The sequence below is a fragment of the Frankia sp. Cppng1_Ct_nod genome (genome assembly GCF_920656135.1).
Taxonomy (GTDB): domain Bacteria; phylum Actinomycetota; class Actinomycetes; order Frankiales; family Frankiaceae; genus Protofrankia; species Protofrankia meridionalis.
The window spans coordinates 10,051-67,721 of the sequence record NZ_CAKKTK010000018.1 but is presented as its reverse complement, the minus strand read 5'-3'; the positions used below and the strand labels follow the sequence as shown (position 1 = coordinate 67,721).

Sequence of the window (57,671 nt, the reverse complement as noted above, 5' to 3'; positions counted from 1 at the left end):
CGCGGTGTATATGATGATCCAGTCCACGGTGGTCCTGGCGGTTAGGTTCCATCCTCATCACAGCCCGGCGGGTATCGCCTGGACCGGGATCACTGCAGCGGTGATGTTCCTGCTGGCGCGGGGCAAAGCGCGGACCGGCGCTGCGTTGGATAATCCGGTGCTGGTCGCGGAGGGCCGTGTCACCTTCGTCGATGGCGTGTTGGCGACGGCGGTGCTCGCCGGTCTGGCGCTCAATGCCGGGTTCGGCTGGTGGTGGGCCGATCCGCTGGCGGGCTACGTACTCGTCTACTACGCGCTGCGTGAGGCTCGCGAAATCTTCACCGCGGGTCACTGACCGCCGGTCGTCCCAGGTCGGCCTGCCTGGGGCGGTCCGGGTCCCGTCCCGTATTTGAGTTGGCTGTGGCCGGCGTGACGCGGGACGAGGCCCATGAGCTGGCCGGCCTCGTGGGTCGCCTCCGCGCGGTCTACCGAGCCGCGTACGGAGAGCCCCTGTGGTCGGAGACCGAAGACGACGTCGAACGCTTCCAGGATGACGGCGACCTGGTCGGCGCGTGCTACGCCTACCGCTTCGACGACGCATTCCCACCAGGCGATCTGTCCTATGAGGTGCTCCTCGCCCAGCTCGACCCGCATCTCGTCGCGCGGCACCTACTCGGCGTCGTGGAGATCTCCGAACTGATGGTCCACCCACAGGCCCAGGGATCGGGCATCGGTACGGCGCGGCTGGGATGAGTGGTCCCGGGGTCGCGACCACGTTGAACAGCAGGTTCGTTGGCGTGACGGCAGGGTTCGGGACTCGGAGCACGTCGAGTTGGACGGGGAGCAGGAACACCGCGCCGGAGACCCCGACGGGAGCGGTGACTGCCGCGATCAGCAACCCGGCAACGAATCCGAGCAGGACCGTGGTCACCCGCGCGCCGTCCCTCTCACACCCCCGATCCTGGCCGGCCTCCCCTGGCCGCGGATCGGAGGGGCCGTGCGAGCCAGTCGTTGGCGCCATGCCAGCGCGACCGGTACCGCCCGGACTGGCCGCTCTTCCCGCTCAGGTCCCGCCGGTCGCCGAGGGTCAGGACGACCTTCCGTATCCGGGCAGGCGCTTCGGCGGCCGACCGGCGCCCCGAGGGCGCTTCTCCCGGTCACCCGTTGGTCAGAACTGACGCCACGACAGCCTGCGAGGTGGTCCCGCGCCACGCCTGGGTTCGGAGAGGTACTCCGAACCCAGCGTCGCGTTGTGCCGCATCGCAAACAGGGCTGGTAAGACAGGAGTGCGATAGGCAACGATGGCCCGGTGACCGACGACATCGCGGCGGGATCGTCCGCGTCCTTCGCCCTCCCGCCTGCCGACGGATACGTCGGAGACCCCGCGGTGGCGGCGAAATGGGACGGGCGGTACACCGAGCGAGAGCTGCTGTGGAGCGGTCAGCCCAACAGTGCGCTGGTTGCCGAGGTCGCCGGGCTCACGCCCGGACGGGTGCTCGACGTCGGCTGTGGCGAGGGCGCGGACGCCGTCTGGCTCGCGAGCCGCGGCTGGGATGTCACCGCGCTCGAGGTCTCGGGCGTGGCGCTGCGGCGGGCCGTCCGGCACGCGCGCGACGCCGGCGTGACCGTTCGCTGGGTGCATGCCGAGCTGGCGCAGGCGGGGCACGCGCTGGGGTCGTTCGACCTCGTCTCCGCGCAGTATCCCGCTCTGCTGCGCACCCCCGACGCCGCGGCCGAGCATGCGCTGCTCGCCGCGGTTGCGCCCGGCGGCATGCTGCTGCTCGTCCACCACGCCGGGATGGACACCCAGCCGGCGCACGACGACGGCTTCGACCCGTCCGACTATGTCTCTGGCCCCCCATGGTCGCCGCGCTCCTCGACGACGACTGGAAGGTCGAACTCAACGAGCAGCGACCGCGCATCGCACCCGAGGGCGGCGCCGGCGCGCACCATGCTGACGACCTGGTGCTACGCGCACGCCGGCTGCGCTAACCCCCTGCCCCCTGCGGTCGGTTCAGTAGGCGAGGCAAGACCACGCACCACACACAAGCGTGGACCGATGCCGGAGGTATCCGAGAGAGGCCCACGTCGAAATGCTGCTCGGCGAGATCCTGCCCGCCGGCCGCAGGCCACACCCGCGGCCGACCCCGGCTCGGCGCGGGCGGGGAAGGCTGACGTCGCGAAAGCGAGGTCTGGGATGGTGGAGGCCGTGGGCCGCATCGCCACAGCCTCAGGAGGTCATCGTGAGTTCCTCGCTCTACAACGATGTGGGCGGCCTGGACGGCCTGCGGCGCCTGTCCGCGGCGTTCTACGACCGCGTACTCGCAGACGAGCTGCTCGCACCCGTGTTCGCGCGCTTCACGCCGACCCACCTCGACCACGTGGCCGTCTGGCTAGCCGAGGTCTTCGGTGGGCCAGCGGACTTCTCCGCACACCTTGGCGGCCACCAGACGCTGCTGCACAGCCACCTCGGGCTCGACATCACCGACGAACATCGACAGCGCTGGCTGGACCTGATGACCGACGCGATCCACGAGGTACTACCCGACAGGCCCGAGCTAGCCGCGGCACTCATGGAGTATTTCGAGTGGGGCACCGCCATCGCTCAAGACGTCTCGCATGACCCCGTCGGGACCGACCTGGGCGAGCCCGGCCCCACCCCCCGATGGGGATACCAGGGCCTCGCCCGCTGACGTCGGGCACGGCCAGCCGAACCCAGAACCGGACGGATATCCGGCATCAGCCGAGCAAGATCGGTAGGGCGCGGGCCTACGGAGCATCGACACACTGGACGCATGTCGCGAGCAGGCCGCGATCAGCTCCGGGAGCTGCTTGATGTGGTACTTGCGGGTGCCGACGACGGGGAGCCGCGGTCGCTGACGGAGATGGCCTGCCGAGCACACTCACAAGCGGGCACTGGCTGCCCGCGCCGAACGGCATCCACTACCACCCACCCATGTCGCTGACGGTGTACCCCCTCTGCCAAGCTGGGTTGAGACAGAACGATCAGTCCGTCGGGTGTAGCGAGTAGGGCGAGATGCGGATCAGGATCTTGTGACGTTGACCATGAATGACGTGTCGTCGGGTGGTCCAGAAGGACTGAGCGGGAAGGGAAGGAAAGAATCCGGACCGAGGGACGGCCAGACGACGCGGCGGACGTTCGTCACGAACCCATCCGCACCAGGGTCTTGGTGGTGGTGAACCCGCCGTCGACATCGATCACCTGGCCGGTGACATAGCGGGCCGCATCGGAGGCGAGGAACACGATGACGTCTGCGACGTCATCGGCGTGGCCGACTCTGCCGAGCGCGGTCTCACCGGCCACCGCGGCCTCGAAGCCGGGTAACTGCGCGGCCGGGCCCGAAAACTCGGTGTCGACGTAACCGGGGGCAACGGCGTTCACCCTGACTCCGCGTGGCCCGTAGCGGAGGGCGAGAGTCCGGGTCATGGCGTCGATCGCGCCCTTGGTGGCGGCGTAGTCGACCGAGGGGGAGATCCCGCGAGAGCCTGCGACCGACGACAGGGTGACGATACTGCCCCCGCCGCGGCCGGCCATCGCCCTGGCGAGGATCCCGGCGAGCATGAACGGGCCGCGGAGGTTGACAGCGAGCAGCGCGTCGAGCCGCTCCTCGTCGCCGAGCTTCCCGGCGGGCCGCGGCACGCCCGCGCAGTTCACCAGGATGTCGAGCTGCCCGACGGCGTCGAGTGTCCGGCGGGCCAACTCGGCCCCGGCTCCGGGCAGCGCCAGGTCGGCCGCGAGCACCACGGGGTCGGTCAGCTCCTTGGCGACCGCCTCGAGGCGGGCCTCGTCGCGTCCGGAGAGGACCACCCGGGCGCCGGCCGCGTCCAACGCCCGCGCGGACGCCTCCCCGATGCCACGGCTCCCGCCGGTCACCAACACTGTCCGACCCGCAAGTGCATCCGCCGCATAGATGCTCATGTGCGTCTCCTGCTTTCCGCCGTCGGCCGCCCGCTCAGCCGTCGGTCAGGAGCTTGCCGGGTTGTGCGCCGGTGAGGGTGCCGGCCTCCTGCGTGATGGTGCCGTCGACGACGGTGTAACGGTAGCCGCCCTCGGGTCGCCGGAGCCGACTGCTGCCGTCAGGGAGATCTGCGACGAAGACGTCGGTGTCCCAGTGCAGCTCGTCGAGGGCGAAGACGACGAGGTCGCCGGCCCGGCCGGGTTCGATCACCCCGCGCCGCCGGAAGCCGAACAGCTCGGCCTGACGTCCGGTCAGCTCGTGGACGGCACGTTCGACGGTGAGGTCACCACGGTCGCGGACGTGGCGGGTGAGTAGCAGCGTGGTGTCGCCGCTCGCGCACATCATCTGCACATGGGCGCCGGCGTCGGAGTTCCCCACGACCGCACCCGGATGAATCAGGGTGCCCGCGACGCCGGCCGGATCCTCGTTGGCGACCCCGGCCGAGACGACGCCGGGGGCGAGGTCGTTGTCGAGGACCCAGTCGGCCAGGACGTCAGAGACGTGCCCGCCGCGGGCGGCGAGCAGGTCCGCCAGGCTGCGGCCGAGCCACACCTCGTTCTCGGGCCGGCTCACCTTGATGAACCGCAGCGCGTCGAGCCGCCGCAGCGGGCTGATCCGCGGGAGGTTGGTGTCCCAGTCGAGGCGGGCACGTGCTCGCCAGGCGGGGTCCTCCAGCAGCCGGCGCATCTCCTCCCCGCGGGCCCGGAGCACCTCCGACCAGGAGTCCTTCAGCGTCATCATCAGCAGGCTGTTGTCCCAGCTGATCCGCATGTCCAGGGTGCGGGGGCTCACCTGCGCGTACATCGGGGTGCCGGCGGCCTGCAGCCCGGCGCAGTGATCCAGCCACCGCTGCGCCCGCTGCGGCGAGGCGCTCGTGTGGAACACCCCGTTGAAGGTGGCGACCACCCCTCGAGGCCCGGACAGCGCGGCGAGCCGGTCGACGTCGCGCAGCGGGTGCGGGCCGTTGAGGCCGGGGATGAACTCGACGAACCGCCCATGCTCGGCCAGCACGTCGAGCAGGGCGCCGTGTTCGGCGTCGTCGGCGAGCTGGCTGGGGACGGGGCGGCCGTGGGCGTCCTCGTCAAAAAAAGACGTGGACAGGCCGAAAGCCCCGGCGGACAGGCAGCCCCGCAGCATGGCGGCCAGTTCGCCGCGCTCCGCCTCGGTCGCCGGCCGCTCCCACGCCTCGTCCCCCATCACGAACAGTCGCAGCGGTGAATGGCCGACGAGCTGCGCGACGTTGAGACCGAACGTGCGCTCGCCGAGCGCCTTGGCGTACTCCGGATAGGACTCCCACGTCCACGGCACCGAACACGCGAACGCGCTGCTGGGAATGTCCTCGATGAAACTGAACACGGAGACGACGCCGTCGCGGTGCTCGGGTCGCATCGGCGCCAGCGACAGGGAGCAGTTGCCGGTCAGGACCGAGGTGACCCCGTGCTGCGGCATCGGGTCGCACGCCGGGTCCCACCATAACGTCGGGTCGTAGTGGGTGTGATTGTCGATGAATCCGGGAGCCACACAGGCACCGGCCGCGTCCACCACCGGCTCGCCGTCCGGCCGCAGATCCTTCCCGACCTCGACGATGCTGCCGTCGCGTACCCGCACGTCACCGCGCCGGCCGGGCGCTCCCGTCCCGTCGATCACCGTTCCACCCCGGACCAGCAGATCACCCATCCTCGGGCCTCCCTTGCTCGGTCGGGCTTTCCTACACCTGTCAAAGTTCCACGCCAGGGAACTCGCACGCAACGGGCCGGTGCACGAGGTGGTGCGCTATGCGGCGCATAGTCCGGCGCTTGGAATGCCGGATCTGTCCGTCACGTCACAGCGCCGTCTTCTGGAAGGCCCGTCCATCCTCGGCCGCCACAAGTTAAAGTTAGCCTTACCTGAAGCCTGGATCTCGTGAGTCCCAAGGAGCCGTGTGGACGACGCTACCCGACCGGAAGTCCCGCAACCGCGGCGTTCCCGACAGGATCATCCAATATCGTCATCTGCCGGGGGCCTGGCGACATGCGCGCCGCCAGGCTCACGCACGGTGGTCTGCTCGTCGGAGTCGCGGGGCATCCATGAGGACATCCGTGGCACGGTCCCCCGGCATCGCAGCTACCTGTTCCTCCCCGCACCCGCTCCGTGGCCCCGGTTCGCCGGTCCCGCCCCGGCGTCGGTGCCCGGTCTCGGTCCGGTCCCGGCCGACACCACGACTGTCCTGTACCGGTCATACCCGAACAGCTCGGCCGCACTGGAGCCGTTCCTGTGGAACGTGCACGGCCGGAGGATCACGCGAGGCACGACGCGATCGGAGGCGGACCACGGCGCGAGCGCTGCGCCGCTCGCGCCGTTGCCGCAGGTCCCGTTTCTCGGCGTGTGCATCCACGGCCGCCACGACCCGTGCTGCGGTCTGGTGGGCGCTCCCCTGCTGCGCCGTCTCCACGACCTGCTACCCGACGCCCCGGCCTTCGGCGTGAGCCACATCGGCGGTGACCGCCTCGCGGCGAACGCCATCGCCTTGCCGGGCGGATACCTTCTCGGCCGCCTCGACAGCGCCACCGACGAGCAGCTGTCCGAGCTGGCCCTCGACGGTCTACTGCCGCTCGGCCACATCCGGGGCAGGCTCGGCTCCACGCCAGCCGAATCCGTCGCCGAGATCTGGTTTCGGGAGCGCTACCGTCTGCGCCGACCGGAAGATCTCCCGCATATCACCGTCACCAGCCAGAATGGTGATCACTATACGGTCGCGGCCGAGCATGGAGGCCGGCAACATCTGCTCGACGTCTATCACGATACGCACGAGGGCAGCAAGATCCACTTCACCTGTTCGGCAGCGGAGAAATCCACCGGTCGACGATGGAGGGTCATGGCCCGTCGCTGATCCGGCATCCCGGCCCGCCTACCCCACGGCCCGCCTACCCCACGGCCCACCTACCCCACGGCGCGCATCTGCCGCCGGGCGAGCATGTCCCGGAATCGGTCGACGTTGCGATCGTCAACATTCAGATCAAGTGCGCGAACCAGCTCCTCCAGGTGTCCGGGACGGTTCGTGCCCACCGCAACCCGACCGACCGGGGGCAGAACAAAAGCAAGGCGGAATGCCGCCGCCACGGTGGAGCACTCCTCGTTCGCCGCCATCAGCGGATGCAGTGCCATCGTGCGCCAGACACCGTCCGCCGTATCACCCCCGAAAGGACTCATACCCCACCGCCGTCCGGTCGCGACATCGAGAGCGCGAGCGAGATCATCAACGGTGTCCAGGATTCTCGCGGGGACCAGGATGCCGGCACGGTGCATGAGATACCGCGGTCGGGCCAACCCGGACGGCCCGGCAGCGGTGACCGCCGCAAGCACCGACTGGGGATTCCAGGTGGAAATACCCCATGAGCGGCAGAGATCGGCAGTGACCGCGTCCGCCAGGATACCGGCCGCCACCGCGAGACGATCAGCAGCGTCAGCGGGTTCGAGGTCGCCCAGCGACCGTTCGGGATTGTGCAGGAAGACAACATCCGGCACCCGCCCGAGCGTCACCGCCGTCATCTCAAGGGCTTCGCGGAGTCTGGCCGGTTCCAGCGAATGATCGCTGCGGCCGTCGGTACCCGGGAAGAAACCCACCTTGGTGGACACGGAGAAATGGGGAAGGAGATCAGCCGCGGTACGGACCAGGATCTCATGCGAACGGAAACCCACGTAGTTGAACGCCGTGTCGATATTCCGGATGCCGAGGTCGAGAGCGCTCTCTAGCAGTCCGCGGTCATGCCGAGACCTGTGTAGCCCGAGAACAATTCGGGTGTCAGACCGACGCACATCCCCTCCCTGACCACCAGGTCGGCGAGCCTGCGGACGTCCGTCCCAGTCTCCACACCCAGTTTGGCAACGTTGACCGGGAGACCGCTCAGCAGCCGATCGAGGGCCGGGCGGGCCTTCTTCCTGAAGGTCAGCCTCTTCCCTCCCCCGGAAACGATCACGTTCTCGCCGCTCTCAACGAATTCGGGCTCGAATTCAGTAATGCAGACGACCGATTCGGGACCCTCGCCGGAGCAGTCCACGGGCAGTGCCGGTGGGTGGCGTCTCGGCGGCTGCATCCGTTCACGGTCGGCAAGGAACGCGGCGGGCGGCGACGATCGCAGCAGATCGACCGCCGCGTCCGCCAACGCGCGTTCCTGGGCGACCCGTTCCTGTTCGCTACCGTTACGGACCAGATCGCGCCGGAACACCTCGGCCCCACGAGCCTGGTCGGCGAGCCAGGTGAGCCAGTCGACGCCGGTCCGTTTCGGGAAGCCGAACGTGACATGGAGACTCATGCCACCGGTGTGCTCGGCGCGCGTCGCCTGATGCCAGTATCCACGCGGAATGTGCATGACGTCACCGGCCCGGAGCAGGCCCTTCCACATGGACTGCTCGCTGGGGATACTGTTACGTTCCGCGTCCCGGTACATCGGATCGGTACGGGAGAAGCTCCGCACGTCCCATGTCTTCTCGCCCAGGAGCTGGACGACGATGACATCGTGGTCGTCCCAGTGCAGCGGGAAACCCGCTGTCGACCGGGTGGTCAGATACGCGTTCACCTGGACCAGCTCATGGGACCACCATTGAAGAGCCCGGCAGGCCACCTCCAACGTTGCGTCGAACGTGTCAAGCCCGTCGAGAACCAGGGTGAGCCCGGAATCGAGAAGGTCGGCCAGCCGGTTCATGTCAACGAGGCGGATCCGCTGTCCCCGCCGGCCGAATCGGGTGGTGAGATAGTCACCCGAGTTCATCTCCACACCGCTCTGAAAGCACCTGAGTTGCGGGGGCTCAAGGTTACGCCGCATCACCAGATCCAACAGCCGGGACGGCGTGAGCAGTAGCTGACACAACGCCTCGTCAGCGAAGTGACCGCGAGTGAAGTTCTTCCCCAGAGAAGATGCGCCCGACCAGCCGAGCGCCGCCTCGATGGCACGAACCAGCGGATGTTCCATCGACAACCTGTCCTGGCTCATGTCCAGCCCTGGCGCGATCGGCGGGTCGGGTTCACCCATGTTTCCGGACCGGTCCGTCACTGGCCTTCAGGGTAGTTGAGGCCGTCCGAACCGTCGCTGTCCGAATGCTCGGTATCGAAACGGTCCTGAATGCCGGTCAAGGTCTCCACCGCCACGATAAGATCGTCGTCTGCGTCCACGCGCTCCTCCTCGAGATCTGACGGCCTTCTTCCGACAACCACCTGTACGGCAACACCATTCACCGCTCGAATTTAAGCCATGTGAAGGTGCCAGACGTACTATACGTACACGCGAGGAGTTTCACAAGCCGTTTGCGTGAATACATCCCGTAACGTTCGCCGCCCCGAAGTCTCGGTCGAGGTTGGAACAGCCGGTTAAGCACAGATCCGGCCCATGGTCCAGCCAGCGGTTCGTCCTCACCACCGGCCGGCGGTGGACCACACCATCCGCCGGAGTCTCAAGCAAGTGACTCGGAATGAAACACCACCCCAATACACCACCCGAACCCCGGACGCAAGCCGTCCACCCACCCCCTTGCCTCGTAGATCATATAGCATCACGATCCGGATACGGGCAAGGTGAAATCAGATGCTCGAACACCGGGTAAGTTTTCACGGGGACTGTCGGGATCGGCCTCCCGCCCAGCCGACCGGGACACGTACCACGGGAGACGTCAGCGCGCCGCGTTACGGGATGCCACATTTGCAAGAATGATGGAATTCTTCCACCGGACCCAACCATCAGAAACACACGAAACCATGAGTTTTGGCGATTTCGCGAAGAAGTGTAAATGACAGAAACGGAGCACCAGATGACTTCCGCTACCGATCCTGACTCGCCTTGACGCCCTGGTGACGGTTCGCTAAAAAGTGCCTGCAAGACTTAGAAAAATAATCACAATGGAGTTCCGGAAAATCGGAGGATGCCATGGAAATGCCAGCCGTGACCGAGTGCGCGGTCGAGCCCTGCGCCTACAACCGTGGTCGTGACTGCCATGCATTGGCAATCACTGTCGGAAATGTCAGACACGCTCACTGCGATACGTTCTTTGTCGCCCCGTCCAAGGGCGGCGACTCGTCATCCTCCGGCCGCGTCGGCGCCTGCAAGATGTCCGACTGCACACACAATGTCGATTTTGAGTGTCAAGCCCCGAACATCACAGTCGGTTTCCAGCAGAACGGCGTCGACTGCCTCACATACCAACCTCGTCAGAGCGCCCGGTAATCTCTTTAGAACGCCCGACGATAAGGACGCCGGCTCCACGGGTCGGCGGGATGCTGTCAGGTGGGCGCGGGCAGGGCGAAAGTCCCGGTAAACACGGTGGCCAGCGCGTCAGCCCAGGGCCAGGTTTCGGGGATGCGTCCTCGGCGGCGTCGCTGGTCGAGGATGATGCGGCCGGCGGTGCGCAGCAGCGTGTAGCGGATGTTCCTGGGCTCGGCGGCGGCGAGGTCGCCGCCGAGTGCGAGCGGGCACAGCCAGGCCGGCAGGTCGCAGGCGACGTCGTCTTCCGGTTGATCGAGAAATCCACGGTTCCGACCGAGACGATGCACGACTTCCACCAAGCCCACTCGATGGTCATGGCGGCGTTGTCCACCGGCGTACTCGCCACGAACGCTGTGCTGATTGCCGTCCTGCGCCCGGCTCACCGGCCGCCGCTGCCCGCACGTCGGCCCCGCGCGAGCGGGGATGATCAATATTCCGATGGCAGCTATTCGCAGCCGTTCGAGTCGGCCCCGCGCGAGCGGGGATGATTCGGGGTATCCCGTACCTTGTGTGCTTGCCCTTGCTGGAAGCTGTCACCTATCATGGCTATGGACCTTGAAATTTCGTGAGCTAGAATTGAAGTATCGAGTCCAATTGCTACAAAATCGAGATCGTCGCGATGAGGGCATTTTATAAAATCAACCTCCGTACCGAAGAACTGACCAACCGGCGTAGAGGTCTTCTTGCATGTCTTGACAACCTCAATGACTAACCGTTGAACTGTGGGAGCGTCCACCCTACCCGGAACTCCCATGCTTCCGGAAAGATCGTACGGTCCGATGAAAACGCCCCCAAGCCCTTCGACACCCAGAATTCTCGCCAACTCCTCCACACCTCTGACGGTTTCAATCTGCACGACGACCGAGGTCTTCGTGTTGGCTTCACTCACATAGTTATCGAACTCCAGGCCATACCCATGAGCTCGGGCGATTCCTACCGAGCGCTCCCCTAGAGGTGGATACTTGGCCCATCTTACGAGTCGTTCCGCTTCGACGGGACTCTCGACCTTCGGGCAGATAACTCCACCGCAACCCGCATCGAGCGCCTGCTTTACAAATATCTCCTCATTGGCTGGAATTCGGACCAGGACCGATACAGACGCGGGAGCAGCACACAGAAGGCCACTCAGCTGATCCGTTGATATGTTGCCATGCTCACAATCGACAAAAATCCAGTCGCACCCCGCCTTAACCGCAACCTCAAGAATTCGTGGATCAGGAACGGTAATAACTGTCCCTACGGCGGCGAGGACTCCATCGGCAGTAACGCTAGGGAATACGAGAAGATCCTTGGTCACTATTTCTCCTATGCGCATTCATGACGACTGGTCACCACCCGTTCGGATGAGAATTTGAGCGGGCTTCCAGTTGTTGTTGACCAGGGTCGATGGATGATCAGATGTTTCTCATCCAGGGTGATGGTGTAGTACTATGCGGATCGGCCTCGGCTTGCTCCGGCACGAAGAGCCCGTCTATGATTATGAAGGCGGGGGACCTGGGGCACCTTTCCTGTTGCCACGAGTGTATTCCTCGGATTCTATATGTTCACCACCACCGGCAGGCCACCGGCACTGCTCACCGACTGACTCGCCGAGAACAAGGTGACAATCGTCCGCATGGAATCGACCAGTGTCTACCGGAAACCGGTCTATTACATGCTGGAAGACCGGCTCGTGTGTTGGTTGTCAGGGATGACCTGCGACGTCACCTTCGCCGCGGCCCACAGCCGGATCCGAACCGGCAACGGCCCCCGCGCCATGGCCTCGCTGCGCAACCTCGCCGTCAGCATCCTCCGCCCGACCGGCACCATCAACATCGCGAAAGGATGACGGCACCCGCCCGCCGACCCGAACAGCCGCCTCGGACCCTCATGACCTGCTGATAAGCAACTTCGCGAGGCCCTGCCAGCCACCCCGACGAGACGAACCGACCCCGTGTAGATTTTCATCCCTCCTGTCTCCTGGGCCGGCGCTGACAAGGGCTTCTTCAAGATCTTCTCGGTAATCTGTCGTCAAGATTTCTCATCGGATCCGTCGTCGCGACAGGTAGGGGATGTACGGCTTCCTGATCCGGCGGGAGGTTTGTGACCTGGGTTTCTCGCCGAAATTGAATCTGGATGCCGCACGCTGCACGAATCAGCTTGACACGTAACGCGACGGCGTGTTGTAGTTACCTCATGTTCAGGGGCAAAGATGCTTGGTGGTTACAGGCGCGCGTTCCGACCGGATGCTGCCACCCCGCTGGACGAGGTACGACCTGGCAGCGGGCCGGTGCCAGGTGAGGTCTCTGCCTAACCGGTACCAGTAGGCCTTACCTGCAGGAACGCAGATGACGTACCACCACGAGCGGCCGGTATGCGGCGATGTTGAGGTCCGCATGGCGCCTTTGTACATGTCACCAGCAGAGGCAGTAACCACCCCCTTTGGGAGGGCTTCGTGTCCGTCGCCACCGCCGAAACCGCCAAAGATGTTGCCGTCGACTTCGAGTTCACCGACAGCGAGCGGGACGGCCTCGCGAAGGAACTCAACTCGATCAACGCAAACCCGTACCGCACCTACGACGCCTTCCTGTTCCAGGTACGCGTCCTAATAGCAGACGGAAAGGTACCGGAGCGTTTCGTACGCTTCAGTGAGTCGCTGGTCGACCGGGACCGTGACCGCGATCCGGTCATCCTCGTGAAGAATGCGCCGATCGACCGGGATGTCCCACCGTTCGACTTCGACGAGCCGGTACGCTCGAAATACGAAATCAAGAAGACGTTCATCGCAGAGGCTTTCCTAGCGCTGTTCGCGGAATTGCGCAAGACCCCGGGAATCGGCTATGTCAACGTCAATGATGGTGACGTGTTTCAGGACATCTACCCCAAGCGCGCACTTTCCGAGTCGCAGTCGCAGAAGGCACTGAAGGAGATCTACTTCCACAAGGACCTGGCGAACCACTTCGTCCGGCCGGACCACGTCTACATGCTGGGTATGCGCAGTAATCCGGTGAACGAGGTGTACACCACCTTCGTCCGTAACATCGACGTCATCGAGGCCTTCACCGCCGAGGAGCTGGAGCAGCTGCGCCGGCCCAACTTTTACACACCGTTCGATGACCTGACGGTGTACGGCGGCAACCGCGAGCTCGGGGACGCAGACCAGCACCCTGTCCTGAGCGGCGAGACCGACATCCGGTACTTCGAGAACCGCACGGTCGGTCTCATCCCAGAGGCCGAGGCCCTCAGCCAGAAGCTGAAGAAGGTCCTGCACAACGTCAAGGAGCGCGTCTTCATCAGCCCCGGCGACTTTGCCTGCGTGTACAACAACCATGCGGTCCACGCGAAGGAGATCATCTCAATCGGGAGCGAGGACGCACTCCGGGAACGGTGGATCATCAAATCCGTCAACGTGGACGATCTGGCTCCGCACGCCGAGCACTTCATTCCGGGCACGGACTACCTCGTCAACGGCTGATCCGCAGGGCGGTTCCAGCCGCACAGTTCCCTCCCGCTGTATCGTCCGGTCCCGCTGAGCTGTCCGTCGCCGGGCGGCGCGATCGGGTCGCATGCCAAGCAGGCGCGAGAGGCCGCGTGGCTGATGGCGGCCGCGTGCCGTCCGGTGCTGTATGTCGGGGGTAGGCTACTCAGGGCGTTGGCTTCGGTGGAGCCGCGAGTGCTGCTCAAGGTGACCGGGATCCCGGTGGTGACCACGTTGATGGCGCGGGGGCGTTTCCGGGCAGTAACCGGCAGCATCTGGGGATGCCCGGGATGCCCTGGCCGGTGGCGGCGTCGCAGGAGGCGGGTCTGATCGTGTCCTTAGGGCGCGGTTCGATGATCGGACGGCCGTGAGGCTGACCACATTCGCGCTGGAGGTGAACATCCTGCACGCGGACATCGATCCGATCGATCCGGCGGAGATTTCGAAGAACCGGTGGCGGACGTGCCGATCGTGGGGACTGCCGGGCGATGATCGCGGATCTGATCGTGTCGGATGAGCATCCATATGTGTGGTTGAACCCGGGTGGGTCGAGATAACGGGGCATGCGGCGGGTGATGGGGGCGAAGGCGGGGCGGCCGGAGATAACTGTGTAGGCGATCGACGGGGACGGGTGTTTCCAGCTGGCCGATCGGGACCTGATCGCATGCGCGATCAACGATATCCCGATCAAGGTGACAATGATCAAAACGGGTGTCCGCGGATAGTCCGGCAGTGGCAGACGTTGTTCTACGACGAGGGAAAGAAGGACACGTGACCACTCCCGCCCCGACCAACGCCATGACGGCGGCTCCGGCGCTCTCCGGCGTTGCGACCCTGTGTGATGCACTGCGTGCTCGGGCGCAGGCCCACCCCCACCAGACCGCGTTCCGCTTCATCACGGACGCGAGGCGGTTCGAGGACGAGTCGGGCAGCCGCGTGGTGACCTACGGGGAACTCGACGCGCGGGCCGGGACCATCGCCGCGGCGCTCGGTGAGCATGCGAAGCCCGGTGACCGGGCCGTGCTGCTGTACGCCCCTGGGCCCGACTACATCGCCGCGTTCTTCGGTTGCCTGTACGCGGGCGTGGTCGCAGTCCCGGCCTACCCGCCGTACGCGGGCAGGTCGGTGGCGACGCTGGTCGGCATTGTCCGCGACGCGAGCCCATCGACCTTCCTCACCAGCGCCGATCTGCTCGACGGCTGCCGTGCGGGTCTCGCACTCGAAGGCGACGAGATCACGGTGCCGTGGCTCGCCACCGACGCACTGACCACCGACCCGGCCGGGTTCGTGGTGCCGGACGCGGTCGCTTCGGACGCGCTCGCCTTCCTGCAGTACACCTCCGGTTCGACCGGGAATCCGCGTGGCGTGATGGTCACCCACGCCAACCTGCTGGCGAACATCAGCGCCATCGTCGACCTGTGCCGGCCGGACGCGGACGTCAGGGTCACGTCCTGGCTACCGCCATACCACGACATGGGGCTCATCGGCGGGATCCTGATGCCGATCTGTACCGGCATCGAGACCGTGCTGATGGCGCCGTTCGACTTCCTGCGGGACCCGCTGTGCTGGCTGGAGGCGATGGCCCACTTCAGTACCACGCACAGTGTCGCTCCGAACTTCGCGTACGACCTGTGCGTGCGCAAGGCCGACCCGGATCGGCTACGCGGGCTCGACCTGAGCCACTGGAAGTTCACGCTCAGCGGCGCGGAGCCGGTACGGGCCGCCACCATGGACCGGTTCGCCGAGACGTTCGCTCCGTGCGGCTTCGACGCTGCGGCGTTCCTGCCCGTGTACGGGCTCGCCGAGGCCACGCTCCTGGTGGCCGGCTCCGCACCCGGTACGCCGATCCATACCACCCCCGCGCCGGACGCCCAGGCCGGGAAGCTGGTCTCGGTCGGCTGCCCGGTTACCGCTACCGCGGTGCAGATCGTCGATCCGGAGACCCGAACGGTCTGCCCGGACGGCGAGGTGGGCGAGATCTGGGTAGCCGGCCCGGGTGTCGCGAACGGCTACTGGAACCGTCCCAAAGACAGCGAGCAGAGCTTCCGTGCCGAGTTGGCCGGTGGGAACGGCCCATACCTGCGCACCGGCGACCTGGGTCTGATCCAGGACGGAGACCTGTACGTGGCGGGTCGGATCAAGGATATGATCATCATCCGCGGCCGCAACTACTTCCCCCAGGACCTCGAAGAGGCCGCTTGGTCGGCCGACCGCCGCCTGCGCGCCGGCTGCGCGGCCGCGTTCAGCGTGACCGCCGACACTGAAGAGCAGCTGGTCATCGCGGCCGAGTGCGCGAGCCCGGTGAACGAGGAGGCGGCGGCTGAGATCGCCCGGGGGGTCCGCAGCCGGATCGCCCAGGATCACGGCATCGTCGTTCACGGACTGGTCCTGTTGACCCGCGGCACGATCCCCAAGACCAGCAGCGGCAAGATCCGCCGGTCGGCGACGAAGGCCGGATACCTCGGCGGCGAGCTGTCCACCGTCGCCAGCAGCACGCTGGAGGTCGGGCAGCGGCGCAGCGCTCCGGCCTCGCTCGACACGGTGGAGGACAAGCTCGCATTCGCGCTGGCGGCTGTGATCGATGCGGACGGGATCGGCCCCGACGACGACTTCTTCGCGCTCGGTGGGGACTCACTCCGTGCGGTCGAGGCGACCGCCGTTGCCGCCGAGTTCGGTCTCGCTTTCGACGCGAGTGTCCTGTACGCGAACCCGACGGTGCGCAGGCTCGCCGGTGCGCTGACCCGTACCGACAGCGCCGACGGGCCGCGACCGTCGGCCGAGGCGACGGTCGCCGTGTTGCGCAGCCCGATCCCGCCGGTCGAGGACGCGAACAGCTACCCGTTGTCCCCGATCCAGCGCCGCTGGGCGGCCGACTACCTGGGCGACCGGCGGCGGACCTGGGGCAACATGAGCCAGCGGATCCCGTTCGGCGCCGTCGACGTGGACGTGCTGAAGGCCGTGATCCGTTCGCTATGGCTGCAGCACGAGTCGCTGCGCACGCTGTTCCCGGAGGTCTCCGGCGAGCTTCGCCAGATCGTCATACCGGATTGCGATGTGCCGCTCGACGTCCACGACCTGCGCGGCTTGCCGGACGAGGAGCAGGGCGTGGCGCTCGCCGCGATCGAGGGAGCCGCCGCCGCGCACGTGTTCGACCTGGCCAACGGCCCACTCACCCGGGCGACGCTGGTGCGCACCGCACCGGACGCCGCGCTGCTGTTGCTGACGGCCCATCACATGATCGCCGATGGCTGGTCGTTCCTGTCGGTCCGGGACCAGATCGAGGCCGCGTACACGGCCGCGGTCACGGGATCAGGGCCGGCACAGGAGCCGGCGGAGGCCGTGCCGATCCGGTACCGCGACTACGCGGTCTGGATGAACCGCCTGGAGACGTCCGGCCTGCTCGAGGATTCCCGCCGGTACTGGTGCGAGGAGCTGGTCGGCGACCTTCCGGACACGCTGCCAGTCGACGCCACCGCGGCCAGGACAGGTAGCGCCGCCGGCGCGAGCGTGGTCGCGGCGCTGCCGGCCGAGCTGGCGGATGCGGTCACTGCGGCGGCCGCGCCCCGCAGGGTCAGCGTCGCGGCGATCCTGTACGCCGCCTTCTTCGCCGCGATCGGGCGGCGCACCGGCGGCAGGGACCTCATCATCGGCACGCCGCTGGCCGGCCGAGACCGGGCGGACATCCGCGACGTGGTCGGGATGTTCATCAACCTGGTACCGATCCGGATGCGGGTCGAGCCGGACGGTGCCTTCAAGGACCTGGTCGAGGGCGTGCAGACGAAGCTGTTCAAGGCGGTGACCCACCAGCGCTGGCAGCTGGACCGGATGGCTGAGGACCTCGGCATCGAGCGGCAGCCGCACAAGTTCGCGGTCACCAACACCTTCTTCACCAAGATGGATGTGGGCGGCGCGATGGCGCTGCCACCGGGCAGCGGCGTGTTCGCCCGCGAGCTGCCGATCGACGTGCGCTTCCACATGATGTTCTATGCGTACCAGTACGAGGGGGGGATCCTCGTCGAGTGCAAGTACCGCGGTGCCCTGTTCTCTGCGGACGAGGTGACCGCGATCGTCGAGGACTACCTCGACGTGTTGCGGCGTGAGCTGCCGCCGACGACGAGCCACGGACGACCCTCGCCTCGCACAGGCCCGACTCGGCGGTAGCCGTCCCTGTCGTCCTGCCGGCTGTCGTTGTCGGACTAACTATGGGGCTCATAGTCCCACGGTGGCGACGGCGAACCGGCCGGTCGGTCGGGGCATCGCGGAGTTCTGGCGCGTCGACATCTCCCGCCCCGAGACCTCCCGCAACGGCGGGGACGGCTTCCGTCGCGGCGACCGGGCGGGGCTTTAGCCGCGATCCACATCGCGCTCACAGGTCATCAGCCGGTGATGTCGTTTCGGGAAAACGCTTGTCACGGGGCAAGTGCCCGGATCGCGGCTGCGGCGACGGCGGGCGTGAGCTGCGGGTGGTCGAGTGACGGCAGAAGCTGTCCGGCCCGCGTCTGCGCAGTGATCGCATGCACGGCGGCGAGGCGCGCCGCCGTCGTGATCGGGTGACGGGTGGTGATGGCCGCGGTGAGCAGACCTGGCAGCGCATGCAGCGGACGGGGCCCGGCGGTGGCTGCGATCAGTGGTGGCGGGGTCTCCATGCGGGTGTGGAGCAGCGGAACGCCCTCGGGCGGCGCTACCAGGCCGATCAGATCGATGATCAGATCGGTCTGGTCGGCGAACCGGTGTAGTGGCCCGATGCCGTACTGGACAGGATCGTAGAGGGTGAGGTCACCGATGCCGGCGGCGACCAGCAGGTTGGCGAGTTCCCCGCCGCGGGCCGGATCCACCACGACGACCCGGGCACGGCGTGGGTCGATACCGATCCTGCGGACGGCGCCCAGGGCGGCGGCAGCGGCTGCCACGGCAAGACCGTCGTTGACGGTGTCCAGGACCAGGTGGGGTGCGGAGCCGGCGGAATCAGCGGGGTCAAGTACGGAGCCGAGTACGGCCCGGGCCGCGTTGATGCGACGGATATGAGTGTGGATCAGAACAGTGGCGGCAAACCCGGGAGCAAGCATCCGAATGGCGCACGCAAGATCATCGACGCTGTGGGCGGCAACGGGTAACGGGATGACGTCCAGGCCGGTGGCCCGGTGCAGGTGGACGGCCTGGGACTCCACCGCGGGCAGGGCGGTCTCGGCCGGCAGCGGCTCGAAGTCCAGGACGGCGCTCGCATCCGTGAGCAGGGCTACCCGCCGGGAACGGCCGGTGTAGCGGTCGGTGTGGCGTGGGTGGGTGGTCAGATGGGTGATGACGCGGCGGTCGGCATCGGCGTCCAGCAGTGCGACGTCATGGCCGGTGGTGGTGGCCGCGCAGACCCGCTGGGAGAGCTTGCCGGTGGAGGCGGCAAGGAAGACCAGATCCTCGGCGTGCAGCAGGTCGGCGCCGAGACGGCGCCGCAGCGTGGTGGTGAGCCACGTCAGGGTGGGCATGCTGTCGGCGTCGAGGACCATGCGCCGGGCCCCGGTCGGGTCGGACTCGTCGGACTCGTCGGACTCGTCGGACTGGCAGGTGACCGCGCCGGGTGCGTCGGCGAGGACCGCCTCGACCGTGGCCATCGCCCGTGCCAGGATGCGGATCTGGATGCTGTACGCGGGGTTTACCCCGGCGGCGCCCGGGACCGGTCCGCTCACCCGGATCCCGCCTCGGCGTCACGAAGCTGTGCGAGCAGCCCCTCCTGCCCGGCCAGCATCTCGGTGAGGATCCGCCGCGCGGCCCGCATCAGCTCGGCCACATCGCCGCCCGCGAGCGCGTACACCACGGTCGAGCCGTCCCGGGTCGCGGTCACGATCCCCGACCGGCGCAACACCGCCAGCTGCTGGGAGAGGTTCGACGGCTCCACCTCGATGGCCACGAGCAGATCCCGGACCGGCATCGGCCCGTCCTGTAGCAGTTCCAGCACCCGGATCCGCACCGGATGCCCGAGCATCCGGAAGAACTCCGCCTTCGCCTGATACAGCGGAACCTGCATCCGCGCGGCTCCCCTCATTCTCATCCCCCCACATCCGGCCCCGGGAAGGCTGCCACCATGTCGCGAATTCACGAACTCTTCAATTACAGCCCAGATCCGAGGTCGCGTGGGCACCAGCCGCTCAGATCCCTAGCCGCTCAGCACTAGCCTAATTATTAAGCTATTTTTACTAATAGGCTTCAACGAGTGACCCGTTTGAGGGTCACGAAGCCCGACCGGAGGAGGTCCTTCAGGATGCCGGACAGCCAGGACGCTCCCGACGGGCAGGCCGTGACGGTGCCGACGACCCCGCCGGGCACGACCCCGCCGACCCCGCCGGGCAAGGCGCCGACGGAGCCGTTGGCGCAGGCACGCCGAGCCGCGGCTGCGTTGCGGACACTCGCCGGTCACCTCGCCACCGGGGACATGCCCCTGGACGACCTGCGCGCCATCGCCGACGCGGCCGAGCTCATGGAGGAGCAGGCCCGGCCGTACGCCCGGTCCAGCCGGTACGACGGCCGGGCGGGTCTGCGGATCGGCAGCGCCGACAACGCCGTGCTCTGGGAACGCCATCCGATCTTCGGGCTCTCCCATCCGTTCGCCCCGCCGCTGGTCATCGAACGCCGCGGCGAGGCCTTCCACGGCGAGGCAAGCCTCGGCCCGGCATACGAGGGAAGCCGGAACAACGTGCACGGCGGCTACCTCGCCGCGTTGTTCGACGTCATGCTCGGGTACGCCGCCGCCCTGTCCGGGACACTCATCGCCACCGGGACGATGACCATCCGTTACCGGGCGCCGGTTCCCATCTCGACATCGCTCCGGCTGGAGTCCGAGATCGGCGAGGTCGACGGTCGCAAGATCCGGGCGGTGGCCCGCCTGCTGATCGGCGACACCGTGCACGCGCAGGCGGACGGCCTGTTCATCAGCGTCGGCCCCGAATGGTTCACCAGCCCCGACTGATCATCCCGTGGAGCGCCCTGCCCGGAGATCGACGAGCGGGTGGGTCCCGGGGGTGTTGCGTGGACGGACCGCACGGTCGGGCAAGCTGTGCACGGACACTGCGAACCTCCAGCGAGAAGGCGGATCAACATCGTGACGACGTCTGTGCATCGCAGGATCGCCGAGGAGCTCGGCGTGCGCGAGGGGCAGGTGACCGCGGCCGTCGACCTGCTCGACGGCGGTGCCACCGTGCCGTTCATCGCCCGCTACCGCAAGGAAGCGACCGGCATGCTCGACGACGCGCAGCTGCGTACCCTGGAAGAACGACTGCGCTACCTGCGTGAGCTGGAGGATCGGCGCACCGCGATCCTCGAGTCGATCCGCTCCCAGGGCAAGCTGGACGACGCGCTCGAGGCGCAGATCATGGCAGCGGACTCCAAGGCACGCCTGGAGGACATCTACCTGCCCTACAAGCCCAAGCGCCGCACCAAGGCGCAGATCGCCCGGGAGGCGGGGCTCGAACCGCTCGCTGAGGCGCTGCTCGCCGATCCGACCCTCGACCCGCAGACGGCCGCAGCCGCCTTCATCGACGCGGACAAGGGCGTTGCGGACGCCACGGCAGCGCTGGAAGGCGCGCGCGCGATCCTGGTCGAGCGCTTCGCCGAGGACGCCGACCTGATCGGGACGTTGCGTGAACGGATGTGGTCACGGGGCCGGCTCACCTCCCGGGTACGCGACGGCAGGCAGGATGCCGGTGCCAAGTTCGCCGACTACTTCGACTTTGCCGAGCCGTTCACCAAGCTGCCCTCGCACCGGATCCTCGCGCTGTTTCGCGGCGAGAAGGAGGAGATCCTCGACCTCACCCTCGAGCCGGAGGCGGAGCCCGACGGGCAGGCCGCACCCCGGCAGACACCCGCGCCGAGCGGCTACGAGCTGACGATCGCCGAACGCTTCACCATTGCCGACCAGGACCGGCCCGCCGACCGCTGGCTGGTGGACACGGTGCGTTGGGCCTGGCGCACCCGCATCCTCGTCCATCTCGACATAGACCTGCGGATGCGCCTGTGGCAGGCGGCGGAGGAGACCGCGGTGGGGGTGTTCGCCGTCAACCTGCGCGACCTGCTGCTCGCGGCGCCCGCCGGGGCACGGGCGACCATGGGCCTCGACCCGGGCCTGCGTACCGGCGTGAAGGTCGCGGTGGTCGACACGACCGGCCAGGTGGTGGCGACCGAGACCATCTACCCGCACGCGCCTCGGCGGCGCTGGGACGAGTCCATCGCGGTTCTCGCCCGGCTCGCGAGCCAGCACGGCGTGGAGCTGATCGCGATCGGCAACGGCACCGCATCCCGGGAGACGGACAAGCTCGCGGGCGAGCTGATCAGGCTGCACCCCGAGTTGACGCTCACCACTGTCGTGGTGTCGGAGGCCGGCGCCTCGGTGTACTCGGCGTCGGCGTACGCCTCCCGCGAGCTACCCGAGCTGGACGTGTCGCTGCGCGGCGCGGTGTCGATCGCGCGCCGGCTGCAGGACCCGCTGGCGGAGCTCGTCAAGATCGACCCGAAGTCGATCGGGGTCGGTCAATACCAGCATGACCTCTCCGAGGTCAAGCTGTCACGCTCACTCGACGCGGTTGTCGAGGACGCCGTAAACGCGGTCGGCGTCGACGTCAACACCGCCTCGGCACCCCTGTTGACGCGGGTGTCCGGCATCGGCGACGGGCTCGCGGAGAACATCGTGCGCCACCGCGACGCCCACGGCCCGTTCCACTCGCGCCGGGCGCTCACCGACGTCCCGCGGCTCGGCCCGAAGGCGTTCGAGCAGTGCGCCGGCTTCCTGCGCATCCGCGGCGGGGACGATCCGCTCGACGCATCCAGCGTGCACCCGGAGGCATATCCGGTGGTACGCCGCATCCTGGCGGCGACCGGCAGCGACATCACGGCGTTGATCGGCAACACCGGCACACTGCGTGCCTTCAGGCCCGCGGACTTCGTCGACGACGTCTTCGGCCTGCCGACCGTCACCGACATCCTGGCCGAGTTGGAGAAGCCGGGCCGCGACCCGCGTCCGGCGTTCAAGACCGCGACCTTCGCCGAGGGCGTGGACACTCTTGCCGATCTCACGCCCGGGATGCTGCTCGAAGGCGTCGTCACCAACGTCGCCGCGTTCGGCGCCTTCGTCGACGTTGGTGTGCACTCCGACGGCCTCGTACACGTCTCGGCGATGTCGAGGACCTTCGTCTCCGACCCACGTGACGTGGTGAAGTCGGGTGACATCGTGCGGGTGAAGGTGCTCGACGTCGACATCGCCCGCAAGCGCATCTCACTCACGCTGCGACTCGACGACAAAGCCGAAGCCGACGACAAAGCCGAAGCCGAAGGCCGCGGCGAGCAGCAGAGCAAGTCCGGCTCCGGGCGCCGCGACCGCGGCGGCCCGCCGCGCCCAGACCAGCCCCGCGCAGCCCAGCCCCGTGCGGGCCAGCCCCGCCCAGCCCAGCCCCGTGCGGGACAGCCGCGCGCAGCCCAGCCCCGGCCTCGCCGTGGCGAGTCGAACAGCGCGCCGACCGGTGCGCTCGCGGATGCCCTGCGCCGCGCCGGTCTGATCGACGAGTTCGGTAACAGCGTCACCGGCCCGAAACGCCCCGGCCGCTGACCGGTGCCGGCGCGGGGCGGCTCCTCACCGGCCGGGGAAACGGGGTGGGCGTTTCTCCTGGAAGGCACGCAGGCCTTCCTGCGCGTCCTGGCCAGGATTGACGACCATGACCGCGAGCTGCGCATCCGCGAGCGACTGCTCGAACGTCGACTCCAGGCCGCTGCGCAGCAACTGCTTGGCGACCCGGACCGCGATCGGCGACCTCGCCGCGAAGGCACGGGCAAGTTCCAACGCGCGCTCGGCAAGCAGGTCATCGGGGACGACCTCGGTGACAAGGCCGAGCTCGCGGGCCCGCTCGGCGTCGTAGACCTCGGCGAGGGCAACCATCCGCAACGCGTGGTCGAAGCCCATGAAACGCGGGAACAGCCACGCGCCGCCCTCGTCGGGGAGCAGGCCCACCCGTCCGGCGGTGTCACCGAGCCGGGCGCCGGCCGCCGCTACCCGCAGATCGCACAGCAGCGCGAGGGTGAGCCCTCCGGCGACCGCAGCACCGTTCACCGCCGCGATCACCGGTTTGTCCAGACGCAGGAGCCGCAGCGCCACCGCGTGCATATCCTCCCGCAGTTCCCGGGCCCGTCCGAGCGGACGCCTGGTGACGTGCCCGAACCCGGCCGCGGCGTCCCCGGCCACGTCCCCGCCCGTGCAGAAGCCACGTCCCGCCCCGGTGAGCACAAGCGCGCGCAGCTCGTCGTCGGCCTCGTACCCGCGTAATGCCGCCTCGATCTCATGGCACATCGTCGGCGTGTACGCGTTGAGCCGCTCCGGTCGGTTCAGGGTGAGCCGCGCGACATGCGGCTCCACCACCTCCCACAGCACCTGTTGGTAGTCGCCGCTCACAGGTCCTTCGCCTCGAATCGGGCCTGCTGCGGCGGCCCTCCCAGGTTGATCCCACCACCGACCTGGATCACGTTGCCCTGCACATAGGCGGCATCCTCAGAGCACAGGAACGACACCACCCCGGAGATCTCCTCCGGCGTCCCGAAACGCTGCTGTGGGATGAACGCCAACACGTCGTCCCAGTACGCCTGGGGCATCAGACCCAGCAGGCTGTCCCGCTCATTCCAGATCGCACCCGGCGCGACCGCGTTCGACCGCACCCCGTAACGGCTGTACTCCACGGCCACCGCACGCGAAAGCTGGTGCAGCGCCCCCTTGGCGATCGCGTACGGCGACTCGAAGTAACCGGCGCCCACGAACGGAGCGGTCGAGGTGATGTTGACGATCACCCCCCACCGGCGGTGGACCATGTACGGCAGGGTCAGGACCACCAACTCGTGCGGGGTCCGATAGTTCGCAGCCCACAGCCGGTCGAACGTCTCCGGCGGCACCTCGTGCAACAGGTGCTCCATCGTGTTGATCGCCGCGTTGTTGACGAGGATGTCGATGCCGCCGAACCGCTCGGTCACGAGGTCCACGACCTGGGCCGCCCGCCCGGTGTCGGTCACGTCGAACGGCAACGCCAACGTCTCGACACCGAACTCCGCGGCGATGTCCGCCGCGACGCTCACGCTGCGTCCCTCGTGCCGATCCGTCACCACCACGGCCGCGCCCTCAGCGGCCAGGCGCCGGGCGACGGCGCGGCCGATGCCCGCACCGGCCGCCGCCGTCACCAACGCCACATGCCCGTTCAAGATCACTTTTCAACTCTCCCCTGGAAGAGGCTCCGGAAGACCGCCGGAGGAATGGACGGCTGCCTTTTCTTCAGTCCGCATCCGATGATCCGCAGGGTATCCTCGGATGGTTCAGGCCCGGCCAGGATGTGTTTCGCAAGCCAGGCTTCCGGCTCGCGCCGTCAGACGACCCCGGTTTTCTTCCAACCATCGACATCCTGCTCGCCGTAGCTGAGTTCGGCCCAGAATAAATCCCGTCCCTGTTCCGTACGCAGGTTCAGGGTGACGCTTCGCTTGTTCTTGTTGACCTGCACGTGCGCCGGGCTGCGATGAGGGGTGATCTGACCGAGCATGTCCCGCAGGTAGTCGCCCTGAAACGGACTCTCAATCTTGATCACATCGGCGCCGAGATCGCCCAGCAGCATACCCAGATGGTCCCCGTTGAACAGCATGGCCGACTCCAGCACACGGACACCAGATAATAGTTGGATCATCGCACGCCTCTTCGACAACCTGTTGATCCGCGGTCTGCTTCACGGATGACCGAACGGTGGTGCCGGACATCTCACCGCACGTCAAGCAGAGACCTGCCATTGTCGTGCGCGATTGTCCGGCGCTGCTCGTCGGTGAGAGCCGCAGCATGGTCGAGGAAGTCGCGCGGAGTCGCGTAGCCCTCGGGGTGCGGCCAGTCCGAGCCGAGCACAATGCTTTCTGCCCCAGCCTCGTTCGCGATCTTGACAACGTCGTCCTCGGGAAACGGCGTGACCTTGACATGCCGCTTGACGATCTCACTGGGCCGCTCCTGTAGCCGGCCCCCGATCCATGGTCCGTTACGCCCCATCCCACGCATCTTGTCGAGCCGCCGGACGAAGTAGGGAAACCACTCCGCGCCGTGTTCGACGGACACCACCCGCAACCGGGGAAAGCGACCGAAGAGATTTCCGTACACCAGAGCGGACAAAGTATCCATTATCGGCCGATCGCAGTAGCAGTTCATCCACTGCCACGACGACTGGGAGTACGACGACGGATCCGGGTTCTCGCCCCACAGGCTCGACACGTCACGGTTGTAACCACTCTCAGTAACGTGGTAAGCGACAGACACACCAGCTTCGTCGAGCCGCGACCAGACCGGGTCGAAGTACGGGTCGGCCGGTGACCGGCCGTACACCGGGCCGGGGCGCATCGCCACGACCCGCGCCCCGCGGGCAAGAACGAACTCGACCTCCCTCACCGCGGCATCGAGATCCCTCATGGGTATCGAGGGCGCGGCGAAGATCCTGTCCCGGTAGGCGAACCCCCACTCCTCGTAGAACCACTCGTTGAACGCGTGGAAGTTGCGGTACAGCTGCTCCGAGGTGCGATGGAAGCCTTCCGCGGTCACCGCGACGCTCGGAAACAGCAGGATGGCCTGCACCCCCTGAGCGTCCATCGTCTGAAGGCGTGCGTCGCGGTCGAGGTACTCGGGACGCGGCTGTTCCCAGGCGTACCCCTCGGTGACCGTGCCCGACTTCATGCTCCGCAGCATCTCGGCCAACGAGCCAGGCCGGCCCACCTGGCCGTAGATCTCGCCGTCGACGAATGTCAACGGACGGTCACCCACGAACGGGACCTCCCGCCCGTCCGGCGACAGCCCCGGCCTGACCGCTTCGTCGAGGTAGCGCGACGGCAGGAATCGGGTGAACGAGTCACGCGGCTCGTAACAGTGGTTGTCACAGTCATAGAGCCCGTACCGGATGTCTCCAGACATGATCCATATGCTCCTTCGATTTTCTCGACGATCGGACAGTAATAACTTGGAGGCTGGTACACAAGAGGCGGGATGGAGCAGGTTCGTGGCTGGCGACGGCCCCGAGGAGTTCAGCAGAGGAGGACGACCGCATGACCCTCGAACCAGAGCGGGTGCCGCAGAAACGACGCGGTCGGGGACGGCCCCGAGACCAGGCTGTCGGGACACGGGTACGCGAGGCCGCGCGCGCGGAGTTGGCCGGCAACGGCGTCGCGCACTTCAGCATCAGCCGGGTGGCCCGCCGCGCCGGCGTCGCCAAGGGCACCGTCTCGCTGCGCTGGCCCGAGCCCCTCGACCTTCTCATCGACGCCCTGCGCGAACAGCTCGGGTGGGATCCCGTACCCGATCTCGGGTCCCTTGCCGCCGAACTGCGCCTGATCGCGCAACGTACGACGGCGGTTCTCACCCCGCCGGGATTCGAACTCGCGATGCACCTGGTCGTGGTCTCGGCGCGACACCCCAACCTGCGGGAACGCTATCGACGCCACATCGTGGAGGTTGGGTTGGACCACACCCGTCAGGCCTTCATCCGCGCACGGACACGAGGGGAGCTCCGCCCGGATGTCGACCTGGATCCGCTGGTGCAGACCTTCATCGGCGCGATCGTCGTGGCCACCATGTGGTCACCCGACATGGCCCCACCCGACCAGGAACAATGCGATCGGATCGTGGCCGTGACACTCGCGGCGTGCCGGGCTCTGGGCAATGACGATCGGGACGCAACCCGATGTCATCGATCGACGCCGACCGGAAGCCCGGGACGCTAAGGTCGGTCAGGTGACCGCGTTCCGGGCGACTGGGAAATTGCTGGCCATCAGCGACCTGCATGTCGCTTTTGCCGACAACCGTCGGATCGTGGAGGACCTGCGACCGGAGTCGGACGCCGACTGGCTGATCGTCGCCGGTGACGTCGGTGAACTCATCGCCGACGTCGAATGGGCCCTCGGTGTGCTGCGCGGGCGGTTCGCCACGGTGATCTGGGTTCCGGGCAACCACGAGTTGTGGACACCGGGAAAGGATCCCGTGCAGTTGTCCGGTGCACGGCGCTACCAGCACCTGGTGCAGATGTGTGGAAGTCTCGGCGTACTGACCCCGGAGGATCCCTACCCGGTGTGGGAGGGCGTCGGTGGCCCGGTCATCGTGGCGCCGCTGTTCCTGCTCTACGACTACACGTTCCGCCCGGCGGGCACGTCCACGAAGGAGCAGGCCCTTGCCCGGGCGCGGAAAGCGGGCATTGTCTGCACGGACGAGTTCATGCTGGATCCCGCCCCGTACCCGGGCGTGGACGCATGGTCCCGGGAACGGGTCGAGCAGACCCGTTCCCGGCTGGCCGCATGCGATCCCGACCTTCCGACCGTCCTGGTGAACCATTTCCCGCTCGTGCGTGACCCGACATACACGTTACGTTATCCCGAGTTCGCGCAGTGGTGCGGCACCGAGAGCACCGCCGACTGGCACCTGCGGTTCCGGGCCGCCGCCGTCGTGTACGGCCATCTCCACATCCCCCGCACGACCTGGTACGACGGCGTCCGGTTCGAGGAGGTTTCGGTCGGCTATCCCCGGGAGTGGCGCAGCTGGAACGGCCCGCGAAACGTCCCCCGGCAGATACTGCCGGAGCCGGGCCGGCGGGACTGAGACCGCCGGCGGAATCGAACAGCACGAGCCCTACGGACGCCACGATCTGACCGGGGTCGTCACGGGTCAGGACGAGCCGAGAACCACTGCCGTCACGTTGCCGGGGCTCCGACCACCGAGATGGCGTCGACAAGTTCGGCACGGGTCGGGATGCCGGGCGGGCGGCTCGGTCGCCAACCCCCTGCCAGCAGGTCCAACACCCGCGGTTCCACCTCACGCAGGCGCCCCGGCGGATCGGCCATGTGCATGTGGCGGAGCACCATCCGTGCGATCTCCGGGTCGGCGCCGGCGGCTGCGAGCACCATGATCTGCGGAAGGACGTCCGGGGACGGGCTCATCCGCGGGATGACCGGAACCCCGCCGCCCATGACCGAACGCCAGGCCGCGGTGCGCGCACCGTCCAGCGACCGGGCGTCGTCGAACCACCCCCACAGCTCGTCGTGGGCCCAGACATTGACCTTCGTCCGCCACAGCTCACGGTCGCCGGGGTCCTCGGCCACCGCCCGGGTAAGCGTGAGGGCGTGCGCGACAGCGAGGGAGGAGCCGCGGCCGAAGTGCGGGTTGGTGGTGCAGACCACGTCACCGATCGCGTGCAGCCCCAGGGGCGCGGCCGGGTGCAGCGGCCGGAACACGTTACGCAGGCCACTCATGACCATGATGTCGGAGATCGGCTCGGCGAAGTCCAGGTCGGTCCACGCCGCCCCGAGCGGAACGAAGCGTGCGGCCGCCTCGAAGACGGGCACCGCCCGCAGGGCCGCCAGCGTCCTGTCCTCCGGCAGATGGACGAAGGTGAGCGTGAAGATCCCGGCGTCATGTGGAAAGACCAGGGTCGCATAGCCGTCCGACTCGTCGACGCCGATCACCCCGCGGTTGACCGAAGGCATCCGGCGTCCGGGCCGCATCCGGTAGCGGCGTGACCGGTAGACCTCGTTCGCCGGTTCGGAGAAGGTCTGCTCGCCGACCAGTTCCGCGGTCAGTCGGCTGCTGCGACCACCGCAGTCGACCACCAGATCCGCCGGATGCAGGCCACTTCCGCCGAGACGCACCCCGGTGACCGCACCCCGCTCCGCCTCGACCCGCGTCACGGCATCGAGGCGGACGTTGATTCCCGGCTCGGCCTCGACCTGCCGGCGCAACGTCCATTCCAGCGTGCTGCGCCGGCACCAGAACGAGCGCAGCCCATCCGGCAGGGCCACGTCGACCGCACCGGCGGCACGCAGATCGTCCACGACGTCGGGCAGGTCCGCCAGCAGTTCGGAACAGATCCTGGCGAGAAAGGCGTGCGGCTGGTGGAACTGCGCGACCCCGGGCCGTTTCCACGACGCCGCGTCCCCCACCTGAGCCGGTCGCACGGCCACGTCCCGGTCGACGAGCACCACGTGGTGCCCGAGCCGGGCGAGCGCGAGGGATGTCGTCATCCCTGCCACGCCTGCGCCGCAGACCACAACCCGCAACCGTGCGCTGCTGTCCATCCGATCCCCCGATCTCCGTTACCGGTTGCCTTACCCGTGCCCTTGACCTGTGTCCCGGTCTCAACCGCCGAAGACGGCGTGCAGGTGATCCTCGATGGCGCCGGCAAGGACCGGCCTGGTCCGGAAACCGACGTGCCCGTCGGGTCGGATCAGGTAGGCGCACGGTCCGGTGGTCGCATAGCCGGCCCGGAAGGCGCGTGCGGTGTCGTGGATGACCTGTAGGTCAACGCCCGGGTCGACGCCAACCGCCGGCGACGCGTCCGGGTCTGCGACGACGTAGATCCTGACCAGTCCACCGACCTGCTGACGTACCAGGACGGCAAGCTTCTCGTAGCCGCGCAGGTCTTCCAGGGTCGTCGAGGAGTCCGCGTAGAACAGCAGGGTGTGGACGGTGCCGCGGGTCAGCTCGAACAGCCGCAGCGGATGGCCGACACCGGGGCGCCTGAGCCCGTGCACGTCCGGCGCGCGGTCCCCGGCCGCCGGGCCCCGTTCCGGCGCGTCCCAGCCCAACGCCTCGCCGACTCCCGGGGTGCCATGGTAGGTCAGCGTCATCTGCATCTCGTCGAGGAACTGCGCCTTCTCGTCGGCGTTGTCGATCTCGTCGGTGAACGCCACCCGCACCGCCCGGTCCATGACCGACTGGCCCGCCGGGCGGCGCTCCGCCTCGTAACTGTCAAGCAGGCCCGGCCCCGCGTGCCCGCCCACCGCGAGGGCGAGCTTCCAGCCGAGGTTGTAGGCGTCCTGGATACCGGTGTTCATGCCCTGGCCGCCGGCGGGCGGGTGCAGGTGGGCGGCGTCGCCGGCGACGAAGGCACGGTCGACCCGGTACCGGTCGACGATCCCGTGACTGATCCGGAAGATCGACGACCAGCGGAGGTTACGTCCGGTGGTACCGGCCGGAGCCAACCGGTCGAGCGCGACCTGGAACTCCGCGAGCGTCGGCGGCTCGTACTCCTTGGTGAAGCCGGGCGGGACATCGGTGCGGGCGGCCTCCGCCATGATGCGCGGCGGTGCCATCGTCGCCATCCGGTAGCGGCCCCTGCCCCGCAACGGGACGCACACGAGCATCCCGCCCAGTTGACCATCGGTCACCTGCATGAAACGCAGCAGGTAACCCTCGGGCATCGACCAGTCGACCTCGAGGTCGGCGAGCATGAACAGCTGCGGGAACCGGCCGGCCCCGGCGTTGAAGGCCAGGTTCAGTTCCTTGCGCACGGTGCTGTGCGCGCCGTCGCATCCGACGATGTACCGGGCGCGCACCGTCTCCTCGCCGCCGCCGTCGACACCCGCGGTCGACAGCCGCGCGGTCACGCCGGAGGCGTCCTGGGTGAAGCCGCGCAGCGCCACGCCACGCTCGACCGAACCGCCCAGCGCCGCCAGCCGATCGGTGAGGATGCGTTCGGTCTCGTACTGCGGCAACCCCAGATGGGCGTAGGGGAGTTCCGGCAGGTTCCATTCGACCCGGTGCGTCTGTCGTCCGTTGACGACGACGATCTGGCCGTTGAACCAGATCCCGGTGTCCATCGCCTCTGCGACGATGCCCATGTCCTCCCAGATCTCCATGGTTCGGCAGTGCACTCCGATGGCCTTGTCCGCCTGCCCCGGCGGCTCGGTGCTCTTCTCCACCAGCCGGCATCGGACGCCGCGGCGCGCCAGTTCGACGGCCAGGGTGAGCCCGGTCGGTCCCGCGCCGACGACCAGCACGTCGGTGGTCGCCCGCGGGTCCCCCTGCCTTGTGACACGGGCAACCGGGTCGTATCCGGGAACGGCGCCGAGGGAGGCGGGCGGCGATGCGGGGAGCCCGGCTGGAGCCTCCGGCGGGCGGGCCGCGATCGTGAAGATACGGCGCGCGAACCCACGGGTGAGGTGTGGGAGGAGCTGACGGGTCTTGTCGGTGTGACGCGGGTCCTGGACCCAGGTGAGGAAGGCGTCCTTCGACGTCCACTCCGCGAGCAGGTGGTAGGTCTGCGTTCCGGGCTCGTGCAGCAGCTCCTCCCGGATGTGCCCGGGGGTGCCCCGCATCTGCGCGGCGACCTCCAGGAAGGCCTGTTCGAAGGTTTCCTCCTCGCCGATGGGCACGGTTGTCGTCACCAGGACCCGTACCGCCGGCCCCCGCCCCTCCAGGGTGTGCAGCACCTCGTAGGTCTGGCGGGCCGCGTCGTCGCGCAGTTCGCGTAGCGCGGTGGTGAGATGATCGCGTCGGGCGCTGCGCCCGAAGGCGTCGAGAGCCGCACGGTTCGCCCAGTCGCTGACGATCACGAACTCGCCGGGGCTGGCCGGATCCCGCATGAGGTCCTGGCGGATGTTGCCCGGCTCCCTGCTGATGACCTGGGCTGCCTTCATCCAGGCGCTCTCGAACTCCTGCTCGTGGCCGGGGATGGCCCGCATGCGCAGCAGCGTGCGAACCGTGTCCGGACCGACGCTTTCAGTGGTATCCAGGTTGGTCATCTAGTTCTCCTCGTGGTAGCGACGCAGCACAAGCGAGGCGTTGAACCCGTCGAGCCCACGGGCGTTGACCATCGCGGCCTGCACCGGCGTCGGGGTCACCTCGGACACGAAGTTCAGCTCGCATCCGGGTGCGGGATCACGGGTGCCCGCGGTCGGCGGCAGTAGGTCATGGCGCATCGCCAGCAGCGCCGTGGCCACGTCCAGAGCGGCCCCGCCCTGGTAGAGCCGGCCCACCAGGGGCTTTTGTGTGGTGACGGCCGGTGACGCCGACCCGAACGCGCGTCCCATGGCGGCACACTCGTCCCGGTCACCGGCGGGCACGCCGAGCGCGTCGGGGAAGACGACGTCGAGATCATCCGGTCGGACCCCCGCCCGCTCCAGGGCCGTGGTCATGGCACGGGCGTACTGGCCCACGTCGCCGTCACCCCGCGGACCGCGGTGCCGCCCGTCGAACGTGGCGGCAGCCCCGGCGATCTCCCCGTAGATCACCGGGGCACCTCGGGCCAGGGCATGGTCGAGATCCTCGACGACGAGAACGGCACCGCCCTCACCGGGAACATAACCGTCCGCGTCCACGTCGAACGGACAGTACGCCCGCTCCGGGTCGGTCCGGGTCGTCATCGCGCCACTGTGCTGCTGGCAGGTGAGCGCATACGGGGACAGCGGCGCTTCGGTCCCGCCCGCCAGCACCACGGCGGTCCCGCGGCGGACGAGGCGGGCCGCATGAGCGAGGCTGTCCACCCCGCCCGCGCTCTCGGACACCAGCACCACCGACGGCCCCTTCATACCGTGGCGGATCGAGAGCTGACCGACCGTGGCCGCGTAGAACCAGGCGATCGACTGGTAGGCGCCGACCGTGCGCGACGGCGAGCCCCACAGATGCTGGAGCTCACGCTGACCGAACACGTTCCCACCAGAACCGCTCGCGAGCGCCACGGACATGTCGTACGGGTCGAGTGCCCCCGGGTCGATCTCGGCATCGGCAAGGGCCTGACCTGCGGCGGCGAAGGCCAGATGGGTCCACCGGTCGGTCTGCACCGCGAACCGGCTCGGCAGGTGCTCGCCCGCCTGGAAGCCGTCGATCTCCCCGGCGAGGGTGGTGGCGTACCGGGACGGGTTGAAGGAGGTGATGCGCCCGATCCGACCCTCCCCGGACAGCGCCGTCTTCCAGTAGGTGTCCACGCCCACGCCGCTCGCGGCCACGATCCCGATACCGGTCACCACCGCGCGCCGGGTCATCACATGACGGGTCATCACGCCGCCTCCCGCAACCTGGCGAAGACCATGGCGGACTGGAACCCGCCGAAGCCGCTGCCGACCGACAACGCGACGTCGACCCGGTGCTCCCGCGCCGTGTTCGGCGTGTAATCAAGATCGCATTCGGGATCGCGGTTGGCCCAGTTCGCGGTCGGCGGTACCACCCCGTGCTCGATCGCCAGGGCGCAGGCAGCCATCTCGATGGCGCCGATCGCGCCGAGGGAGTGGCCGACCATGGACTTGATGGAGCTGATCGGGACCTGGTAGGCGTGCTCACCCAGGGCCCGTTTGAACGCGGCGGTCTCGTGCCGGTCGTTCTGCTTGGTCCCCGAACCGTGGGCGTTGATGTAGGAGACCCGCTCCGGCGCGAGTCGTCCCTGATCCAACGCATCGCTGATGGCGACCGCCATCTCCGCACCGTCGGGACGCAGCCCGGTCATGTGGAAGGCGTTGCCCCGGGTGGCGAAGCCCGCGACCTCGCAGTAGACGTGCGCGCCACGGCGCAGTGCGCGGCCCATCTCCTCCAGGACGAGAACGGCTCCCCCCTCGCCCAGGATGAATCCCTGCCGGTCCCGGTCGAACGGCCGGGACGCGTGCGCGGGATCGGAGTCGTCCGGCGACGTCGCCTTGATCGCGTCGAACGAGGCGAGCGTGACCGGGGAGATCGGCGAGTCCGACGCGCCGGCAAGCACCACGTCGGCCTCCCCGTCCATCACGAGCTGGTAGCCGTACCCGATGGCGTCGATCCCGGACGTGCAGCCGGTCGAGACGACCTGCGCCGGGCCGTGCGTGGCGAACCGGACGCCGACGTCCGCGGCGAGACTGGACGGGACCAGTGCCTGGTACAGGAACGGAGCGGCATGATCGGGATCGACGAGCCATTCCCGTCCGGCATCGCTGGCCACGACGTACTCGGTCTCCAGGGCGGTGGTGGCGCCGACCGCCGTGCCCATCGCCACGCCGGTCGCGTCCGCGGTCGCCTCGTCGAAGACGATTCCGCTGTCGGTGACGGCCTCCGCCGCTGCGGCGAGGGCGAACTGGATGTACCGGTCGGACCTGCGGATCTGTCGGGGCGACAGTCCGGCCGCCGAAGGATCGAAATCGCATTCGGCGGCAACCCGGGAGCGAAACGGCGATGGGTCGAAGAAGGTGATACGGCGAGTGGCGGTCCGTCCTTCGGTCAGGCTCGACCAGAACGCCTCCCGGGTCACCCCACCCGGTGCCACCACGCCCACGCCTGTCACCGCCACCCGTCGGGGGCCGTTCATTGAGGGGCCGCCAGGTCGCCGGTGCCGGCGGTGGCCTTCTCGGTGTCGGCCCGTTCGGTGTCGGCGGTGGCCTTCTCCGTGTCGGCCCGTTCGGTGTCGGCCCGTTCGGTGTCGACGTGGCCCAGGTCGGGACGGGGCGCGAGGGGGCCGAGGTGGAAGACGACCGACGCGTCCCCGGCCCCGGTGTTGCGCAGCCGGTGCCGCATCCCGACCGGGATGTACAGGCCCTCGTCGGATGCGACGACCACGGGCTCGTCGTCGCAGTCGACGGTGATGGTCCCCCGCGTGACGCAGAGGAACTCTTCGCTGTACGGATGGTAATGCTCGGCGATCTTCTCGCCAGGTCGGAGGGTGGCCACCCCCATGAAGCCGGAGGTACTCCCGACGGTGCGCGGGCCGAGCAGGACACGCAGCTCACCGCCGCGGCGCCGGTCGGCCGGCACGTCACAGGCAGCTACGTGTCCACAGCAGGATATGACAGTCATGTCAGATGCTCCTGTCCCTCTCATCAGGCGCCCGCGGCGCGAGCCGCGCCCGCGACACCGACTCCGCTGGCTGCTGCCCGCCGCTCGACCTTGCCCCGGATGACCTCCATCTGGATCACCGAGTTGGCGTTGATCCGGGTGGTCATGGCCTCGTCGTCGACCGGTGCGTCCGGACGCATGGCGAAGTCCTGCACCCAGGTCATCCGGACGCCGCCGTCAGCCTCCTCGTACGACCAGAAGATGTTCATGTACTCGAAGGGACCGGGTTCGACCCGGTGCGCGCGCACCTCCCGGCGACCCCGGTCAACCGTGCGTTCGCTGACCCATGACCAGACCTGACCGTGCTCGTCCGGATGCATGGTCAGCCGAAAGCGCACCGTGTCGCCCCGGCGCTCAAGAATTTCCACCGAGGCGTATTCCGTGAACAGATCGGGCCAGTTCTCCAGGTCATTCGTCATATTCCAGGCGACGTCAAGAGGAGCGGCAATGAGAACCGAGTTCCGCGTGTGTCCCGACATCTTCAACGCACCTCTCCGGCACCTTCGGTGACAACGCCGGCAATCTCGCCCACGGTCATGTCGATGGCATTCTCGGGAATCTCGACGCCGAAGCTCTCGAGGATCACCGCTTGCAGTTCCAGCACCGCCAGCGAGTCGATCTCAAGGTCCCGGAGGGAAAGCTGGTCATTCCCCGTGAACACCTCGGGATCCACACCGGCCTTCGTGGCGAGAATCTCCGATATCTGCGCCGGCGTGACGACGGCCCGCGCGCGGCCGGTAGCCTCAGTACTCATCGTCGTCTCTTTCCGAAGCTGCGACCATGCGGTCGACCAGGCTGATGGAATGCTGCCCCACACGGAAATCCGTGGGCATCCTCACGCCGCCTCCCCGCGGCGCGCGGACCGTGTGGGTTCAGTGGTTCCAGTGGATTCATAGGTGTAGAAGCACTGCGCTATCGCATCCTGCGGTGAACGCCAGGTCGGCAGGTACGGCTGGATATACGGCCGAAGCCGGTCGCTGACGTTTTTGAACTCCTCGTGCTCACGGACGTTCTCAATCGCCCGTCGACCGTCGTCGGCCGTCTCCAGAAGATGGATGTAGAGGTCCCCGAGCGAATAGAGTGAACGGTGGACGACGCCCGCGACACGCGGCAGCCCAGTGGCATCCGACTCGGCGAAGACACCCGCGACATCCGACTGGGAACCGGGCGTTATTCTGGCAACGATCAGCGATCTGTTCATGGCGCTTTCCCCCTCCAGCGAACCAATGTTTCAGTCCAGGCCGACCTCCCTACCGAGAGTAAGGCTGAGCACACAGTGCGTCCACCTGTCGCGTCTCCGATGACGCGCGGCAACACCCATCCCCACGCGATGCGGATCAGATGGGTGAAAATCGCGAACGGCGGCGGCGTCTCAGCGCAACCGACCGGTCCGCCGCGGTGTCACTGTCTCAGCGCAACCGACCGGTCCGCGATGTCACTGTCTCAGCGCAACCGACCGGTCCGCCGCGATGTCACTCCGTCCGCGCCACCGACTGGCGGAGGAGGAACTTCTGTACCTTGCCTGACGCCGTGCGGGGAAGGGCGTCCACGACACACCAGTCGACCGGCACCTTGAAGTAGGCGAGCCGGGAGCGCGTGAACGCCGCCAGCTCCGCCGCATCGGTTTCCTGGCCGGGGGCGGGCACGACGAAGGCGACCGGGACCTCGCCGAGGCGGTCGTCGGGCGCACCGACCACCGCCACGTCCGCGACAGCCGGATGCTCCAGAAGCGTTTCCTCCACCTCACGCGGGTAGATGTTCTCCCCACCGCGGATGATGACGTCCCGGATACGGCCGTGGATCCGCAGGATGCCGTCGGCGTCCATGCTGCACAGGTCACCGGTGTGCAGCCAGCCGTCATCGTCGAGCGTCCGGCTGGTGGCGTCGGGATCGTCGTGGTAGCCACTCATGCTCAGCGATGAGCGGATCAACAGCTCGCCGTGCTCACCGATGCCCGCTGTGCCGCCGGTGTCGCCGCCGGTGCCGGTGCCGGGCACGCTGATGCGTGCCTCACGGTGGGCGAGTGCCCGCCCGAGCGTCTCAGCCTTGATCAGATCGCTGTCCGAAGGCAGGCAGGCGGTTGCGTTCGGCGCCTCGGACTGACCGTAGGAGATGATTACGCGGCAGCCCAGCACTGCTTCGGCGCGGCGGATGAGCGCGGGTGGCACGGTCGTGCCGCCCGTCTGGATGACCTGGAGACTACTGATGTCGTGGCTGGTGAGCGCGGGGTAGGCCAGCAGGTCGTACAACATCGTCGGAACGGCCCCCAGCGCCGTGACCTGCGCCTGCTCGATGAGCCGCAGCGTCCGCCCCGGTTCGAAGCCCGGGGACAGGACCATCGTGCCCTCCGCGCCGAATGTCATCAGGACCCCGGACACCGAACCTCCCACATGGTGCAGGGGCAGGCCGGAACACCACACCAGCGGCGCTTGGAAGACACGCCCCGCGATGCGCCCGGTGTTGAGCACGGCGAAGTGGGACAGGACAGCGCCCTTGGGTCTTCCCGTCGTCCCCGACGTGTACTGGATGAGGAACGGCGCCTGGGGCGACACCACGGGCAACGGCCCCGACTGCGCCGGCAGCGCAAGCCGCAGTTCCTCAAGCGGCAGGACGCGCGCAGGTCGCGGTAACTCGCGGGCGAGCGCCTCGGCACGCTCGCGCAACGGCGACCCGCGGTGTTCGGCCGCTGCGATGACGAGCCTCGCGCCGGACTGTCGCAGCTCGTGGCGGACCTCGTCGTCCCGCAGCGAGGTGTTGACCGGTACGAGCACGGTGCCCGCCAGCGCGCTGGCGCACTGCACGATGATCCAGTCAACGCAGTTGGGTGCCCACAGCGCGATCCGGTCCCCTGGTTCCACCACGCCGAGCAGGCCCGCCGCGACGGCGCCGGCATCAGCGACCAACCCGGCATAGGTCAGGGTCTCCAGGCCCTCGCCCACCGACCAGCGCAGCGCCGGCCGGTCGGGGTGCCGGTGGGCAACATGCCGTAGCCAGTTGCCGACCGACTCCTCGACCAGCTCGACACTCGTGTCGGCCGGCCAGTGGGCCGCGGTGAGCCTCACCATTTGTTCACCCTCGAGATTCACTCATGGTCAGGATTTGTTCACCGTCAGGATTTATTCACCATCGAGGTTGAGCGAGCGTCCCACGATCTCCTTCATGACCTCGTTGGAACCGGCGTAGATCCGCTGCACCCGACCGTCACGCCACAACCGGGCGATCTCGTACTCGTTCATGTAGCCATAGCCGCCGAACAGCTGCAGACAGCGGTCGACGACCTCACACTGGGTGTCGGTCGTCCACTGCTTGAGACCGGCGGAGTCGACCGCGCTGAGCTCACCGTCTAGATACGCCTGCACCGCGGAATCCACATACGCCTGCGCGACGTCGCACAACGTCTTGATCGCGGCCAGCTCGAACCGGGTGTTCTGGAACGAACCGATCGTCGTACCGAACGCCTTGCGTGTGCGCACCTGCTCGATCGTCAACGCGAGTGCCCGCTTCATGATGGCGACCGCGCCGACTCCCGCGCCGAGCCGCTCCGTGCCGAGGCTCTCCATCAGGTGGTAGAAGCCGCGCCCCTCCTGGCCGACCAGGTTCGATATCGGCACCCGCACCTCGTCGAAGAACAACTCGGCGGTGTCCTGCGCCTTCTGCCCGATCTTGTCGAGCTTGTGGCCACGGCTGAAGCCCGGCGAATCCGCGTCGATGACGAGCAGGCTGATCCCCCGGTGGCCGGCGTCCGGGTCGGTCTTGACGGCGACGAGCGCCTTGTCGCACAGCAGCCCGTTCGTGATGAACGTCTTCGAACCGGACACGACGTAGTGGTCACCGTCGCGGCGGGCTGTCGTGCGGATCGCCTTCACGTCCGAACCGGCGCCGGGCTCGCTCATGGCCAGCGCCCAGATGATGTCCCCGCTCACCGAGCCGGGCAGCCACCGGGCCTTCTGCTCCTCGGTGGTCAGTTTGATGATGTAGGGGGGCATCACGTCGTTCTGCAGCCCGAAACCGACGCCGACGGTGCCGGTCGCCCAGAACTCCTCCGCGAGCACCATGCTGTACCGGTAGTCGTTGACTCCGGCGCCGCCGTACTCCTCCGGCGCCGACCACAGCAGCAGACCCGCGCGGCCCGCCTTCCGCCAGACCTCCCGGTCGACGACCCCGGCCTGCTCCCACTCGCCGGTGTGCGGGACGCACTCCTTCTCGAAGAAGGCCCGAGCAAGCTTCCGGAACTCTTCGTGCTCGGGTTCGAACAGCGTACGACGCACCGGACCAGCTCCTTCGGGTCGACCCGCCCTCGCCTACCGACAGCAGGACCTTCCTATTAATTACACGATTCCGCAAGAGGTCGGGCGGGACGGCCCGTCAGCCGGGACGGCACATCTGCGCACCGCACGAGAACCGGATAGGGCCACCCGAGATCACCGGGTGACAGCACGCAACCGGTGGTCGAGCGCGGTGTGGCGACGCCCGCCACCGACGGCGCGGACGGCCTGCCCGATCGCCCTGCGCGAACCGACGAGGACCACCAGTTTGCGGGCCCGGGTGATCGCCGTGTACAGAAGGTTGCGTTGCAGCATCATCCAGGCACTGGTAGTGATCGGGATGACCACCGCCGGGTACTCGCTGCCCTGCGAACGGTGGATGGTCACGGCATAGGCATGGACGAGCTCATCGAGTTCGGTGAACTCGTAGTCGATGTCCTCGTCCTCGTCCGTGCGCACCGTGAGCTTCTGCTCGTCGGGGTCGAGGGCCGTGACCACGCCGAGAGTTCCGTTGAAGACACCGCTCGCGCCCTTGTCGTAGTTGTTGCGGATCTGGGTCACCTTGTCCCCGACCCGAAAGACCCGGCCGCCGACCCTGCGTTCGGGCACGTCCTGGCGGGACGGCGTCAGCGCCTCCTGTAGCAGGGTGTTCAGTGCGCCGGCACCTGCCGGGCCGCGGTGCATCGGGGCGAGCACCTGCACATCCCGGCGTGGGTCGAGCCCGAACCTCGCCGGGATGCGGCGGGCCACGACGTCGACGGTCATCACCGCGGCGTCCTCAGCCTCGTCCGCGGCGAAGAAGAAGAAGTCCGACAAGCCGCGCACCAACGGGTGGTCGCCAGCGTTGATGCGGTGCGCGTTGGTCACCACACCGGACTCCTGCGCCTGCCGGAAGACGCGGGTGAGCCGCACGTGCGGGACCGGCGTACCCACGGCCAGCAGATCACGCAGGACCTCACCGGCGCCGACGGACGGCAGCTGGTCGACGTCCCCGACCAGCAGCAGATGCGCCCCCGGCGGGACGGCCTTGGCGAGCTTGTTGGCCAACAGGAGATCGAGCATGGACGCCTCGTCGACGACGACGAGATCGGCATCGAGGGGCCGGTCCCGGTCGAAGGCGGCGTCCCCACCGGGGCGCAGTTCCAAAAGCCGGTGCACGGTGGACGCATCCTGCCCGGTCAGCTCGGTGAGCCGTTTGGCCGCTCGACCGGTGGGTGCGGCCAGCACCACCTTCGCGCCCTTGGCCCGAGCGAGAGTGACCACCGACCGGACGGTGAAGCTCTTGCCGCACCCCGGCCCGCCGGTGAGTACGGCGACCTTCTCGGTCAGGGCGAGTTTCACCGCCGCTTCCTGCTCGGGCGCAAGCTGCGTCCGGGTCCGCGCGTGCAGCCAGGACAGTGCCCGGCCCCAGTCGACGTCCACGAACGCGGGCATCCGGTCGGTCGGTGTCCGCAGCAGTCGCAGCAGCTGGTTCGCCAGGGAGATCTCGGCGCGGTGGAACGGAACCAGGTAGACCGCGGCGACCGGCTCGTCCGGGTCGTCCCCCGGGATCTCCTCGCGGACCACCCCTTCCTCGACCACGAGCTCGGCCAGGCACTCGATCACCGCCCCGGTGTCGACCTGCAGGATCTTGATTGCCTCCGCGATCAGCTGATGTTCGGGAAGGAAGCAGTTCCCGTCCCCGGTGGACTCCGACAGCGTGAACACCAGACCGGCCTTGATCCGCTGCGGGCTGTCATGCGGAATCCCGACGGCTTTCGCGATCGTGTCCGCGGTGCGGAAACCGATGCCCCACACGTCGGTCGCCAACCGGTACGGCTCCTTACGGACCACGTCGATCGAACGATCGGCGTACTGCTTGTAGATCCGTACCGCCAACGACGTGGACACCCCGACCCCCTGGAGGAAGACCATCACCTCCTTGATCGACTTCTGTTCCTCCCAGGCGGCCGCGATCGCCTTCGTCCGCTTGGGCCCGAGTTTCGGAACCTCGATCAGCCGTTCGGGCTGCTGTTCGATGACATCCAGGGCCGCGATCCCGAAATGCTCGACGATCCGCTCGGCGAGCTTCGGCCCGATGCCTTTGATCAGCCCTGAACCGAGATAGCGACGAATACCCTGAACCGTCGCCGGCAGCACGGTCGTGTAGTCCTCGACCTGGAACTGCTTGCCATACTGGGGATGCGAACCCCACCGTCCCCGCATCCGCAGCGACTCGCCGGGCTGCGCGCCCAGCAGTGCACCCACCACCGTGACCAGGTCACCGTGGCGCCCGGCGTCCACCCGGGCGACGGTGTACCCCGTGTCCTCGTTGGCGTAGGTGATCCGTTCCAGCACCGCTTCCAGCACCGACCCGCGAAACGGCTCCACCACTGCCATGCCGCGTGATTCTCCCGTCCCGCCTGCGCCTCCCGCCGCGCTCCGGCAGGGATATCACAGCAGGAATATCACAACAGGAATATCGCAACGCGGCCCGCCGCAGACCGAGCGCAAGGACGATCCACCCGACCCCGTCGACGGACGCCCAGTACCGTCATGGTGATACCCACAACGAGCAGGACCGCCCAGAGCGAACCGGGAGCTTCGGCGCGGTTCCGTCGTCCCGTTGCCGTCGCGACCGTTGCGACCCCCTCGCCATCGGTACCCTCACACGACCAGCCGGCACCACCACCCGAGATTCACCGGCTGGCAGCCGTCCAAGAGTGTTCCCCGGTGCCGGGCCCGCATGCTTGGAGAGCGGCATACTGCATCCATACCGGCCGGGTCGCACATGCGGGTGGAGGTGGGGTGGCAGTCCTGTCCGGTCACGCATATGGCCACGTCATCGTCTGTGGGCTGAACAACCTGGGCTTCAGGATCGCCGAGCAGCTGCACGCCGCCGGGGTGCCGATCATCGTCATCGCGGGACGTGACATCGCTACGCTGCGGCGCCGGCTGGACCGGTGGGGAGTCCCCGTCCTCCTTGACCAGGCGCATACGGGCGAAGCGCTGCGCCAGGCATCGATCACCGGCGCGGACGCGCTGATCGCCTGCCACGATATCGACCTCGACAACCTTGAGACGGCCCTGGTCGCCACCGAGATCGCGCCCGAGCTGCGCGTTATCGTGCGGGTCACCAATGCCCAGCTCGGCGACCAGCTCGGCGCGGCTCTTCCCACGGCACGGGTGCTGAACCTGGCGGAGAAAGCCGGCCACAGTTTCGTCGAAGCATGCATCAGGTCCGATGTGCGACATGCGTTCCGCCTCGGACCGGAAGTCTTCACGGTGGTGGACGTCCCGGTCAGCTCGTCCGGAGCGTTCCGGCAGATCTTCGGAAACCTGACACCGGTCTCGCTGCGGCGACCGGGTGAACGACTTGCCGAGCTGTGCCCGGATCGGGATACGGTGATCACACCTGGTGACCGTCTCGCTCTGCTCGGCAGGCTGGGGGATTTCGCCGACAACGGCGTGCGGGTGGTCGGCGCGCACGACGCCGACACGCTCGCAGACCTTTCGGTGCACCATGCCGACCCGCCGTCGGGTCGAATCCGGCGGCGTCCCCTGCGCACCTGGGCACGCGACGTCGCCGTGACCACGGCAGCCGAGTTCGACCGTCCGTTCCGGATCGCTCTCGGCGCCGTACTGGCGATCATGGCTATCAGCACGCTGGTGCTCTCACTGACCTATGTCGACAACGACCCCACCGCGCCGGCCGACTTCAGCCCTCTCGACGCGCTTTACCTGACCGTCGAGACAATGGCTACTGTCGGCTACGGCGATTTCAACTTCGGCGCAGCCGGCCAGTGGCTGCAGGTCTTCGGCATCGTCCTGATCCTGATCGGTGCGCTGTCCATCGCGGTCGTCTACGCGTTCATCACCAACGTGATCATCAGCCGTAGATTGGAACGGGCGATCGGTCGAGGACGCGCAACCACCGCACGTGACCATGTCATCGTCTGCGGGCTGGGTTCCGTCGGGCTCGCGACCGTCGAAGGTCTGCTCGCCGCCGGACGCGACGTCGTGATCGTCGAACGCGACGAGAACAACCGTTTCCTGTCGGTCGTCCGGGACCTCAAGATTCCGGTCGTGTTCGGTGACGCCACGGTTCGCGCGACGCTGATGGAGGCCGGGCTCGCCCGGGCAACCACACTCGCCGCCTTGACCAGCGACGATGTGGCGAACCTGGAGACGGTGCTGTCCGCGCGGGAGGCATTCAAAGATCTTCTGGATGGCCGTCGGCGTAAGCGCAGGTGGCGTAAGCCGAGAGCCGACTCGCCCAGAACCAAAACCAGAACCGACGACGACACCGGAACCGACGACGACACCGAACGCGGGCTCAGAGTGGTGCTGCGCATCTTCGACACCACCCTTGCCGACGAGGCCGAACGCCGGTTCGCCATCCACACGGCCCGAAGTGCCTCCGCCCTGGCCACGCCGTGGTTTGTCGGAGCCGCCCTCGACTACGAGGTTGTCAGCACCTTCTACGTCGACCGCACGCCCTTCCTGGTCGCCCGGATCACCGTCGCCGCCGGCGGCGGGCTGGACGGACCGACCCTGCAGGAACTGTCGACCGGCACACGGATGCTCGCGGTCGCCACATCATCGGAGTACGACGGCACCGTCGACCGCGCGCCGAACTACCGGCCGACCCGACACACCCGGCTGCGGCCAGGTGACGAAGTGCTCGTCGTCGGCCCGACCGCGCAGATCATCGACACGGTCAGCCGAAACCAGCGAGTCGGCGGAGATCGCCATACGGCCTGGTCATGACGGCGGGGCAGGGAAGATGGTCCTGTCCGAAAGACGTGCAGCCGCGTCCGGGGTCACCACGCCGTCGACGCGCCAGATCTGCCAGGTGCCGACACCACCGCCCGTGTCGTCGCCCCACTGACCGTCGAGACGGACTCCGGCGCCGCTGCGGACGACCCGGAACTCGACCCAGCCGGTGCGGACCGGTGGGAGGCTGATCGGCCCCTCCGCCCATCGGGCGCGGATCGTGTCACCACGGAGAGTCCCGGACACCCGTCCGTTCTCATAGTCGTAGATCATTCGAAAGTTCGCACCGTCCACCGCCACGAAGTGCTCGTGGTCGCCGCTACCCCAGGTGCCGGTCCAGTGGCCGCCGAGAGAACCGACGGCAGGAACAGGAGAGCCTGTGGTGGGAGAGCCTGTGGTGGAAGTGACCCTGGCGGGGACCGACGATGCCGCACCCGCCACGAGCACACCGGACCGGCTGTCCGAGTGGTCTGACCCGCTACTCGAGAGCACCACCCCCACAGCGGCGACCAGCACGACGGCCGCCAGGGCGACGGATGCGGGCAGCCACCATCGTCGGCCGTTCCGGTCCGGCGCAGACCTGACAACCGGGAACTGCCCCACCGGGAACTGCCCCACCGGAGGCTGGTAGTGGCCGGGCCCGGCACCACCGGGCACTCCGAGCATGTGCAGCAGCTGACCGACAGAGGGCCGGTGGGCGGGATTCTTGCGCAGGGCCGCGGTGACCGCCTCGCGCAGGGGCGGGTCCAACGCCACCATGTCGGGTTCACCATGCACAACCCGATAGGCGATCATGTGCGGCGGGCCGTTGCCGAACGGCGCGTGACCACTGGCCGCGTAGGCCATGACCCCGCCCCAGGCGAACACATCCGAGGCCGGGGTCGCGCCGTCGCCCATGTGCTGCTCGGGCGCCATGTAGCTGCCCGTTCCCACCACCACTCCGGTGGCGGTCAGCCCGGCGGACGCCTCCATCGTCCGGGCGATCCCGAAATCGATCACCCGGGGACCCATCCGGGACAGCAGGACGTTGCCAGGTTTGAGATCACGGTGGACAAGCCCCGCGCCGTGGATCGCGGACAGGGCGGTCACCATCGCGACGGCAAGCTGGTCCAGTTCGGCCTTGCGCAGCGGCCCTCCGGAGCGCACCGCCTCCTGCAGGGTCGGGCCGTCGATGTACTCGGTCACCAGGTACGGCGGTTGAGCGGTGACGTCGACGTCGAGAACCTCGGCGGTGCAGAACCGGGGAACCCGGCGCGCATGGTCACCCTCGTGACGGAAGCGGAGCAGGAAGTCCTCGTCCCGGGCGTGCCGGGAGGCCACCACCTTCACCGCGACGAACCGGCCGTCGGGAGCCTGGCCGAAATAGACCACGCCCATGCCGCCCTCCCCCAGGCGGCCGAACACCCGGTACGGGCCGATACGGTGCGGATCCCCGGGCATCGGACGCACCCCGGCCGGCAGCTGCGGGACCTCACCGCCGTACGGACCTGAGGCGTCGAGCTCCTCGCCACGGCCGTTCATAAACCAGACTCCTCGTCCGCGCGCCAACCGTTCACCACGGCGTCGTCCTCACCGCGTCGTCCTCACCGCGTCGTCCTCACCGCGTCGTCCTCACCGCGTCGTCCTCACGCCGGCATGATTATTGGGAAGTATGGCCTGCATGACGACAATCATCGACGCGTGGATGCAACATCCGACGCTTCGGTTCCTGCGGGACGACATGTTCGCATCTCTACGTCGCTGGACGGGTACGGCGAAACCGACGGAGGAACCGTCACTGGACTGGACGATCGCGGCCATGGACGAAGCCGGGATCGCGCGCGGGCTGGTCTGCGCCTGGCACGGCCCGGACGGACCACTGATCTCCAACGACGAGGTCGCCGCCTTCGTCTCCGAGTACCCCGATCGGCTCGCCGGGATCGCGGCCGTCGATCTGCGTTACCCGGTTGCCGCCGTCCACGAGCTCCGCCGAGCCATTCATGATCTGGGTTTCAAGGCGCTGCGGATCGTGCCGTGGCTGTGGACCCTGCCGCCCAACGACCGCCGTTACTACCCGCTGTACGCCGAATGCGTCGAGCTGGGTATCCCGTTCTGCACCCAGGTCGGCCACACCGGGCCTCTGCGTACCTCGGAGACCGGCAGACCCATCCCATATCTCGACGACGTGGCCTTGGAGTTCCCGGAACTCATCATTGTCGGCGGCCATATCGGCTACCCATGGACCACAGAAATGATCGCCCTGGCGACGAAATACCCGAACGTCCACATCGACACCTCCGCCTACGCCAGCCACCGCTACCCCTCCGAGCTGGTCGCGTACATGCAGGGACAGGGCCGCTATAAAGTGCTGTTCGGGACGAACTACCCGATGATCACTCCCAGGCGGGCGCTGGAAGGACTGGACGGCCTCGGTCTTGACGCGCAGGCACAGGAGATGTTCCTGGCCGGAAATGCTCGACGAGTGTTCGCCATCTGACTGCCCGGCCCACAATCCCGAACCAACCTACGATCCCGAAGATCGATCTGGCCACCCACGCCGGGTTACGGATCCGGTAGGACGCTGGGCACCTGGACGTGGTAGCTCCTACCGGCCGGACTGGTCCAGTCATGCCCACCATCCGCAGCGGCGAGCTTCCACCCACCTTCATGCTTGGCCCTGTGATGCCGCCTGCACAGAGCAGCCAGATTGTCGGCGTTGATTGGACCGTCAGGGTAGCGGATCACATGATCCAGATCGCAGCGGACAGCGGGCTGGCCGCAGTGCGGAAACGAGCACCGCTGATCACGTGCGATCACGAACCGAGCCAGATCCGCCGGCGGCCGGTAGACCGTCCGCCCGTAGTCCACCAACCGGCCGGTCACCGGATCGGTCAGCAGCCGGCGCCAGACACCGTCGGCGGCGACCCGACGCGCCACCTCCGCCGTCACCGGCCCGTACCCCGCCAGCTCACCCGGCGCGTCGTCCACACCCAGCAACGTGGTCACGGCCACCGTCACCTGGATGTGCGGCCGGGCACCATGGCGACTCGGCAACTCGGGCCTGGCCAGTGTGGCTGTGGCCAACCCGACCAGCGCATCCGCCCGACGCGCATCGATACCGTCCGGGTTGTGGTGCTGGCGGTCGGGATCGGTGGGCTGGTGGGCCAGCGCGTCCACCGCCGTCCATACCGTCGCTGCCTCCTCCGCCGACAGCACCGCGTGCAGTTCCGCCATCCCATCCCGCGCCGGCCACAGCTCCACCCGACGTTCCACCCGGGCCTGCTCATGCCGCTCGCCCGCGCTCACCGGATCCGCGGCGAGTACCGCCCGACGCAGACACCGCCGCAGCTCCGCCAGGCTCTGCCCCGACGCCCGGCCCAACACCCGTGCCTGCACCGCTGCGGCCGTCCGATCATCCAGCTCGTCGAGCGCGGCAACGATCGCCGCCGCCTGTACATAGCTGATCGACCCCTCCGTCAACGCGGACCAGGTATCACCCAACCGGCCGTCCAACGCCCGCGCGACCTGTAGCCGCCGATCCGCCGTCACCGGCGACAGTCGCAATGCCGCCGCCACCTCCTCACGAACCCAGTCGTCCCCACCACCCGACACCGCCTCGTCGTCCACGGACGGGGAAGCCGGACCATCCGGGCTGGCCGCGAGCACCGCCAACACCCGCTGCTGACCTGCCGCCACCCACGCGGCCACCTGCTCGAACACCACCAGTAGATCCACCTGCTGCGAATGTGACAGCAACCCCGGGTCGACCCCGGCCAGCACACCGATCACCCCCGGACCCGGCGGCGACGTTCTCAGCCACCCGACCAACACCTCAGAATCAAGATCGACACAGGCGGCGCCGCCCGCCGCGTCTCCCGCGACGCCTTCGGCCATCCCCATCACCTCCCACCCCCGGAACCGAACGTATGTTCGACTATAGCCGATAAATCCAAGAAATGCCGAGAAGCACCAGATACCCGAATGACGAGCCCAGTCGGCAGGGCGGCCCTCGAACCGATCGCCGCTGATCGCCGCGATCGCCGCTGATCGGATACGCGCCTACCGGGAGTCCCTGGCGCGGCAGGTGGACACCTGCACCGATCCCGTCACCGATCCGATAGAAGGTACGGATCGACAGCTCACTGGAAGCCGGCTCCTTCCTCGTCCCCGTACTGACGCCAAGTTTTCCTCAGCACGCAGTGCCGCCGGATCGCGAAGGAGCTTGCGGCACGCCAGTACGCCGACTGGCGGAACCTGCGTTTCCAACAGCTGACCGATCCCGACGCCCGCCGGGCCCTGGTGTTGAGCGTCTGCGCGCTGAACGATCCGATGTTCAGCGGGAATGCCGCGACACTCGACACCCTCGGGAAGGCGGTGCGTGCACACCTCGACACCCTAGGTGCTATGGCCAAGCATGCCGCACGAAAAGCCGAGGGGACGAAAGCTCAGGCCGCCAAGATCGCCGAGCGAAAGGCTCGGGAATCCGCGGCGGCACAGCAGGCCATCGATGATGCCCACGAACAGCATGACGAGGCAGAAACGAACAGACGGACGGCGGAAACGGACAGACGGGCCGTTCAGATCAGCGGCCGCCGAACAGGCCGCCCCGGCCCTGATTGCCGAACAGGCCGCCGAGGGCTCCGCCCAGACCTCCGGGGATGCCACCCGGAAGGCCCCCGCCGCCGTGCCCCTGACCGCCGTGCCCCTGACCGCCCTGGTGGCCGTGCATCTCGTTACCGGCGAAACCGCCCTCGCCGAGCCCGAAGTGGCCGCCGAGGCCGGCACCGGCAAGCGCGTTGTAGGGCGGGAGCAGCTCACACGGCTGGACGATGACATAGCCGTCCCCGGAGAACTGCATCTGCCAGCTCTCACCGGTGTTGCCGCGCGGCTTCCACACCGACGACGAGGTGACCGCGGCCTGCATCGACACCTGCAGGCTCGACGACCAGCCCACCACCGCGTCCGCGTCCGCGAAGTAGTAGTTCTGCGGGGTCACCCGCATGACCAGCGGAGCGCCCGACGTCACCAGCGCGACCTTGCCGTTCCCGGACAGCTCCACCTGGTAGTTACCGGCCCCCGCGATGGACACCTGGGAGTCGATGCGGACGATGTCCCAGCGCAGGTCGATGTCGAAGGCGAGCACGTTCTTGCCGTCGACCGTCAGCCCGTCGCCGGCGAGGTCGAGGATGTGGACGTCCTGGGCCTGATGGGCGAGGAAGACCGTTCCGCCGCCGGAGACCTTCATCAGGTTCAGGCCCTCGCCCTCGCCGAACAGCGAGCGGACGTGGTGACCCCAGCCTTCCCACTGCCCGTCGAAGTTCGCGCCGCCCTGGTAGGCGACCATGGCGCCCTTGCGCGCGTAGAACTCCTTCATGCCCTCCGCGCCGAGGGTCGCCTTGAGCATCTTGCCGTTCTGCAGGGTGAAGCGTTCCCGCGCCTGCACCTCAGGATTGTCGAGCAGGCTGCTGCGGATCCCGCCCGGTGCGCCACCGGGCGGATATCCACCGGGGGTCCCGCCGGGCGGTGGGTAGCCGCCGGGCTGGCCGCCGGGCGGTGGGTAGCCGCCGGGCTGGCCGCCGGGGAAACCAGGATGGCTCATCGTCGAATCCTCTCACCCACGCACCGGGTCATCCACGCACCGAGAAGTTCGGTCGTTCGTCCTCGCTCGGCTGCACCACGACGAAACCCTGCCCGGAGAAACCGAGCTGGAACGCCTCACCGGAACCGCGGCCGATCAGCCCACCGAGCCGGGCGGTGCGCCGCGGCTGGACCTGCAGCCCGTCGGTGTAGGCAACCAGCGCGTCGGTGTCGACGAACGTGGGCGCCTCCCGGGTGTCGAGCATGACCGGGTTGCCCTTCGAGGTCATCGCGACCCAACCATGACCGCGGATGACCACGTTGAACATGCCCATCCCGGACAGCATGCTGACGCCGCGGACACGTTCGATCCCCCACTGCAGGGTGGCGTCGAACGCGAGGATGTTCTTGCCGTTGACCGACAGGCCCTCGCCGGCGAGCTGGACGACGATGACCTCCTTGCCATAGTCGGCCAGGTACAGCAGGCCCTGGCCGACGGCGGTCATCAGCGGCACGCCCTCGCCGGTCGCCCAGGACGAGGCCATCCGGCGCAACTGCGGCGGCTGCGGGTTGAAGTCGATCAGACCCTCATAGGCGATCATCGAGCCGACCCTGGCGAACAGGTCCTGCCCAGGCTGCATGACCACTTTGGCGATCTTGGAGCCATGCCTGCTCATCCGGTCCATGATCTGCGTCTGGCCGAAATGGTCCATCAGTGTTCCCTGCACGGAAAGCTCCCGCCCGCTCAGACCTCGTACGGCTGGACGACCACGAAATGACCCTGGAATCCCATGAACTGCAGCGCCAGGGATTCACCGCTGCTGCCCGCGTAGATCTGCCGGGAGATACGCACCTGGGTCGACACGCTCACCCGCATTCCGGACGTCCAGGCCACCAGGGCGTTCATGTCGGCGAACGTCGGCCCGGCAACGTTCAGCGTCATCGGCGCGCCCTTGGTCATCACCACGATCGAGCCCTGACCGGACACCTCGAAGTGGAAAAGGCCACCACCCGGGATACCGGGGCTTTCAATACGCTTGACCTCGGTGTGCAGGGTGCTGTCGAACGCCAGGATGTTCCTGGTGCTGATGCACAGCGACTGGCCGTTCAGCTCGACGATGTGCAGATCACCGGCATCATGGGCGAGGAAGACCTCTCCACGGCCCTTGCAGGTCATGAGCTTGAGTCCCTGGCCGGTGAGTTTGTTCTCCAGCATCCCGCGCAGACCGGCGCTCTTGTAGTCGAAGTCGACGTCGCCCTGGTAGGCCACCATCGACCCACGCAGCGCAAGCACGTCCGGGCCCTGGCCAAGGGTGACCTTGACCAGTTTGCCGTTCTGCTGCGTCCAACGGCCAGCGGTGGGGACCTCGCGGTAGGGGCTCAGGCTGTTCATCGCACCCGGCTGCACCGGCTGGGCCTGGGACGGCAGGACCTCAGCCGGGCCGTACCCGCCGGATGCCTGCTGGCCATACCCAGGTTGCTGCTGGCCATAACCCGGCTGCGGCTGGCCGTAACCGGGTGGTTGCACGGGTACCGGTGCGGCCGGAGGCGCCACGGGCTGCGCGTACGCGGGTGCTGATGCCGAGGGAACGGATGGCGGTGATACCTGGGATGGCGGTACCTGGGATGGCGACGGCTTGCTGTAGGCCGGGCCGGTCGCGACGGGTGCAGGCGGCGGCGCGAAGGTCTGCGTGGCGCCCAGAGGCGGGCCGAAGCCGGTCGATGCGGCCGGCGCCAACGGCGGGGCCGGTTCGTCCTCCACGTCGCCGCCGAAGGAGCGGATCAGCTCGGCAAGCCCGCCGGCGAAGCCCTGCCCGACCGCCGAGACCCGCCAGACCCCCTTGCGGTACAGATCGCAGATCATGACGGCGCGTTCACTGGTGAAGTCCGCTCCGGTGAACGCGTACCGCATGACCTCGCTGCCCCCGACGACGATGCGGAAGTAGCCCGAGGAAATCCCCGACGCCGCTCCGGCTCCGTCGATCGCCGCGCAGAACGCCAGCTTGTGGATGCTCGCGGGCACCTTCTCCAGGGTCACCCGGAACGACTGGGTGTCGCCGGCCTGCTCACCGAGAAGCTGAACGGACTCCTCCGGCGACTTCGGCTGGTTGAAGAAGATGAAGTACCGGTCGTCGGACAGCTTGTCGTTCGCGTCCAGTCCGAAGCAGGAGACGTCCCAGGTCAGGCCGGGAGCGTTGAGCGCAATGCCGATGTAGAGGTCGGTGCCCGGGGTGACCGCGGACAGTTGACTCTTCTGCCCCCGACTGAACTGCTGGACCACCGCGCTCCCCTTCACCCTTCACGTCGACCTGCCCCGAGCGACGTGATCGTAACCCGTCGCTCCACCGCGGGCGGACCTGAGCAAACTAGCAGCCCCCTCGCGCGGGGCCACAGGCCGATGGGGACGCGATGGGGACGCGACGCGGCCGCTCACGAGTCGCGACATGCCCCGCGTGTAAGCACCCACGGGCGCGAATGGATGCCGCCCGGTCGCGCTGCGGGTCGATACGGCGTTCACTGGGGTCATGAGGTATGTCGATGGAGTAACGACGAAGAAGAAGATCTCCGTGATCGGTTTGGGTGCGTGGCAGTTCGGCTCACGGGAGTGGGGCTATGGCGCCGCCTACGCCGCCAGTGAGGCACCGGCGATCGTCCGACGGGCGGTCGAGCTCGGCGTGACGTTCTTCGACACGGCGGAGGTGTACGGGTTCGGGCGCAGCGAGCGGATTCTCGGCGGCGCGCTCAACGAGGCCAACGCGTTCGGGACCTCCTTCGTCGCCACGAAGATCTTTCCGGTGCTGCCGGTGGCACCGGTCGTCGAGCAGCGCGGGGTGGCCAGCGCCAACCGCCTTGGCGTCCGACAGATCGACCTCTACCAGGTACACCAGCCGAATCCACTGATCCGGGACACCACCATCATGCGGGGCATGGCCTCGCTCCAGCGGGTCGGCCTCGTCAGCGAGGTCGGCGTGAGTAACTACTCCCTGGAACGGTGGCAGGCCGCCGAGGAGGCCCTCGGCGCGCCGGTGCTGTCCAACCAGGTCGAGTTCAGCCTGCTGCGACCACGGGCCGAGACGGATCTACTTCCCTACGCGATCAAGAACGACCGTCTGATCATCGCCTACAGCCCGCTCGCGCAGGGCCTGCTGTCCGGTCGTTACACCCGGGAGCACCGCCCGTCATCGCGGGCGCGCGCGGCGAACCCCCTGTTCCTTCCGGGGAACCTGGACGCGGCACGGCCGGTCCTCAATGTCCTGCGCGATGTTGCCGCGGGCCACAACGCAAGTCCCGCGCAGATCGCGCTGGCATGGGTGATCCGGCATCCGAACGTGGTAGCGATCCCCGGGGCCGCGAACGTCGCCCAGTTGGAAAACAATGTGGCAGCCGCCGACATCGAGCTGACCGAGGAGGAATACGGCGCGCTGAAGACGGCATCCGATGCCTTCGAACCGACCGTCGGGCCCCGCGCGACCGTCACAGCGATCCTGCGTGGGGGCCTCGGTCGATCCTGACGGCATCCTGAGCGGCCAGGTCGGCCAGGTCGGCCAGGTCGGCCATAATCACAGGTCGGGATCCGGGATCCGGGATCCGGGTCAGCCGTGATCCGGTCGGGTGGGATCGGGGCCGGACATGACGTGGAACGGCGGGCAGACCGCGGAGGAGTGGTAGGCCGCCGCCTCCAACGCAAGGCGCACCCGGGCTTCCGGCTCAAGGTTCGCGCTGCCGAACAGGGATCCCAGCGCGAACTCCTCGCCGCACCCGACCGCGTCGTACAGGTCGATGCTGCGTCCGATCTGGAAGTCGGAGTCGATCCGGTACAGCCGGCCACGGATGCCCACCAGGAACACCCCGCCCGCCTCCGACCCCGACTCGTTACGGGCGTAGCCTCCGGCCCGCAGACAGTCTCGTACCGCGGAGATGAAGTCGGTAGCCATGAACCGGTCGATGTCCCAGGTCTGCGGGACGGGTGGGATCAGGCTGTACCGCAGCAGCTGACCCATTCGGAACGACGAGGTGAAACCCATGATGAACTCGCTGTTGCGGAAAACCTTGGTGTCGGCGCGCACGGTGATGGAGTAGCCGGCGACACCGGCACTGTCACCACCAATGATCACTCTGCCATCATGCTCAAGACCGACGATGCAGGTCACAGCCGTGGATCGTATCCGGTTGATACACGAGGTGTCCGACAAGCGCCGGATCAGCCTGGTCACGGCTGTTGTGACCCTATCGGCCGATCACGGACCGTAACGGACCGGCGATCACGGGCAGACGATCACGGGCGGGCGAGGACGGACACCCCGCAGCCCCCTTCTCCGTCCGGGGGCAGGATGCCGAGCTGCGTGCTCACCTCCGTCCGGAAGCGCATCCCCGGCAGCCAGAAGTCATCCGTGATGGCGAACCGTTCACCCATCGGGAACGACCCACCCGGGTCCTGGTTCATGCGCAGGGCGCGAGCCCGTCCGAGGATCGCCACCGCATCCTCCTGCACCCGGAACCCGATCTCCGGGATGTCCTGCGGCCACATGGCGTCGAGGATGTCGTCGTCGAACGCGCAGGCCGCACCCCACCAGCTGTCCCAGCCCGGGAGCCCCTTCCCGAAGTACACGGCGTACCGGTCGGCCCAGTGGCCGTACACACCCATGGCGTAGGCGGATGAACCAATCTCCCGGCCCAGGTCGAGACCGGCCACGGACGCGAAACCCAGGAACTGCCACCGCCGGACCGGCCGGGCCGCGAGCCAGCCCACGCACGAGGTCATCACCTCCCACTCGTCGGCCGAGAAGTCCGCCAGCTCCGCGTCCGGACGCGGTACCAGAACGCTCACAGTCACCTCCACGACGTCGAACCACAGATCACCGCCGTGGGCCTCGTCCGGTGGCCTGGCCCCGAGCCAGCACCGCCGGCCCTGCCAGATGCCCGACGTCCGAGATGTGGTCACCCATCGCTCGCCCGCGTCGAGATACAACCGCAGCAGCTCCGCTTCGGCCAGTTCACCATTCCGCGACAATCCGTGTACGAGCCCGGGGGACGCCGACCCGGCTTCCCCCCATCGGCGCAGATGCTCGGCGAACTCCACGTCCAGTGCGTTCGTCATTCTCCGTCTTCTCTCCGGCCCGGGTCCGCTCCCCCGGTCATGGCGGTTCCCCCGGTCATGGCGGTTCCCCCGGTCATGGTGGTTCCCCCGGTCATGGCGGCCGTCCACGGGAAAGGCACCGGATCGCCGTCGGGAATCCCTGGCTGACCTGTCGTCCGGAACAGCGCCGCCTCGCCATATGTTTCGGCGCGGCGTCCCCGGCGGAAGACCACCCGGCCGTCGGATCCGCCGATCACATACGACCCGTCCGGCAGTTCACGAACCGGTCTCGTGAGGATGAAGTCCTTCGCCATCAGCAGTGGCAGCGGTTCATCCGGATGATGGGTGAGGGTGGGTATCTCCTGGATGCCGACTTTGATCGCCGCGGCGAGCAGCACATTCTGTATAGTGATTTTCGTCCCGTCGGGGAGCCCTACCACGTGGAGGGGTTCCCCGGTCCACCCATACCTCTTCAGGCGTTCCGCCACATTCCCGACCGACCACCGCTGAAGATACGAATCAGCCATCGGGCTCAGCCGCCCTTCAACGCGGCCACCGGCCGACGGTCGATTACCTCGTTCGGCTTGTCGCCTTCTTCTGGATCTATCACGCCGAACTGGGAGGACACGGCCGTACGGAAACGAACACCCGGGGCCGGGAAAGCCTCCGCCAGATAGGGGTAGTCGTCGGTATGACCCTCCCAGGGGTGACCCTTCATCGCGTCAGCCCGCTCGACCACGATCCAGGCACCCGAATTCTCCTCACCACCCAGCTCGGGTGCGTCCTCCTGCCACAGCTCGGCTAGTTCCTCGGCCGGGAAAGCCTCCTGGGCAGGCTCCCAGTAGTCCGCGTCACAGGTCCCCTTTCCAAAGAAGAGAGCAATGTCCCAGGCCAGGACAGGGGACACTCCTGACACCGGAGCGGACGGCGACACGCTCTCGGTGTCGATCCGCAGGTCACGACCGGTCAGGAGGGAATACCCGACCGCCTGCCAGACCGCCATCTGACGAACGGAAATCCACCCCACAAAAGGAGTTGACCGTTTCATAAAATGCGGAGGAAGCTCAGCGAGTTCCGCAAGATCTGGAAAAGTTCGTGGGATCAGTATCATCAGCGATACCTCCACCGGGTCGAACCACAGATCACCCCCGACAACCTCGCCCAGAGCCGGCGGATACCAGCCCAGCCAGCACCGGCGGCCACGCCAGAACCCGGCCGACTCTGGCGCGGGTACCCACCGTTCCCCACCGTCGCGGTGGGCGAGCATCAGGTCATGCTCCAGTCGCAGCCCGCGCGAGCCCAACGCGACAATCAGCTCGTCCCGGGCACTTTCGCTCGCCAGATCCCGGAGATAGTCGGCGAAGAGTTCGGAAAGCACCGGCACGACCGAGGTTTCGCAGTGGATTTCCATGTCCTAACCTTTTGTCTCGATCCTCGGCGGTTCCAGACGCCCCAGCAGCGGGAACGGCGAGCCGTCCGGGTTGTTCGGCTGTCGGGCTGTTCGAAATAGCGCCGCCTCGCCCCACGTCGACGGCTCATCGTTTCGCCTATGTAGAATTCTGCCCTCCGTCCCGCCTCGAACTAAAGTTCCGTCCGAAAGCTGGTGGATATTATGTTCCGGTTTAAATGATATCGCTTTTCCGCGTTTTATTGGGAATGGTTCGTCCGGGTGGTGGCGTACCGTCGGGATCTCCTGTAATCCCGCTTCCCGCGCGGCCAGGACGCGACGGTTGTCGATACTCAACAGCGACCCGTCGGGAAGCTCGACGATATCGATGGGGTCTCCTTTCCACCCTCCGGTCCGCATACTTTTCACCAGATCATGGTATTCTATTCCGTCCCGTGTCTGCGAACTGACCCATTCCTGGCTGAACCGCAGGGTATGCGGGTTCTCCAGGCTGTGGACCGGCGGGGTCCATCCGCGGGCGGCGTCACGGGCCGCGCGGGCGTCCGCTCGCAGAATCCGCGCGCCGGTCCCGCCGGGAACGTCGCCGACACCGGCCATGGCCAGCGTCGGTGACGGGAAAAGGTCGGGGATGCCCCTGAGAATCGTGGACGTGTAGGCGCGGGCGCCGCGCAGGTTCGTGGCCATGGCGGCGAGGCGGGCGCGGCCGGCGTCCACGGCACCGTGGGCGAGGGCCGCGCCCCCGCGAAGGATCCCGGTGAGGGCCCGGCCTTCGCGCAGAGCCTGCCCGGCTCCACGAAGCCCTCGGGCGAGCCCGCCGACGGTGGTGAGCCCCCGGGTACCGGGGATGCAGTCGAGTAAGGCGAACCCGACATCCCACAGCCCCGTCTCGCCGCGGCCGTACTTCAGCAACGTGTCGGCGAGGACGACGAGAGCGGCGGCCAGCACCACCCACGCGACCGGCCCGCCGATGACGAGCGCGACCACACCCAGCACCGCAACGGTGATCTTCGCGACTCCGACGGCGACATGCCAGACCGTCCCCGCGCGTTCCTTCAACCCTTCCCAGGACCACCAGTGCCGGTTGCGGATCCCCGCGTGGGAGGCGTCCCTGATCGTGGACGCGCAGGTCGCCGCCGCGTCCTCGCGCATCCGCCCGGCGGCGAGCGCGAGGCGGCGGGCCGCGTCCAGATCGTCCTGCGCGGCGTGGACGGAGTTACGTGTCTGGTCGAGGCGGAGCTGCGCGGCCTGGCGGTCGCGGATCGCCTGTGTCACCTGCGCCGGATCCGGCGGCGGAACCTCCGCCGTCGAAGCGGGGAAGGTGGCGAAAGCGGGGAAGGCCGAGAAACGCGGGGTCGAGGCGGTTGCCGTCGTC

The 57,671-nt window shown here is 67.8% G+C and carries 52 protein-coding genes and 1 pseudogene (1 of these 53 running past the window's edge); 19 read left to right on the top strand and 34 right to left on the bottom strand.

Annotated elements, in window-relative coordinates; genetic code table 11:
• The 5 genes and pseudogenes from NBW77_RS08100 to NBW77_RS08085 form a co-directional block, all read left to right on the top strand.
• Positions 1-334, top strand: part of the annotated coding region (locus NBW77_RS08100; RefSeq protein ID WP_242605882.1) for a cation diffusion facilitator family transporter (this coding region is incomplete at its 5' end). Its footprint begins 222 nt before the window's first position; 334 of its 556 annotated nt are in view.
• Positions 335-399: 65 nt separating this feature from the next.
• Entirely contained in the window at positions 400-732 is a 333-nt protein-coding gene (locus NBW77_RS08095; RefSeq protein ID WP_165486143.1) for a hypothetical protein, read from the top strand.
• A gap of 556 nt (positions 733-1,288) precedes the next feature.
• Positions 1,289-1,726, top strand: a pseudogene (locus tag NBW77_RS22760) (class I SAM-dependent methyltransferase); the annotation flags it as partial.
• A gap of 113 nt (positions 1,727-1,839) precedes the next feature.
• On the top strand, positions 1,840-1,971 hold the full coding sequence (locus NBW77_RS22755; protein WP_284346901.1) for a hypothetical protein: 132 nt from the start codon (positions 1,840-1,842) through the stop codon (positions 1,969-1,971).
• 251 nt (positions 1,972-2,222) lie between these two features.
• On the top strand, positions 2,223-2,672 hold the full coding sequence (locus NBW77_RS08085; protein ID WP_131747147.1) for a group II truncated hemoglobin: 450 nt from the start codon (positions 2,223-2,225) through the stop codon (positions 2,670-2,672).
• A gap of 470 nt (positions 2,673-3,142) precedes the next feature.
• Here NBW77_RS08085 and NBW77_RS08080 read toward each other — a convergent pair whose 3' ends face one another.
• A complete protein-coding gene (locus tag NBW77_RS08080) occupies positions 3,143-3,919 on the bottom strand; it encodes an SDR family NAD(P)-dependent oxidoreductase (protein WP_250279509.1) in 777 nt (258 codons plus the stop codon).
• Positions 3,920-3,953: 34 nt separating this feature from the next.
• Positions 3,954-5,636: an N-acyl-D-amino-acid deacylase family protein gene (locus NBW77_RS08075; RefSeq protein ID WP_131747149.1), complete on the bottom strand. Its 1,683-nt coding sequence runs from the start codon at positions 5,634-5,636 to the stop codon at positions 3,954-3,956.
• 358 nt (positions 5,637-5,994) lie between these two features.
• Between NBW77_RS08075 and NBW77_RS08070 the strand changes: the two genes are divergently transcribed.
• The gene (locus NBW77_RS08070) at positions 5,995-6,828 is read left to right on the top strand and encodes a sucrase ferredoxin (protein ID WP_131747150.1); all 834 of its coding nucleotides are present in this window, start codon (positions 5,995-5,997) and stop codon (positions 6,826-6,828) included.
• A 50-nt stretch (positions 6,829-6,878) separates the two neighbouring features.
• Here the strand turns inward: NBW77_RS08070 and NBW77_RS08065 are convergent, their stop codons facing one another.
• From NBW77_RS08065 to NBW77_RS22050, 3 genes are all read right to left on the bottom strand, one after another.
• Complete coding sequence (locus NBW77_RS08065) at positions 6,879-7,754, bottom strand: aldo/keto reductase (RefSeq protein ID WP_131747151.1); 876 nt, start codon at positions 7,752-7,754, stop codon at positions 6,879-6,881.
• Positions 7,688-8,908 (bottom strand): JmjC domain-containing protein, encoded by a 1,221-nt coding sequence (locus NBW77_RS08060; protein WP_131747183.1) that lies wholly within the window; start codon positions 8,906-8,908, stop codon positions 7,688-7,690. Before NBW77_RS08060 ends, NBW77_RS08065 begins: the two co-directional genes overlap by 67 nt.
• 77 nt (positions 8,909-8,985) lie before the next feature.
• The gene (locus tag NBW77_RS22050) at positions 8,986-9,108 is read right to left on the bottom strand and encodes a hypothetical protein (protein ID WP_284346899.1); all 123 of its coding nucleotides are present in this window, start codon (positions 9,106-9,108) and stop codon (positions 8,986-8,988) included.
• Between the two features lie 748 nt (positions 9,109-9,856).
• Here NBW77_RS22050 and NBW77_RS08055 point away from each other — a divergent pair.
• Positions 9,857-10,153, top strand: a complete 297-nt coding sequence (locus NBW77_RS08055; protein ID WP_131747152.1) for a DUF1540 domain-containing protein — start codon at positions 9,857-9,859, stop codon at positions 10,151-10,153.
• A 56-nt stretch (positions 10,154-10,209) separates the two neighbouring features.
• Here NBW77_RS08055 and NBW77_RS08050 read toward each other — a convergent pair whose 3' ends face one another.
• Together NBW77_RS08050 and NBW77_RS08045 are read right to left on the bottom strand one after the other, a co-directional pair.
• Positions 10,210-10,575: a hypothetical protein gene (locus NBW77_RS08050; protein ID WP_165486145.1), complete on the bottom strand. Its 366-nt coding sequence runs from the start codon at positions 10,573-10,575 to the stop codon at positions 10,210-10,212.
• Between the two features lie 62 nt (positions 10,576-10,637).
• Positions 10,638-11,489, bottom strand: coding sequence for an HpcH/HpaI aldolase family protein (locus tag NBW77_RS08045; protein ID WP_165486146.1), 852 nt, complete (start codon positions 11,487-11,489; stop codon positions 10,638-10,640).
• A gap of 393 nt (positions 11,490-11,882) precedes the next feature.
• Between NBW77_RS08045 and NBW77_RS08040 the strand changes: the two genes are divergently transcribed.
• From NBW77_RS08040 to NBW77_RS22045, 5 genes are all read left to right on the top strand, one after another.
• Positions 11,883-12,020 carry a hypothetical protein gene (locus NBW77_RS08040; protein ID WP_250279508.1) on the top strand — a complete coding sequence of 46 codons (138 nt, stop codon included), beginning with the start codon at positions 11,883-11,885 and terminating at the stop codon, positions 12,018-12,020.
• A 606-nt stretch (positions 12,021-12,626) separates the two neighbouring features.
• Complete coding sequence (locus NBW77_RS08035; RefSeq protein ID WP_175324729.1) at positions 12,627-13,646, top strand: hypothetical protein; 1,020 nt, start codon at positions 12,627-12,629, stop codon at positions 13,644-13,646.
• Between the two features lie 123 nt (positions 13,647-13,769).
• A complete protein-coding gene (locus NBW77_RS22750) occupies positions 13,770-13,979 on the top strand; it encodes a hypothetical protein (RefSeq protein WP_242605885.1) in 210 nt (69 codons plus the stop codon).
• A gap of 441 nt (positions 13,980-14,420) precedes the next feature.
• Entirely contained in the window at positions 14,421-17,810 is a 3,390-nt protein-coding gene (locus NBW77_RS08025) for an AMP-binding protein (RefSeq protein WP_250279507.1), read from the top strand.
• A gap of 61 nt (positions 17,811-17,871) precedes the next feature.
• Entirely contained in the window at positions 17,872-17,997 is a 126-nt protein-coding gene (locus NBW77_RS22045) for a hypothetical protein (RefSeq protein WP_284346898.1), read from the top strand.
• Positions 17,998-18,058: 61 nt separating this feature from the next.
• Here NBW77_RS22045 and NBW77_RS08020 read toward each other — a convergent pair whose 3' ends face one another.
• Both NBW77_RS08020 and NBW77_RS08015 read right to left on the bottom strand, forming a co-directional pair.
• Positions 18,059-19,330 carry a malic enzyme-like protein gene (locus NBW77_RS08020; RefSeq protein WP_131747155.1) on the bottom strand — a complete coding sequence of 424 codons (1,272 nt, stop codon included), beginning with the start codon at positions 19,328-19,330 and terminating at the stop codon, positions 18,059-18,061.
• Positions 19,327-19,668, bottom strand: coding sequence for an ArsR/SmtB family transcription factor (locus NBW77_RS08015; RefSeq protein WP_131747156.1), 342 nt, complete (start codon positions 19,666-19,668; stop codon positions 19,327-19,329). Before NBW77_RS08015 ends, NBW77_RS08020 begins: the two co-directional genes overlap by 4 nt.
• Positions 19,669-19,902: 234 nt before the next feature.
• Between NBW77_RS08015 and NBW77_RS08010 the strand changes: the two genes are divergently transcribed.
• On the top strand, positions 19,903-20,607 hold the full coding sequence (locus NBW77_RS08010) for a PaaI family thioesterase (RefSeq protein WP_131747157.1): 705 nt from the start codon (positions 19,903-19,905) through the stop codon (positions 20,605-20,607).
• A 129-nt stretch (positions 20,608-20,736) separates the two neighbouring features.
• Entirely contained in the window at positions 20,737-23,235 is a 2,499-nt protein-coding gene (locus tag NBW77_RS08005; RefSeq protein ID WP_502799453.1) for a Tex family protein, read from the top strand.
• 24 nt (positions 23,236-23,259) lie between these two features.
• Here the strand turns inward: NBW77_RS08005 and NBW77_RS08000 are convergent, their stop codons facing one another.
• The 4 genes from NBW77_RS08000 to NBW77_RS07985 all read right to left on the bottom strand — a co-directional run bounded on the left by NBW77_RS08000 (position 23,260) and on the right by NBW77_RS07985 (position 26,595).
• Positions 23,260-24,072 (bottom strand): enoyl-CoA hydratase/isomerase family protein, encoded by an 813-nt coding sequence (locus tag NBW77_RS08000; RefSeq protein WP_131747159.1) that lies wholly within the window; start codon positions 24,070-24,072, stop codon positions 23,260-23,262.
• Positions 24,069-24,872 carry an SDR family NAD(P)-dependent oxidoreductase gene (locus tag NBW77_RS07995; protein WP_131747160.1) on the bottom strand — a complete coding sequence of 268 codons (804 nt, stop codon included), beginning with the start codon at positions 24,870-24,872 and terminating at the stop codon, positions 24,069-24,071. The genes NBW77_RS08000 and NBW77_RS07995 overlap by 4 nt, the downstream gene beginning before the upstream one ends.
• A 155-nt stretch (positions 24,873-25,027) precedes the next feature.
• Entirely contained in the window at positions 25,028-25,339 is a 312-nt protein-coding gene (locus NBW77_RS07990) for a CoA transferase (RefSeq protein ID WP_284346902.1), read from the bottom strand.
• Positions 25,340-25,410: 71 nt separating this feature from the next.
• Positions 25,411-26,595, bottom strand: a complete 1,185-nt coding sequence (locus NBW77_RS07985) for an amidohydrolase family protein (RefSeq protein WP_131747161.1) — start codon at positions 26,593-26,595, stop codon at positions 25,411-25,413.
• A 131-nt stretch (positions 26,596-26,726) separates the two neighbouring features.
• On the opposite strand from NBW77_RS07985, the gene NBW77_RS07980 reads away from it, so the two are divergent.
• Entirely contained in the window at positions 26,727-27,401 is a 675-nt protein-coding gene (locus NBW77_RS07980) for a TetR/AcrR family transcriptional regulator (RefSeq protein WP_131747162.1), read from the top strand.
• Between the two features lie 10 nt (positions 27,402-27,411).
• A complete protein-coding gene (locus NBW77_RS07975; protein ID WP_250279505.1) occupies positions 27,412-28,269 on the top strand; it encodes a metallophosphoesterase family protein in 858 nt (285 codons plus the stop codon).
• Positions 28,270-28,361: 92 nt separating this feature from the next.
• Here the strand turns inward: NBW77_RS07975 and NBW77_RS07970 are convergent, their stop codons facing one another.
• The 11 genes from NBW77_RS07970 to recD2 all read right to left on the bottom strand — a co-directional run bounded on the left by NBW77_RS07970 (position 28,362) and on the right by recD2 (position 41,882).
• Positions 28,362-29,741, bottom strand: a complete 1,380-nt coding sequence (locus tag NBW77_RS07970) for an NAD(P)/FAD-dependent oxidoreductase (RefSeq protein WP_250279504.1) — start codon at positions 29,739-29,741, stop codon at positions 28,362-28,364.
• 60 nt (positions 29,742-29,801) lie between these two features.
• Entirely contained in the window at positions 29,802-32,189 is a 2,388-nt protein-coding gene (locus NBW77_RS07965) for an FAD-dependent oxidoreductase (RefSeq protein WP_131747164.1), read from the bottom strand.
• Positions 32,190-33,443, bottom strand: coding sequence for a beta-ketoacyl synthase N-terminal-like domain-containing protein (locus NBW77_RS07960; protein ID WP_242605887.1), 1,254 nt, complete (start codon positions 33,441-33,443; stop codon positions 32,190-32,192).
• Positions 33,443-34,714, bottom strand: a complete 1,272-nt coding sequence (locus tag NBW77_RS07955) for a beta-ketoacyl-[acyl-carrier-protein] synthase family protein (protein WP_131747165.1) — start codon at positions 34,712-34,714, stop codon at positions 33,443-33,445. Before NBW77_RS07955 ends, NBW77_RS07960 begins: the two co-directional genes overlap by 1 nt.
• A complete protein-coding gene (locus NBW77_RS07950; RefSeq protein WP_131747166.1) occupies positions 34,711-35,199 on the bottom strand; it encodes a cupin domain-containing protein in 489 nt (162 codons plus the stop codon). The genes NBW77_RS07955 and NBW77_RS07950 overlap by 4 nt, the downstream gene beginning before the upstream one ends.
• A gap of 23 nt (positions 35,200-35,222) precedes the next feature.
• The gene (locus NBW77_RS07945) at positions 35,223-35,717 is read right to left on the bottom strand and encodes an SRPBCC family protein (protein ID WP_131747167.1); all 495 of its coding nucleotides are present in this window, start codon (positions 35,715-35,717) and stop codon (positions 35,223-35,225) included.
• Between the two features lie 2 nt (positions 35,718-35,719).
• Positions 35,720-35,992: an acyl carrier protein gene (locus NBW77_RS07940; RefSeq protein ID WP_131747188.1), complete on the bottom strand. Its 273-nt coding sequence runs from the start codon at positions 35,990-35,992 to the stop codon at positions 35,720-35,722.
• An 81-nt stretch (positions 35,993-36,073) separates the two neighbouring features.
• On the bottom strand, positions 36,074-36,439 hold the full coding sequence (locus NBW77_RS07935) for a TcmI family type II polyketide cyclase (protein ID WP_131747168.1): 366 nt from the start codon (positions 36,437-36,439) through the stop codon (positions 36,074-36,076).
• 271 nt (positions 36,440-36,710) lie between these two features.
• Positions 36,711-38,303, bottom strand: a complete 1,593-nt coding sequence (locus tag NBW77_RS07930; RefSeq protein WP_250279503.1) for a class I adenylate-forming enzyme family protein — start codon at positions 38,301-38,303, stop codon at positions 36,711-36,713.
• A 51-nt stretch (positions 38,304-38,354) separates the two neighbouring features.
• Positions 38,355-39,506, bottom strand: coding sequence for an acyl-CoA dehydrogenase family protein (locus NBW77_RS07925; protein ID WP_131747169.1), 1,152 nt, complete (start codon positions 39,504-39,506; stop codon positions 38,355-38,357).
• A gap of 153 nt (positions 39,507-39,659) precedes the next feature.
• On the bottom strand, positions 39,660-41,882 hold the full coding sequence (gene recD2 / locus NBW77_RS07920; protein WP_131747170.1) for an SF1B family DNA helicase RecD2: 2,223 nt from the start codon (positions 41,880-41,882) through the stop codon (positions 39,660-39,662).
• Positions 41,883-42,290: 408 nt separating this feature from the next.
• Between recD2 and NBW77_RS07915 the strand changes: the two genes are divergently transcribed.
• The gene (locus NBW77_RS07915) at positions 42,291-44,252 is read left to right on the top strand and encodes a potassium channel family protein (protein ID WP_250279502.1); all 1,962 of its coding nucleotides are present in this window, start codon (positions 42,291-42,293) and stop codon (positions 44,250-44,252) included.
• Here the strand turns inward: NBW77_RS07915 and NBW77_RS07910 are convergent.
• Positions 44,247-45,779 (bottom strand): serine/threonine-protein kinase, encoded by a 1,533-nt coding sequence (locus NBW77_RS07910; RefSeq protein ID WP_131747171.1) that lies wholly within the window; start codon positions 45,777-45,779, stop codon positions 44,247-44,249. The genes NBW77_RS07915 and NBW77_RS07910 overlap by 6 nt on opposite strands.
• Before the next feature lie 139 nt (positions 45,780-45,918).
• Between NBW77_RS07910 and NBW77_RS07905 the strand changes: the two genes are divergently transcribed.
• Positions 45,919-46,734, top strand: coding sequence for an amidohydrolase family protein (locus tag NBW77_RS07905; RefSeq protein WP_131747172.1), 816 nt, complete (start codon positions 45,919-45,921; stop codon positions 46,732-46,734).
• Positions 46,735-46,799: 65 nt separating this feature from the next.
• Here NBW77_RS07905 and NBW77_RS07900 read toward each other — a convergent pair whose 3' ends face one another.
• From NBW77_RS07900 to NBW77_RS07885, 4 genes are all read right to left on the bottom strand, one after another.
• On the bottom strand, positions 46,800-48,131 hold the full coding sequence (locus NBW77_RS07900; RefSeq protein WP_165486150.1) for an HNH endonuclease signature motif containing protein: 1,332 nt from the start codon (positions 48,129-48,131) through the stop codon (positions 46,800-46,802).
• A gap of 688 nt (positions 48,132-48,819) precedes the next feature.
• Positions 48,820-49,836 (bottom strand): AIM24 family protein, encoded by a 1,017-nt coding sequence (locus tag NBW77_RS07895; protein ID WP_131747174.1) that lies wholly within the window; start codon positions 49,834-49,836, stop codon positions 48,820-48,822.
• A gap of 28 nt (positions 49,837-49,864) precedes the next feature.
• Positions 49,865-50,542, bottom strand: a complete 678-nt coding sequence (locus NBW77_RS07890; RefSeq protein ID WP_131747175.1) for an AIM24 family protein — start codon at positions 50,540-50,542, stop codon at positions 49,865-49,867.
• Between the two features lie 17 nt (positions 50,543-50,559).
• Entirely contained in the window at positions 50,560-52,095 is a 1,536-nt protein-coding gene (locus NBW77_RS07885; protein WP_131747191.1) for a TerD family protein, read from the bottom strand.
• A 286-nt stretch (positions 52,096-52,381) separates the two neighbouring features.
• On the opposite strand from NBW77_RS07885, the gene NBW77_RS07880 reads away from it, so the two are divergent.
• On the top strand, positions 52,382-53,326 hold the full coding sequence (locus NBW77_RS07880) for an aldo/keto reductase (RefSeq protein ID WP_502799452.1): 945 nt from the start codon (positions 52,382-52,384) through the stop codon (positions 53,324-53,326).
• A gap of 81 nt (positions 53,327-53,407) precedes the next feature.
• Here NBW77_RS07880 and NBW77_RS07875 read toward each other — a convergent pair whose 3' ends face one another.
• The 5 genes from NBW77_RS07875 to NBW77_RS07855 all read right to left on the bottom strand — a co-directional run.
• On the bottom strand, positions 53,408-53,965 hold the full coding sequence (locus NBW77_RS07875) for a hypothetical protein (protein WP_131747177.1): 558 nt from the start codon (positions 53,963-53,965) through the stop codon (positions 53,408-53,410).
• 125 nt (positions 53,966-54,090) lie between these two features.
• Positions 54,091-54,912, bottom strand: a complete 822-nt coding sequence (locus NBW77_RS07870; RefSeq protein WP_131747178.1) for a hypothetical protein — start codon at positions 54,910-54,912, stop codon at positions 54,091-54,093.
• Positions 54,909-55,331 carry a hypothetical protein gene (locus tag NBW77_RS07865; protein WP_131747179.1) on the bottom strand — a complete coding sequence of 141 codons (423 nt, stop codon included), beginning with the start codon at positions 55,329-55,331 and terminating at the stop codon, positions 54,909-54,911. The genes NBW77_RS07870 and NBW77_RS07865 overlap by 4 nt, the downstream gene beginning before the upstream one ends.
• A 92-nt stretch (positions 55,332-55,423) precedes the next feature.
• On the bottom strand, positions 55,424-56,302 hold the full coding sequence (locus NBW77_RS07860) for a hypothetical protein (protein WP_165486151.1): 879 nt from the start codon (positions 56,300-56,302) through the stop codon (positions 55,424-55,426).
• Positions 56,303-56,305: 3 nt separating this feature from the next.
• A partial coding sequence (locus NBW77_RS07855; RefSeq protein WP_250279501.1) for a ParB/Srx family N-terminal domain-containing protein occupies positions 56,306-57,671 on the bottom strand: 1,366 nt, incomplete at its 5' end.

What these genes read in the sequence shown, in the direction of transcription:
- NBW77_RS22755 (WP_284346901.1), top strand. Translation starts at nt 1,840, where the DNA reads ATGGTCGCCGCGCTCCTCGACGACGACTGGAAGGTCGAACTCAACGAG.
- NBW77_RS08080 (WP_250279509.1), bottom strand. Translation starts at nt 3,919, where the DNA reads ATGAGCATCTATGCGGCGGATGCACTTGCGGGTCGGACAGTGTTGGTG.
- NBW77_RS08075 (WP_131747149.1), bottom strand. Translation starts at nt 5,636, where the DNA reads ATGGGTGATCTGCTGGTCCGGGGTGGAACGGTGATCGACGGGACGGGA.
- NBW77_RS08060 (WP_131747183.1), bottom strand. Translation starts at nt 8,908, where the DNA reads ATGGAACATCCGCTGGTTCGTGCCATCGAGGCGGCGCTCGGCTGGTCG.
- NBW77_RS08055 (WP_131747152.1), top strand. Translation starts at nt 9,857, where the DNA reads ATGGAAATGCCAGCCGTGACCGAGTGCGCGGTCGAGCCCTGCGCCTAC.
- NBW77_RS08040 (WP_250279508.1), top strand. Translation starts at nt 11,883, where the DNA reads ATGACCTGCGACGTCACCTTCGCCGCGGCCCACAGCCGGATCCGAACC.
- NBW77_RS22750 (WP_242605885.1), top strand. Translation starts at nt 13,770, where the DNA reads ATGGCGGCCGCGTGCCGTCCGGTGCTGTATGTCGGGGGTAGGCTACTC.
- NBW77_RS08015 (WP_131747156.1), bottom strand. Translation starts at nt 19,668, where the DNA reads ATGCAGGTTCCGCTGTATCAGGCGAAGGCGGAGTTCTTCCGGATGCTC.
- NBW77_RS08010 (WP_131747157.1), top strand. Translation starts at nt 19,903, where the DNA reads ATGCCGGACAGCCAGGACGCTCCCGACGGGCAGGCCGTGACGGTGCCG.
- NBW77_RS07990 (WP_284346902.1), bottom strand. Translation starts at nt 25,339, where the DNA reads ATGATCCAACTATTATCTGGTGTCCGTGTGCTGGAGTCGGCCATGCTG.
- NBW77_RS07985 (WP_131747161.1), bottom strand. Translation starts at nt 26,595, where the DNA reads ATGTCTGGAGACATCCGGTACGGGCTCTATGACTGTGACAACCACTGT.
- NBW77_RS07980 (WP_131747162.1), top strand. Translation starts at nt 26,727, where the DNA reads ATGACCCTCGAACCAGAGCGGGTGCCGCAGAAACGACGCGGTCGGGGA.
- NBW77_RS07970 (WP_250279504.1), bottom strand. Translation starts at nt 29,741, where the DNA reads ATGGACAGCAGCGCACGGTTGCGGGTTGTGGTCTGCGGCGCAGGCGTG.
- NBW77_RS07965 (WP_131747164.1), bottom strand. Translation starts at nt 32,189, where the DNA reads ATGACCAACCTGGATACCACTGAAAGCGTCGGTCCGGACACGGTTCGC.
- NBW77_RS07960 (WP_242605887.1), bottom strand. Translation starts at nt 33,443, where the DNA reads ATGACCCGTCATGTGATGACCCGGCGCGCGGTGGTGACCGGTATCGGG.
- NBW77_RS07955 (WP_131747165.1), bottom strand. Translation starts at nt 34,714, where the DNA reads ATGAACGGCCCCCGACGGGTGGCGGTGACAGGCGTGGGCGTGGTGGCA.
- NBW77_RS07950 (WP_131747166.1), bottom strand. Translation starts at nt 35,199, where the DNA reads ATGACTGTCATATCCTGCTGTGGACACGTAGCTGCCTGTGACGTGCCG.
- NBW77_RS07945 (WP_131747167.1), bottom strand. Translation starts at nt 35,717, where the DNA reads ATGTCGGGACACACGCGGAACTCGGTTCTCATTGCCGCTCCTCTTGAC.
- NBW77_RS07940 (WP_131747188.1), bottom strand. Translation starts at nt 35,992, where the DNA reads ATGAGTACTGAGGCTACCGGCCGCGCGCGGGCCGTCGTCACGCCGGCG.
- NBW77_RS07935 (WP_131747168.1), bottom strand. Translation starts at nt 36,439, where the DNA reads ATGAACAGATCGCTGATCGTTGCCAGAATAACGCCCGGTTCCCAGTCG.
- NBW77_RS07930 (WP_250279503.1), bottom strand. Translation starts at nt 38,303, where the DNA reads ATGGTGAGGCTCACCGCGGCCCACTGGCCGGCCGACACGAGTGTCGAG.
- recD2 (WP_131747170.1), bottom strand. Translation starts at nt 41,882, where the DNA reads ATGGCAGTGGTGGAGCCGTTTCGCGGGTCGGTGCTGGAAGCGGTGCTG.
- NBW77_RS07910 (WP_131747171.1), bottom strand. Translation starts at nt 45,779, where the DNA reads ATGAACGGCCGTGGCGAGGAGCTCGACGCCTCAGGTCCGTACGGCGGT.
- NBW77_RS07905 (WP_131747172.1), top strand. Translation starts at nt 45,919, where the DNA reads ATGACGACAATCATCGACGCGTGGATGCAACATCCGACGCTTCGGTTC.
- NBW77_RS07900 (WP_165486150.1), bottom strand. Translation starts at nt 48,131, where the DNA reads ATGGCCGAAGGCGTCGCGGGAGACGCGGCGGGCGGCGCCGCCTGTGTC.
- NBW77_RS07895 (WP_131747174.1), bottom strand. Translation starts at nt 49,836, where the DNA reads ATGAGCCATCCTGGTTTCCCCGGCGGCCAGCCCGGCGGCTACCCACCG.
- NBW77_RS07870 (WP_131747178.1), bottom strand. Translation starts at nt 54,912, where the DNA reads ATGACGAACGCACTGGACGTGGAGTTCGCCGAGCATCTGCGCCGATGG.
- NBW77_RS07860 (WP_165486151.1), bottom strand. Translation starts at nt 56,302, where the DNA reads ATGGAAATCCACTGCGAAACCTCGGTCGTGCCGGTGCTTTCCGAACTC.